Origin of the sequence: Gottfriedia acidiceleris, assembly GCF_050457485.1 — a bacterium.
Lineage (GTDB): Bacteria > Bacillota > Bacilli > Bacillales > Bacillaceae_G > Gottfriedia > Gottfriedia acidiceleris_D.
The window spans coordinates 57672-115342 of the sequence record NZ_JBCMJM010000018.1 but is presented as its reverse complement, the minus strand read 5'-3'; the positions used below and the strand labels follow the sequence as shown (position 1 = coordinate 115342).

General features: G+C 31.7%; 65 protein-coding genes, 2 riboswitches and 1 other annotated feature (2 of these 68 cut by a window edge). Of the genes, 56 read left to right on the top strand and 9 right to left on the bottom strand.

What is annotated here, in order from left to right; all coding sequences use genetic code 11:
* On the bottom strand, positions 1-821 hold the 5' portion of the coding sequence (locus ABEY15_RS19910; RefSeq protein WP_429891843.1) for a DUF1002 domain-containing protein. 13 nt of this gene lie to the left of the window's left edge; 821 of the gene's 834 nt are visible here — the first part of the coding sequence; the start codon lies at positions 819-821; its stop codon lies beyond the left edge, outside the window.
* Positions 822-1044: 223 nt separating this feature from the next.
* Between ABEY15_RS19910 and ABEY15_RS19905 the strand changes: the two genes are divergently transcribed.
* The gene (locus tag ABEY15_RS19905; protein WP_056466860.1) at positions 1045-1482 is read left to right on the top strand and encodes a peptidylprolyl isomerase; all 438 of its coding nucleotides are present in this window, start codon (positions 1045-1047) and stop codon (positions 1480-1482) included.
* A gap of 406 nt (positions 1483-1888) precedes the next feature.
* Here the strand turns inward: ABEY15_RS19905 and ABEY15_RS19900 are convergent, their stop codons facing one another.
* Positions 1889-2515 carry a cupin domain-containing protein gene (locus tag ABEY15_RS19900; protein ID WP_429891810.1) on the bottom strand — a complete coding sequence of 209 codons (627 nt, stop codon included), beginning with the start codon at positions 2513-2515 and terminating at the stop codon, positions 1889-1891.
* 330 nt (positions 2516-2845) lie between these two features.
* On the opposite strand from ABEY15_RS19900, the gene ABEY15_RS19895 reads away from it, so the two are divergent.
* Positions 2846-3205: a GNAT family N-acetyltransferase gene (locus ABEY15_RS19895; RefSeq protein WP_025672354.1), complete on the top strand. Its 360-nt coding sequence runs from the start codon at positions 2846-2848 to the stop codon at positions 3203-3205.
* Positions 3206-3727: 522 nt separating this feature from the next.
* Here ABEY15_RS19895 and ABEY15_RS19890 read toward each other — a convergent pair.
* Positions 3728-4231 (bottom strand): DUF309 domain-containing protein, encoded by a 504-nt coding sequence (locus ABEY15_RS19890; RefSeq protein WP_429891809.1) that lies wholly within the window; start codon positions 4229-4231, stop codon positions 3728-3730.
* Between the two features lie 110 nt (positions 4232-4341).
* A complete protein-coding gene (locus ABEY15_RS19885) occupies positions 4342-4458 on the bottom strand; it encodes a YjcZ family sporulation protein (protein ID WP_084006686.1) in 117 nt (38 codons plus the stop codon).
* A 208-nt stretch (positions 4459-4666) separates the two neighbouring features.
* Here ABEY15_RS19885 and ABEY15_RS19880 point away from each other — a divergent pair, with 208 nt between their 5' ends.
* From ABEY15_RS19880 to ABEY15_RS19820, 13 genes are all read left to right on the top strand, one after another.
* Positions 4667-5437, top strand: a complete 771-nt coding sequence (locus ABEY15_RS19880; RefSeq protein ID WP_097978007.1) for a segregation/condensation protein A — start codon at positions 4667-4669, stop codon at positions 5435-5437.
* The gene (gene scpB, locus ABEY15_RS19875; RefSeq protein ID WP_429891808.1) at positions 5437-6012 is read left to right on the top strand and encodes an SMC-Scp complex subunit ScpB; all 576 of its coding nucleotides are present in this window, start codon (positions 5437-5439) and stop codon (positions 6010-6012) included. The genes ABEY15_RS19880 and scpB overlap by 1 nt, the downstream gene beginning before the upstream one ends.
* A gap of 77 nt (positions 6013-6089) precedes the next feature.
* Complete coding sequence (locus ABEY15_RS19870; RefSeq protein ID WP_429891807.1) at positions 6090-6485, top strand: hypothetical protein; 396 nt, start codon at positions 6090-6092, stop codon at positions 6483-6485.
* An 18-nt stretch (positions 6486-6503) separates the two neighbouring features.
* A complete protein-coding gene (locus ABEY15_RS19865; protein ID WP_429891806.1) occupies positions 6504-6998 on the top strand; it encodes a DUF3907 family protein in 495 nt (164 codons plus the stop codon).
* 166 nt (positions 6999-7164) lie between these two features.
* On the top strand, positions 7165-8151 hold the full coding sequence (locus tag ABEY15_RS19860; protein WP_429891805.1) for an aromatic acid exporter family protein: 987 nt from the start codon (positions 7165-7167) through the stop codon (positions 8149-8151).
* 151 nt (positions 8152-8302) lie between these two features.
* Positions 8303-9226, top strand: coding sequence for a superoxide dismutase (locus ABEY15_RS19855; RefSeq protein WP_429891804.1), 924 nt, complete (start codon positions 8303-8305; stop codon positions 9224-9226).
* A 145-nt stretch (positions 9227-9371) separates the two neighbouring features.
* On the top strand, positions 9372-10517 hold the full coding sequence (locus ABEY15_RS19850; protein ID WP_429891803.1) for a serine hydrolase: 1146 nt from the start codon (positions 9372-9374) through the stop codon (positions 10515-10517).
* The gene (locus ABEY15_RS19845; protein WP_429891802.1) at positions 10510-11103 is read left to right on the top strand and encodes a nucleoside recognition domain-containing protein; all 594 of its coding nucleotides are present in this window, start codon (positions 10510-10512) and stop codon (positions 11101-11103) included. The genes ABEY15_RS19850 and ABEY15_RS19845 overlap by 8 nt, the downstream gene beginning before the upstream one ends.
* A complete protein-coding gene (locus ABEY15_RS19840; protein WP_056466828.1) occupies positions 11104-11634 on the top strand; it encodes a spore maturation protein in 531 nt (176 codons plus the stop codon).
* A gap of 228 nt (positions 11635-11862) precedes the next feature.
* A complete protein-coding gene (locus ABEY15_RS19835) occupies positions 11863-12783 on the top strand; it encodes a PLP-dependent cysteine synthase family protein (RefSeq protein ID WP_429891801.1) in 921 nt (306 codons plus the stop codon).
* A 3-nt stretch (positions 12784-12786) separates the two neighbouring features.
* Positions 12787-13941: a bifunctional cystathionine gamma-lyase/homocysteine desulfhydrase gene (locus ABEY15_RS19830; protein WP_429891800.1), complete on the top strand. Its 1155-nt coding sequence runs from the start codon at positions 12787-12789 to the stop codon at positions 13939-13941.
* Complete coding sequence (locus ABEY15_RS19825) at positions 13942-14583, top strand: class I SAM-dependent DNA methyltransferase (RefSeq protein ID WP_429891799.1); 642 nt, start codon at positions 13942-13944, stop codon at positions 14581-14583.
* Positions 14584-14612: 29 nt separating this feature from the next.
* Entirely contained in the window at positions 14613-15086 is a 474-nt protein-coding gene (locus tag ABEY15_RS19820; RefSeq protein WP_429891798.1) for an S-ribosylhomocysteine lyase, read from the top strand.
* 107 nt (positions 15087-15193) lie between these two features.
* Here the strand turns inward: ABEY15_RS19820 and ABEY15_RS19815 are convergent, their stop codons facing one another.
* Both ABEY15_RS19815 and ABEY15_RS19810 read right to left on the bottom strand, forming a co-directional pair.
* On the bottom strand, positions 15194-15466 hold the full coding sequence (locus ABEY15_RS19815) for a hypothetical protein (RefSeq protein ID WP_429891797.1): 273 nt from the start codon (positions 15464-15466) through the stop codon (positions 15194-15196).
* Between the two features lie 67 nt (positions 15467-15533).
* Positions 15534-15812: a hypothetical protein gene (locus ABEY15_RS19810; protein ID WP_098231587.1), complete on the bottom strand. Its 279-nt coding sequence runs from the start codon at positions 15810-15812 to the stop codon at positions 15534-15536.
* Between the two features lie 243 nt (positions 15813-16055).
* On the opposite strand from ABEY15_RS19810, the gene rluB reads away from it, so the two are divergent.
* The 13 genes from rluB (at position 16056) to ABEY15_RS19745 (ending at position 29448) form a co-directional block, all read left to right on the top strand.
* Entirely contained in the window at positions 16056-16784 is a 729-nt protein-coding gene (gene rluB, locus ABEY15_RS19805) for a 23S rRNA pseudouridine(2605) synthase RluB (RefSeq protein ID WP_248268871.1), read from the top strand.
* Positions 16785-17065: 281 nt separating this feature from the next.
* Positions 17066-17593 carry a thiol-disulfide oxidoreductase ResA gene (gene resA / locus ABEY15_RS19800; protein WP_331223468.1) on the top strand — a complete coding sequence of 176 codons (528 nt, stop codon included), beginning with the start codon at positions 17066-17068 and terminating at the stop codon, positions 17591-17593.
* 28 nt (positions 17594-17621) lie between these two features.
* Positions 17622-19238, top strand: coding sequence for a cytochrome c biogenesis protein ResB (gene resB / locus ABEY15_RS19795; RefSeq protein WP_429891796.1), 1617 nt, complete (start codon positions 17622-17624; stop codon positions 19236-19238).
* 20 nt (positions 19239-19258) lie between these two features.
* Complete coding sequence (ccsB, locus tag ABEY15_RS19790) at positions 19259-20425, top strand: c-type cytochrome biogenesis protein CcsB (RefSeq protein ID WP_429891795.1); 1167 nt, start codon at positions 19259-19261, stop codon at positions 20423-20425.
* Between the two features lie 235 nt (positions 20426-20660).
* On the top strand, positions 20661-21380 hold the full coding sequence (locus ABEY15_RS19785) for a response regulator transcription factor (protein ID WP_025672290.1): 720 nt from the start codon (positions 20661-20663) through the stop codon (positions 21378-21380).
* A complete protein-coding gene (locus ABEY15_RS19780; RefSeq protein WP_429891794.1) occupies positions 21380-23164 on the top strand; it encodes an ATP-binding protein in 1785 nt (594 codons plus the stop codon). Before ABEY15_RS19785 ends, ABEY15_RS19780 begins: the two co-directional genes overlap by 1 nt.
* A gap of 147 nt (positions 23165-23311) precedes the next feature.
* Positions 23312-23484, top strand: a riboswitch (cobalamin riboswitch).
* 127 nt (positions 23485-23611) lie between these two features.
* Complete coding sequence (locus ABEY15_RS19775; RefSeq protein WP_429891793.1) at positions 23612-24571, top strand: ABC transporter substrate-binding protein; 960 nt, start codon at positions 23612-23614, stop codon at positions 24569-24571.
* Complete coding sequence (locus ABEY15_RS19770) at positions 24537-25589, top strand: FecCD family ABC transporter permease (protein WP_429891792.1); 1053 nt, start codon at positions 24537-24539, stop codon at positions 25587-25589. Before ABEY15_RS19775 ends, ABEY15_RS19770 begins: the two co-directional genes overlap by 35 nt.
* Positions 25586-26371 carry an ABC transporter ATP-binding protein gene (locus tag ABEY15_RS19765; RefSeq protein WP_429891791.1) on the top strand — a complete coding sequence of 262 codons (786 nt, stop codon included), beginning with the start codon at positions 25586-25588 and terminating at the stop codon, positions 26369-26371. Before ABEY15_RS19770 ends, ABEY15_RS19765 begins: the two co-directional genes overlap by 4 nt.
* A gap of 29 nt (positions 26372-26400) precedes the next feature.
* Entirely contained in the window at positions 26401-26970 is a 570-nt protein-coding gene (locus ABEY15_RS19760) for a cob(I)yrinic acid a,c-diamide adenosyltransferase (protein ID WP_097977985.1), read from the top strand.
* A 288-nt stretch (positions 26971-27258) separates the two neighbouring features.
* Positions 27259-27405 (top strand): hypothetical protein, encoded by a 147-nt coding sequence (locus ABEY15_RS19755; protein WP_175403423.1) that lies wholly within the window; start codon positions 27259-27261, stop codon positions 27403-27405.
* A 147-nt stretch (positions 27406-27552) separates the two neighbouring features.
* A complete protein-coding gene (locus tag ABEY15_RS19750) occupies positions 27553-28461 on the top strand; it encodes a phosphotransferase (RefSeq protein WP_429891790.1) in 909 nt (302 codons plus the stop codon).
* A 63-nt stretch (positions 28462-28524) separates the two neighbouring features.
* Positions 28525-28661, top strand: a riboswitch (FMN riboswitch).
* Between the two features lie 217 nt (positions 28662-28878).
* Positions 28879-29448, top strand: coding sequence for an ECF transporter S component (locus tag ABEY15_RS19745; RefSeq protein ID WP_091021081.1), 570 nt, complete (start codon positions 28879-28881; stop codon positions 29446-29448).
* A gap of 148 nt (positions 29449-29596) precedes the next feature.
* On the opposite strand, the gene ABEY15_RS19740 is transcribed toward ABEY15_RS19745, so the two are convergent.
* Positions 29597-30130 carry a YpiB family protein gene (locus tag ABEY15_RS19740; RefSeq protein ID WP_429891789.1) on the bottom strand — a complete coding sequence of 178 codons (534 nt, stop codon included), beginning with the start codon at positions 30128-30130 and terminating at the stop codon, positions 29597-29599.
* A gap of 300 nt (positions 30131-30430) precedes the next feature.
* Complete coding sequence (locus tag ABEY15_RS19735) at positions 30431-30679, bottom strand: ferredoxin (RefSeq protein WP_025672247.1); 249 nt, start codon at positions 30677-30679, stop codon at positions 30431-30433.
* 320 nt (positions 30680-30999) lie between these two features.
* On the opposite strand from ABEY15_RS19735, the gene ABEY15_RS19730 reads away from it, so the two are divergent.
* From ABEY15_RS19730 to rpsA, 14 genes are all read left to right on the top strand, one after another.
* Positions 31000-32073 (top strand): helix-turn-helix domain-containing protein, encoded by a 1074-nt coding sequence (locus tag ABEY15_RS19730; protein ID WP_429891788.1) that lies wholly within the window; start codon positions 31000-31002, stop codon positions 32071-32073.
* Positions 32060-33577 carry a RecQ family ATP-dependent DNA helicase gene (locus tag ABEY15_RS19725; protein ID WP_429891787.1) on the top strand — a complete coding sequence of 506 codons (1518 nt, stop codon included), beginning with the start codon at positions 32060-32062 and terminating at the stop codon, positions 33575-33577. Before ABEY15_RS19730 ends, ABEY15_RS19725 begins: the two co-directional genes overlap by 14 nt.
* A 9-nt stretch (positions 33578-33586) precedes the next feature.
* Positions 33587-34171, top strand: coding sequence for a CPBP family intramembrane glutamic endopeptidase (locus tag ABEY15_RS19720; RefSeq protein WP_429891786.1), 585 nt, complete (start codon positions 33587-33589; stop codon positions 34169-34171).
* Entirely contained in the window at positions 34168-34785 is a 618-nt protein-coding gene (locus tag ABEY15_RS19715) for a LysM peptidoglycan-binding domain-containing protein (RefSeq protein WP_429891785.1), read from the top strand. The genes ABEY15_RS19720 and ABEY15_RS19715 overlap by 4 nt, the downstream gene beginning before the upstream one ends.
* A 98-nt stretch (positions 34786-34883) precedes the next feature.
* Positions 34884-35540, top strand: coding sequence for a CBS domain-containing protein (locus ABEY15_RS19710; RefSeq protein ID WP_429891784.1), 657 nt, complete (start codon positions 34884-34886; stop codon positions 35538-35540).
* Positions 35541-35857: 317 nt separating this feature from the next.
* Positions 35858-36544 carry a hypothetical protein gene (locus ABEY15_RS19705; protein ID WP_429891783.1) on the top strand — a complete coding sequence of 229 codons (687 nt, stop codon included), beginning with the start codon at positions 35858-35860 and terminating at the stop codon, positions 36542-36544.
* A gap of 33 nt (positions 36545-36577) precedes the next feature.
* A complete protein-coding gene (locus ABEY15_RS19700; protein WP_429891782.1) occupies positions 36578-37486 on the top strand; it encodes a MerR family transcriptional regulator in 909 nt (302 codons plus the stop codon).
* Positions 37487-37562: 76 nt separating this feature from the next.
* Positions 37563-38171 (top strand): genetic competence negative regulator, encoded by a 609-nt coding sequence (locus ABEY15_RS19695; protein ID WP_429891781.1) that lies wholly within the window; start codon positions 37563-37565, stop codon positions 38169-38171.
* 237 nt (positions 38172-38408) lie between these two features.
* The gene (locus ABEY15_RS19690; RefSeq protein WP_429891780.1) at positions 38409-39689 is read left to right on the top strand and encodes a Glu/Leu/Phe/Val family dehydrogenase; all 1281 of its coding nucleotides are present in this window, start codon (positions 38409-38411) and stop codon (positions 39687-39689) included.
* Between the two features lie 140 nt (positions 39690-39829).
* Complete coding sequence (locus ABEY15_RS19685) at positions 39830-40801, top strand: YpdA family putative bacillithiol disulfide reductase (protein WP_429891779.1); 972 nt, start codon at positions 39830-39832, stop codon at positions 40799-40801.
* A gap of 122 nt (positions 40802-40923) precedes the next feature.
* Positions 40924-41892 carry an asparaginase gene (locus tag ABEY15_RS19680; RefSeq protein WP_069031854.1) on the top strand — a complete coding sequence of 323 codons (969 nt, stop codon included), beginning with the start codon at positions 40924-40926 and terminating at the stop codon, positions 41890-41892.
* Positions 41893-42212: 320 nt separating this feature from the next.
* The gene (locus tag ABEY15_RS19675) at positions 42213-42398 is read left to right on the top strand and encodes a DUF5359 family protein (RefSeq protein ID WP_069031855.1); all 186 of its coding nucleotides are present in this window, start codon (positions 42213-42215) and stop codon (positions 42396-42398) included.
* Between the two features lie 137 nt (positions 42399-42535).
* Entirely contained in the window at positions 42536-43216 is a 681-nt protein-coding gene (cmk, locus tag ABEY15_RS19670) for a (d)CMP kinase (protein ID WP_098233013.1), read from the top strand.
* A gap of 108 nt (positions 43217-43324) precedes the next feature.
* A complete protein-coding gene (gene rpsA, locus ABEY15_RS19665) occupies positions 43325-44443 on the top strand; it encodes a 30S ribosomal protein S1 (protein WP_429891778.1) in 1119 nt (372 codons plus the stop codon).
* Between the two features lie 47 nt (positions 44444-44490).
* Here rpsA and ABEY15_RS19660 read toward each other — a convergent pair whose 3' ends face one another.
* A complete protein-coding gene (locus tag ABEY15_RS19660; protein ID WP_082459340.1) occupies positions 44491-44628 on the bottom strand; it encodes a YpzI family protein in 138 nt (45 codons plus the stop codon).
* Between the two features lie 128 nt (positions 44629-44756).
* Here ABEY15_RS19660 and ABEY15_RS19655 point away from each other — a divergent pair, with 128 nt between their 5' ends.
* The 14 genes from ABEY15_RS19655 to aroC form a co-directional block, all read left to right on the top strand.
* Positions 44757-45347 carry a YphA family membrane protein gene (locus ABEY15_RS19655; RefSeq protein ID WP_429891777.1) on the top strand — a complete coding sequence of 197 codons (591 nt, stop codon included), beginning with the start codon at positions 44757-44759 and terminating at the stop codon, positions 45345-45347.
* A 132-nt stretch (positions 45348-45479) separates the two neighbouring features.
* Complete coding sequence (gene der, locus ABEY15_RS19650; protein WP_429891776.1) at positions 45480-46790, top strand: ribosome biogenesis GTPase Der; 1311 nt, start codon at positions 45480-45482, stop codon at positions 46788-46790.
* Between the two features lie 42 nt (positions 46791-46832).
* Positions 46833-47870 (top strand): NAD(P)H-dependent glycerol-3-phosphate dehydrogenase, encoded by a 1038-nt coding sequence (locus ABEY15_RS19645; protein WP_429891775.1) that lies wholly within the window; start codon positions 46833-46835, stop codon positions 47868-47870.
* A gap of 186 nt (positions 47871-48056) precedes the next feature.
* A complete protein-coding gene (locus ABEY15_RS19640) occupies positions 48057-48326 on the top strand; it encodes a stage VI sporulation protein F (RefSeq protein ID WP_056466710.1) in 270 nt (89 codons plus the stop codon).
* A gap of 442 nt (positions 48327-48768) precedes the next feature.
* Positions 48769-48966: a DUF2768 domain-containing protein gene (locus ABEY15_RS19635; protein WP_056466707.1), complete on the top strand. Its 198-nt coding sequence runs from the start codon at positions 48769-48771 to the stop codon at positions 48964-48966.
* A 20-nt stretch (positions 48967-48986) separates the two neighbouring features.
* Entirely contained in the window at positions 48987-49703 is a 717-nt protein-coding gene (locus tag ABEY15_RS19630) for a hypothetical protein (RefSeq protein WP_429891773.1), read from the top strand.
* 196 nt (positions 49704-49899) lie between these two features.
* Positions 49900-51378 carry a stage IV sporulation protein A gene (gene spoIVA / locus ABEY15_RS19625; protein ID WP_056466697.1) on the top strand — a complete coding sequence of 493 codons (1479 nt, stop codon included), beginning with the start codon at positions 49900-49902 and terminating at the stop codon, positions 51376-51378.
* Between the two features lie 468 nt (positions 51379-51846).
* Positions 51847-52119, top strand: coding sequence for an HU family DNA-binding protein (locus ABEY15_RS19620; RefSeq protein ID WP_056466694.1), 273 nt, complete (start codon positions 51847-51849; stop codon positions 52117-52119).
* A gap of 251 nt (positions 52120-52370) precedes the next feature.
* Positions 52371-52943, top strand: coding sequence for a GTP cyclohydrolase I FolE (folE, locus tag ABEY15_RS19615; protein ID WP_056466689.1), 573 nt, complete (start codon positions 52371-52373; stop codon positions 52941-52943).
* A 176-nt stretch (positions 52944-53119) separates the two neighbouring features.
* Positions 53120-53791 (top strand): heptaprenyl diphosphate synthase component 1, encoded by a 672-nt coding sequence (locus ABEY15_RS19610; RefSeq protein ID WP_429891772.1) that lies wholly within the window; start codon positions 53120-53122, stop codon positions 53789-53791.
* Between the two features lie 41 nt (positions 53792-53832).
* Positions 53833-54543, top strand: coding sequence for a demethylmenaquinone methyltransferase (locus ABEY15_RS19605; RefSeq protein ID WP_025671393.1), 711 nt, complete (start codon positions 53833-53835; stop codon positions 54541-54543).
* 44 nt (positions 54544-54587) lie between these two features.
* A complete protein-coding gene (gene hepT, locus ABEY15_RS19600) occupies positions 54588-55550 on the top strand; it encodes a heptaprenyl diphosphate synthase component II (protein WP_429891842.1) in 963 nt (320 codons plus the stop codon).
* Between the two features lie 226 nt (positions 55551-55776).
* Positions 55777-56223 (top strand): nucleoside-diphosphate kinase, encoded by a 447-nt coding sequence (ndk, locus tag ABEY15_RS19595; RefSeq protein WP_025671395.1) that lies wholly within the window; start codon positions 55777-55779, stop codon positions 56221-56223.
* 233 nt (positions 56224-56456) lie between these two features.
* Positions 56457-56685: a binding site (T-box leader), on the top strand.
* A 386-nt stretch (positions 56686-57071) separates the two neighbouring features.
* Positions 57072-57671, top strand: the 5' portion of a protein-coding gene (gene aroC, locus ABEY15_RS19590) for a chorismate synthase (protein WP_025671396.1). 570 nt of this gene lie beyond the right edge of the window; the window shows 600 of its 1170 coding nt (coding positions 1-600); its start codon is at positions 57072-57074; its stop codon lies off the right edge, out of view.

Here is a 57671-nt window from a genome sequence, read left to right as displayed (position 1 = left end):
GAAAGAATCGCATCAAATAATGCGGAGAAGAAATCTTTAAGTTTTTGAATAAAAGATTGACCTTCTTCAGAATTTAGGTACTCTGAAATTTTATTTTTAGCTTTTGTTAATTGGTTTCCTACTTGATCCCAATTAATATTTAAATCTTTCATTTTTTCAAAAAGAGACATCAAACTAGCCTTTTGATCAGCAGTTAATGTAATACCAAGATCCTTTGCTAATCGATCAATTAATGATTTTAATTCATCGGTTGACATGTTTGGATTTTTAGCTAGCTCTTCTTTTACTTTAGTAACAAGTTGTACAGCTTTTTCATTACCTACTGAATCACCAAGTTCGGCAGTTTTAACCATTTCTTCATTTGCTACTTTTTTAACATCATCAGGTATAACTTCACCTGAACTTAGCTCATAAGCCTTCATAATCCCAGTTAAAGCAGCTGTACCAGAGACTTCAAATGGTGCAGTAATTACAATATTTGCATCTTTTAATCCAGCCGTGATTAAAGCATTTGTATACATTGAGTTAGTAACCCATGAAATGTTATTTGATTGAACGACGATGCCTGTATTTTTTTCACCGATTGTAATCATAGCAGATGAAAGAGCTCGAGTACCGATTTGAGCACTAGGTACAGTACCATCTAAATATTTATGCTCCTCTTGATTCGAAACAGTCACAATTTTAGCATCAGATGGTGCACCCATTTCAGCTAATAATGCTTTCTTTTGCGTTTCAGACAAATTTTGTCCAAGAGTAACAATCGTATCACCAGGAACAGAATCAGCAAATACCGATAAAGGCATAGCTATTAATCCCATTGAGATGGTGAACGCTAATAACTTTCGTTTTAACAAAGAGACACTCCCTTTACAATAATCCAAATTTTACATCTTACAACACTATTATAGTACTTTTAGAAAACTTGTCATTACTTTTTGTTTTTTGTATGATTATATCAGCGTTACTAGTTTATTCAGTAATGAAAAATATAGGACAATTAAGTCTTATGAAATTTGTACATACATAAGGAGGATTTTTATTATGAAAAAAGCAAGTATTACATTTGAAAATGGTGAACAAATCTTAATCGAATTATTCCCAGAACATGCACCAGGTACAGTTGAAAACTTTGAAAAATTAATCCGTGAAGGTTTCTACAATGGATTAACTTTCCACCGTGTAATTCCTGGATTTGTATCTCAAGGTGGAGATCCAAACGGTAATGGAACAGGTGGCCCAGGATACAAAATTAAATGTGAAACTGTTGGTAACCCATTAAAACATAAAGCTGGATCTTTATCAATGGCACATGCTGGAAAAGATACTGGTGGTAGCCAATTCTTTATCGTTCACGAGCCACAACCACATTTAGATGGCGTACATACAGTTTTCGGTCAAGTAATCGAAGGCATGGATACAGTTTTAAGAATGCGTAATGGCGATGTTATGCAAGAAGTTAAGGTTTGGGACGAAGAATAGTCAAAACAAAAAGAGGTCATTTTAAAAAGACTTCAAATGAAGAAAACCACAAGGGAAAAAATTTTTCCTTGTGGTTTTTTAACATGTTCATGATTGGTTAAAAGGTAAAAATTATTTGATAACAGTTTGGACTATTTATTGAACATTAAATTAAAAGATTTAATTTTGTTTTTTTGAAAAATGTTAAGTTTTTATTGTTTAACATTCTAATTCATGTAATTTTTTATATAATTCTTGATTCTAATAATCTATTTCCACATGATTCATTTTCTTATTTGCAGTTTTCTTATTTTTAATTGCAGATTTCCCAAATATAATTGCAGTTTTGGCTTTTTTTATTGCACATACTCCGATTTAATTGCTCTTCACTTTAATTTAATTGCACTAACTGCTCTCATCTTGATCTTCAACGCTGTTGATAATAATGCTGGTTGTAATAAGAATTTTGATAATAATTTTGGTTCTGCTGATTTGCATATTCATGCTCATTTTGAACTTGTCGATTACAGTTTTTTGGTGGTCCTATAAATATAGAAGGTTGTAAATTTGCTGTTGCATTTTTCCATTGGTTTTCATCAAGACAGTAAGTATGTGAGACAATATTTGAAGGTGTAAATTTCATTAAATCAGAGAATAAAATTACATCAGGGGAAGGTGCATTAAATATTGCTAATAAATGAGTATTGTCAACAGTTGCAATTTCATAATGCCACCAGCCTTGTGGTACATTTGCAACTTGACCAGGAGTAATTGGGAAATTTAATAGTTGCTTTGTATAAGGATTCAAAATCGATACAACTGCGGCTCCAGAAATACAATAGACTAATTCTGAAGAATTTTGATGATAATGTGGCTCTACAACATTATTCACACTTAAATATATATCCAATAAAGACAAATTATCCAAAGTATTCAAATTATTAACACTTAATTGATTGATAAAGTTTTGACTATCCTTCACAAAGGCATGGTTTTTATTTATATCAAAAGTAAATTGAATACTTGGCGATGTATAATCTAAATCCAACCTCATAATGATCACCCTTTTATATAACTCTAACTAAAATTTACTGTATTCAAATTTGCCTAATTGGTGACAAAAGCCTATGAGGTGGGAAAGGCAGGAAGAATACTTAACTAATACTATAAATTAATTAAAATTCTCTCCTGTACCATATATCCCGTTTTTCCTTCTATCTGATTTTCTGACTTGACAGAAAAATGTGAGAATTATATATTTGAAATATTGATATATTTGGAACGAATTTTTATATTTACCGTACTATAGAGGGATAATCAATCATATATTATGTATTGGTTTAGAAGCTAATTAGAGTTTTAATAATTTTTAAGAGGGGTTAACATGTTAATTAGGTATAAGAAAACATATGAGAAAATTGCAATGGGCCTGCTTTCGTTTATGCCGAATGAAAAGAATGTGAAGAGCTTAGTAAATACAATTAAAGATTATGAAACTAAAGATGATAATCATTTGTTCCTTTGGAAATTAGACGATATTGTTGGGATTATTGGAATACAACTACTACCAGATAAGGTTATTATGATTAAACATTTAAGTGTAAACCCTTCATTCCGAAATCAAGGTATTGCAACTTCACTTTACGATGCTATTAGATCTCAATATACAGACTATACAATCGTAACAACGCAAGAAGTAGCTTCATTTATTGAACATTGCCATGTTAGTTTGAAAGTATTATAGAAAAAGGTGCTCAATTTTTTTGAGCATTTTTTTTTAGAAATAAGTGCCTACTTATGAAGCAGTCATGATTAAGTATTTTCAACTTACTGCTATTTTTTCATACTCATAAACCGGATATTAGTAAGTACAATGCAACAAAAAGCTATTTTGCTAAAAGCTATTTTGCTTCCTCACGAACCAGTCATGAGGAAGTACGAGCCAATAAAAAGCTATTTTGCTTCCTCATGAACCAGTTATGAGGAAGTACGAAATAACAAAAAGCTATTTTGCTTCCTCATGAGCCAGTTATGAGGAAGTACGAGGCAACAAAAAGCTATTTTGCTTCCTCATGAACCAGTTATGAGGAAGTACGAAGCAACAAAAAGCTATTTTGCTTCCTCATGAACCAGTTATGATAAGTATGAAGCAATAAAAAGTTATTTTGCTTCCTCATGAAGCAGTCATGAGGAAGTACGAGCCAACTTCCATTTCGACCACACTGAAAAAGGTGCCCAATAATTTTGAGCACCTTTTCCTTTGACTCTAAATTTTTCTTCGTAATTCTAATTGCTTTAATCTTTCCGAAATGACATCAGTTCGATCTCTTGTAGAATGTTTATTAATTAAATCTTCCGTAAAAGCCGAGTATTTTTCTTTTTGATTTTGGAATCTTTCAATCAATTCTTGGTCATTTATTGGGAGATCGAAAGGGTGAAATTCTGTTTCGTTTTGAAGTTTTAGCTGTAAATCTGATATGATTTGTTGAAAGCGAAATTGATCAATACCAGCCATTTCCAATAAATTAGAATCATTTGAAAAGATAATGACGTGTCGAAATAATTTTTTAGCACCAGTAAAGTTTCTTCTTCTATAATGATATAACACTACTGATAATCTTATTAAACCTAACCATACCTTTTTATATTGATGATTTAATTCAAGTTTCCATTGTTCCTCAAGAATTTCATGACATTCAAAAAAATCTTGATCAAAATGGAAATGACATAGATATTTTATGTATCGCTCGTTTTTATTGTAATGAACCAAGTTTTTCACCTCTTTATTACTAAAATTTTATCAGAAATGGAATTATTTAAAAAGAAGAAAGCCTAGAGCAATGTCTAGACTTTCACGTTTTGTTTATTCACGGGGTTAAATTAACAGACGAAAGCACATCCAACGATGATTAATAAAATAAATAATACTACGATTAAAGCAAAGCCTCTGCCATGGCCGAAACCGCCGAACTCTGGAGAAACAGCACCTTTACTCATGAAATAACCTCCTTACCAAAAAAATAATTCTTCTTGCACTGATATCTTATGAAAAATTTTAGAAAATGGTATAGGCGTAAAACTAAAAATTTAGGAACAAAGTTACTTCATCGATGAAAAAACCTTTTCTGTTATATAGTTTTATGAAATAATACTTTATACTGTTATAGAGTATATTTTTATTTTAAAGTAAGTTGGTGAGTAGTTTGTGAAGCAATATGAAGTTAAAATTGATGCATTTGAAGGGCCATTAGATTTATTACTTCATTTAATTCAACGATTTGAAATTGATATTTATGATATACCTGTATCTGAAATAACAGATCAATATGTTTCATATATTCATACAATGAAAGAATTAGAATTGGATATTGCAAGTGAATATTTAGTGATGGCAGCTGAATTACTTGCGATGAAAAGTAAAAGTATTTTACCTAATCATGAAGAACAAGCTGATTGGGATGCTGTACTTGAAGAAGACCCTAGAGAAGAATTAATGAATCGATTAATTATATATAAGCAATTTAAAGAAGCGGCGATAGTATTTCAGGAAAAAGAATCCGAACGTGCGATGATTTTTACCCGAAATCCAGTTGATTTGTCCGAATATGGACCTAGACCAGAAGATATTGTCATGCCGACTGATGTTACAATTTACGATATGTTTGGTGCACTTCAAAAGCTTTTTAAACGGAAAAAGCTGCAAGAACCGCTTCAAACTAAAATTGTTCGTGAAGAAATATCGATCGAAAAAAGAATGGATGAAATTATTACCTACTTAAAAAGTATAAAAAAGCGAACTAATTTCATCAGTTTATTTCCATATAATGATAAAGAAAGTATAGTAGTTACTTTTTTAGCGATTTTGGAGTTAATGAAAACAAAAGATATTGTAGTTGAACAGGAACAAAACTTTTCAGAAATTTTTCTAACATCACGGGAGGTTTTTGAAGATAAGCAAGCTGAGGTGTACTTGTAATGGAACAGGAAAAAAATTTAGTAGGAGTTCTTGAAGGACTTTTATTTGTAGCTGGCGATGAAGGAATATCGATTGTCGAGCTATCCGAGACTTTAGAATTAAGTCAGACCGATGTTCTAGAGTTAATTGAGAGTCTAAAAAAAGAATATGAAAATCCTAACAGAGGATTACAAATTAGAATTTTAGCGAACAGATATAAACTTACTTCAAAGAGGGAACATGGTGAGTTTTTCAAAAAATTAGTTGAAAGTCCATCGAACTCTTCATTGTCACAAGCAGCATTAGAAACTTTAGCAATTGTTGCATATCAACAACCAATTACGAGGACAGAAATTGAAGATATTCGTGGAGTTAAGACTGAAAAACCAATTCAAACTCTTGTCTCGAAATATTTAATTAAAGAAGTTGGACGGGCTGAAGGTACTGGACGTGCAATATTATATGGTACTACTTCTGAGTTTTTAGATTATTTTGGTCTAAAAAACATTAAAGAATTACCTCCACTACCACAAGAGTTAAAAATGGAAGAGGTTGAAGAAGAAGCAGATTTATTTTTTAGCAAATTTGAAAAATAAGATTAGTTAAAAAATTCTGCAAATCTGTATGTATCCTATGTTAAACTAATACTATGGAATCTTGGAGGGTGAAAGAATTGTTAATTTATAATTGTCATGGGTATGAATTAGTAAAGGCTCAACCAAATACTTCGGAAGATTTTTTTAATCGTTCTGAAGTTGAATATGAATTTAATGGTCAAAAAATTGTAACTTCTGTCTTATATGTTCGCTTCTTTGAAGAACAACTTTCTGAAGTAAGTGATTTAAAAACAACTAGATTATATGAAAATGGCGATTTATCAGTAGATTTCCGTGATATAGTGGCACTTGCGCTAATTATTAAAAATCCTGATTATCGTGGAAGAAAGCGAATATATATTAATGAATTAGATCAATTTGTAAAAGAGCTACAAGGTACTGATTTTGATAAATTGGTAGGATATGTGAGAAGTATTAAACAAAATTCAAATAAAATTGAAATTTCGATCTAATTTAACGGAGGGAAAAAAATGTCGAATAAGATGGTAGAGCATCAATTAAAAATTGTTGGTAATCAATTAGGGATTGTTGGTCTAGAGTGTAATTTGTTTTTAAATAGGAATTCTTTACCGTCATTTCAACATGAAAACCAAGCAGTGGATCTTAACTACTTAGAAAAAATACTTTCTTCATTACGTAGAATTACAGTATATTGTGAGGATGCTAAAGAAGTTTGTGAGAAAATTTTAAGTGGACAGTTCCATAAAGCAACAGCTGAAGATACTTTACATAAAATTTATCACAGATGTATCGCAGAATTCTTCTCTCCTAAAAACGATGCATGGTATGAAAATAGTCGTGCAGCATACACTGGAAATCAAGCAATTACATTCTATAAAGCTGTACCAGGTACAGTCCAAGACCTATTCTCATCATTAGAAAAAGTTTTTCAACAAATGCGTGAAGAACTTGAGTATTATGAAACAGATTATTCAACAAAACTTATGCAACAATACAAACAGTAATTAGAAAATAGTTAAATGTAAATAGTAATGTTAAGAGAAAAAGACTAGAAATTTTCTAGTCTTTTCATTTTGTACAAAACTCAAAAAAATGGATATATCTAGTAATTTTTATGTAAGATGCGTTACAATACTATAGAAATTTCTTTGTAAGAGAAGAGGATTGAAAATGAAACAAATGTATTCGATTGGACAAAGGACAATCAAAACAGCAATCGGAAGTGGTATATCCCTATTAATTGCAGAAGCTTTACATTTACAAAATTACAGTACTGCAGCTGTCGTTACACTATTAAGTATTCAAAATACAAAACGTAGATCATTTATTGTTGCAATTCAAAGATTTGTTGCATCAGTTATTGCGATGTTAATTGGATGGATGATGTTTGAATTTTTAAGCTATACGCCATTAACAGTTGTCATTTATTTTCTTTTAACTATACCCTTGTTAGTCACTTTAAGGTTACAAGAGGGAATCATTCCGAGCTCAGTGATCGTTTTGCAAATCTATGTGAGTAATAATAAATCAATATCTTTCTTATTTAATCAAGTTGAAATTTTAGCAGTTGGGATCTTAATTGCTTTAATAATGAATACATATATGCCGAGTATTGAGAAGAAGATGATTGAATCTCAAAAGAAAATCGAGCAAAATTTTAAAATGTTACTGCTAGGTATTGCTTTAAAAATGAAGGGTAAGGATGAAGATTCACAAAATGATTTAATTGATGAAACTAAAATGCTTTTACAAACTGCGAAAACTTTAGCTTATAGGCAAGTTGAAAATAGTTTTATAAAATCGAACTTATATTATATTAATTATTTTGAAATGAGAGAACGTCAATTTGAAATCATATCGAGCCAAATCATACCTTTATTAAAAAAGGTTGCGTTAAATTATCCGCATTCAAAAATTGTTGCTGAATTTTTTGAGGATACAGGTGTTTACTTAAAAGAAAAATCTACTGGGATTGAATTATTAGGGGAATTCAGTCATATGATGAATGACTTTAGGAAGATGCCATTACCTGAATCAAGAGATGAGTTTGAAACTAGAGCTAGTTTAATGATGATAGTTTATGAATTGGAAAAAGTGATTTCATTAAAAATGGAGTTTTACTCAGAAAATCAGACTGTTTTAGAGAAGCTAAACTAATCATTTTTAATAAGAATATGTGGAATTAATATCTTTATACAGCGAATTCCATTTATCGCGTGAAACACGTGAATACCGGTAATAGCTATAAATTTAGTATCATACAATGGAAAGTAGAAGAGAAATTTATTTTCTCTGATGGAGGTGTATGATGTTAAATCAATCTGAACTCGTCACTTACTTTCAGGAGGTAGAAATCTGGTGTGCGAATGTATTACAGTTGCTATCTGAAAGATTTGACCATATTCAAGAAAAAGAACTATTAGAATATAAAGTAAAACTCTTGTTAAACAGAATAGGGACAAAAGGTCATTATGTAGATCAAAATTCCTTTTTGGATGAAATTAGTATGGATGTGGACGATATACAAGAACGATTAATTTCAATTTTAAATGAAGAGGAATATGATGATAGCTATGCGTATCGGGTAATAGAAGTCGAAGAGAGAGTAGGGATTGGTAAACATGAGCTTCCACCTTTACCATATCCATATAATGCACTCGAGCCATATATATCAAAAGAAATCATGATGCTGCATCATGATAAGCACCATAAAAGTTATGTAGATGGTTTAAATAAAGCTGAGATTGAATTAGAAAAGGCAAGAAAAAATAAGGAATACGATTTATTAAAGCATTGGGAAAGAGAGCTTGCATTTCATGGGTCAGGTCATTATTTGCATACTATATTTTGGAATAATTTAAGTAAGTCAGGTGGAGGGCAGCCTCATGGAGCTCTCTTCAAACAAATTGAAGATGACTTCGGAAGTTATGAAGACTTTAAAGAGCATTTTACACAAGCTGCTAAAAAAGTGGAAGGTGTCGGTTGGGCGATTTTAGTTTGGGTTCCAAGAGCGAATCGATTGGAAATCCTTCAAACAGAAAAACATCAATTCTTTACTCAATGGGATACAATTCCACTACTAGTTTTGGATGTTTGGGAGCATGCTTATTATTTACAGTATAAATTTGATAAAGACGCATACATTACAAATTTTTGGAACATAGTTAATTGGCCGGATGTAAATTATCGATATGATTATGCTAGTCAATTAAAATGGCAACCCTTTTATTAATTGGAGAAAAATAGTAGGTGCTGGAATTGCTCAGGTTGTATATCTGAACAAGTTCAGCACTTTTTTTCTTAAAAAAAGTCATTTTTTTATAATGTAATTCGTAAACTTGTACTAATTAGGACTAACTGTGGAGTTGATGCGAAAGATGAAAAAATGGCTAGTAGTAGGAATCATTGGCTTATTTTTAATCGGGATTATGATTCCGACGAATAATGTTAAAGCATTTGGAGGAGTTAGTGCTAGAAATGCTGTTTTGATGGATCAAAAAACTGGACGAATCTTATATGGTAAAGCTATGCATGACTCTGAAAGAATCGCCAGCATTACAAAAATAATGACTGCAATACTTGCTGTAGAATCCGGTAAAATGCAAAACACGATAACAATTAGTTCAAGAGCAGTTCAAACAGAAGGATCATCCATTTATTTAAAACCTGGACAAAAAATTAAGTTGGAAGATTTAGTGTATGGTTTAATGCTTAGGTCAGGGAATGACGCGGCTAATGCAATTGCCGAGGCTGTAGGAGGTAGCATCGATGGATTTGTTTATATGATGAACGAGAAAGCAAAAGAAATAGGAATGAGTAATACATATTTTAGCAATCCATCAGGACTTGATCAGCAAGGAAAAGAACATTACTCATCTGCTTATGATATGGCGTTATTAACGAGATACGCTATGGAAAATCCTAAATATGCAAAAATTGCAGGTACAAAAGTACACCGTGCGCCAAATACGGCAGAATCTTGGGATTATGTTTGGAAGAATAAAAACAAATTGCTTACTTTTATGTACAAGTATAGTACTGGAGGAAAAACTGGATTTACTAAAAAAGCAAGAAGAACACTTGTTTCAACTGCTTCAAAAAATGGAATGGATTTAATTGTTGTAACACTAAATGATGGGCAAGATTGGCAAGATCATATGGCACTATTCGAATATGGTTTCAGTAACTATCCTTTAACGAAAGTATTAAGTAAAGGTGGAATTAAGGAAGTCACAAATAAAAAATATAAAGGACATGTTTATATGAAAAATGACTTCTCTTATCCATTAGATAAAAAAGAGCGAGATCAAGTACGAATCACAATTGAAATGCAAAAGCCGACTAAGAAAAAAATCGCTAATGATGCCATTGTTGGTAAAGCGATTATCGAATTAGAAGGTGAACAAATTGGAATTAGAAATATTTTTTATAGTGATAGTAAAGTCAAAGTATTTACGAAGGAAATAATCCAAAATGGAAAACAAGTTTTATTAAACTTAATGGGAGAGCACTCTGATGGTTAATATTATTTGGGTTGCTCTTACAATAATTGGTTTTATTTTTGCGATGATTAATGGCACTATGGACGAAGTAAATAAAGCAGTCTTTGACGGAGGAAAGCAAGCAATTACCATTATTATTGGACTAGTTAGTGTTCTTGTTTTTTGGTTAGGTTTAATGCGAATAGCGGAAGAATCAGGATTATTAAAAATTCTTTCGAAATTATTTCAACCATTTCTAGCATTCCTATTTCCGAGAATCCCTAAAGACCATCCAGCACTTGGTTATATTATGTCAAATATGGTGGCCAATTTATTTGGTTTAGGAAATGCTGCAACTCCACTAGGTATAAAGGCGATGGAGCAACTAAAAGTATTAAATAGAAATAGTAATGAAGCAAGTGATGACATGATTACATTTTTAACGTTAAATACGAGTGCAATCACTTTAATTCCTACAACTGTCATAGGAGTTAGAATGTCTTATCATTCCTCAAATCCGACTGAAATAGTAGGTGTTACAATACTTGCACAGGTCGTTTCATTTATTGGGGGACTCGCAGTAAATAGTTTTTTTGCAAATAGGCGAAATCGAAAGGGGAGAAAATAAATGGGATATATGAATACGATCTCACTTTATATCATTCCATTTATTATCGCTGTCATTTTAATACATGGAACTTGGAAAAAGGTGCCGACGTATGAATCTTTTGTAGAAGGTGGAAAAGAGGGTGTAACAATTGCAGTGCAATTAATTCCATTTTTAGTAGGTATGCTAGTATCCATCTCCATCTTTAGAGCTTCAGGTGCACTAGAGTTTTGTGTAGAACTTATGCGTCCGTTATTAAGTTCACTAGGTATTCCTGCAGAAGTTTTTCCGCTTGCAATTATTCGACCTATTTCTGGTTCAGCTGCTTTAGGTATTACGTCAGATTTAATTAAAACATATGGACCGGATTCATTTATTGGAAGACTAGCTTCAACTATGCAAGGTAGTACAGATACAACGCTATATGTTCTAACGGTGTATTTTGGAGCGGTAGGTATTCGTAAAATGGGTGATGCATTAAAAGTAGGTTTAATTGCAGATGCAATCAGTATTATTTTTTCAATCATTTTTGTGACAATGTTCTTTTCTTAACTAAAAATCATGCGATTTCAATTAGTTTGAGAATATTTTAATCATTTTATTTTTAAAAAAAGTACTTTTATTTTAGGATAAAAGTACTTTTTTATTGCGTATATAAAATTAATATCTTATAATACCAATAAGAATAGTTGGTATTAAGACAACATTCAATTTTACCCATGTTGCATATAATGGATTGGAAGAAACTAACCTTTTTGTGACATAAAGGAGCTTGAAGTTATGAAAGTTGTAAAGTCAGTACACGAGCTGATCGGATCAACACCATTGCTTGAAATTACAACATTCCCTTTACCAAAAGGAACAAGACTATTTGCAAAGCTAGAATTCTGTAACCCAGGTGGAAGTGTAAAAGATCGACTTGGAATGGAATTATTAGAAAGTGCAATTAATGAAGGTAAATTAGAAAAAGGTGGTACAGTAATTGAACCAACCGCCGGAAATACAGGAATTGGTTTAGCTCTAGCAGCTATAAAATATGGCGTAAATGTGATATTTGTTGTTCCTGAAAAATTCAGTATTGAAAAACAAACATTGATGAAAGCACTAGGATCAAAAATTGTGAACACACCTACAGAAGATGGAATGACAGGTGCAATTAAAAAAGCAAATGAGCTGTCAAAAGAAATTCCGAATTCATTTGTACCTTCACAATTTAGTAATGAAGCAAATCCAAGAACTTATTACAAAACATTAGGTCCAGAGTTAGTTGACCAACTCGATGGAAAAATAGATGTATTTGTTGCTGGAGCTGGTAGTGGAGGAACATTTACTGGAACAGCTAAGTATTTAAAAGATAATTTACAAAATGTAAAAACAGTTATTGTCGAACCAGAAGGATCAATCTTAAATGGTGGAGAGCCAGGTTCACATGATACAGAAGGAATTGGAATGGAATTCATTCCTGCTTTTGTAGATACAAACTTATTTGATGATATTCATACAGTGCTTGATTCAGACGCATTTCGTTTAGTAAAAGAACTAGCAACGAATGAAGGACTTTTAGTTGGCAGTTCCTCAGGAGCTGCGTTATATGCAAGTTTATTAGAAGCAAAAAAAGCAAAACCAGGGAGTACAATCGTAACGATTTTCCCAGATAGTAGTGAAAGATACTTAAGTAAAAACATATATAGTGAGGGATAAAAGATGAAGAAAAAGACGGCGTTAATACACGGGGGAATTAGTAGAGATGAAACAACTGGTGCGGTTAGTGTTCCAATTTATCAAACTAGTACGTATAAACAAGATGCTGTTGGCAAACATAGAGGATTTGAATATTCCAGAACAGGCAATCCGACACGACATGCTCTTGAAGAGTTAATGAAAGATATTGAACACGGGGTTGCAGGATTTGCATTTGCATCTGGGATGGCAGCGATTCATACTGTGTTTAGTTTATTCAAGACTGGTGACCATATCGTAGTGGGCGATGATGTTTATGGTGGTACTTACCGATTACTTACAAGAGTATTATCAAATTTAGGTATTACAGCTACATTTGTTGATACAAGTAATATTACTTTAGTTGAAAATGTTATTTCACCAAATACAAAAGCAATTTTTATTGAGTCACCTAGTAATCCATTATTAAAAATTACTGATATTAAAGCAATTGCAAAACTTGCAAATGAATATGACTTATTAACAATTGTTGATAATACTTTTGCTACTCCATACTGGCAACAACCTCTTACACTAGGTGCTGATATTGTTGTTCATAGTGGAACTAAGTACCTTGGAGGTCATAGTGACGTAGTAGCAGGTATTGTTGTAACAAATAAAGAAGAGTTAGCTGAAGAATTAGCATTTTATCAAAATTCGATTGGTGGAGTTTTAGGACCAAACGATAGCTGGTTATTACAACGAGGTATTAAAACGCTTGGAATTAGAATGGAAGAGCATGAAAGAAATACGCATGAAATTGTGACGTTCTTATCGAATCACCCAAATGTAAATAAAGTTTTCTATCCTGGATTATCGACACATCCAAATCATGGATTAGCAAAACAACAAAGCAGTGGATTTGGTGGCATGTTATCTTTTGAATTAAAAGAAGGTTTAGATCCAGAAGAATTTGTGGGTAAATTAAAATGGTTCACACTAGCTGAAAGTTTAGGAGCAGTTGAAAGTCTTGTAGGTATCCCTTCAAAAATGACGCATGCTTCAATACCTAGGGAAAAACGAATTGCATCAGGAATTTCTGATGAATTAATTCGATTATCAGTTGGTCTAGAAGATCTAGAAGATTTAATTGAAGACCTAGAACAAGCATTAATATTTCAAACATCAAAGGTGAGATAAATGGGTAGAGAGTTTTTAGATGTTTTTACCGGTTGGGCAGAAAGTTACGATTCTTTTGTTCAAGGCCATGACCCAGAATATAAAGAAGCATTTCGACGTTATGATGAAATACTGAATGAAATTGTTAATAGAAGTGGAAACAGCGTCCTTGAATTTGGTATTGGTACAGGGAATTTAACAAAGTTACTTCTTGATAAAGGAAAAACTGTATTTCCAATCGAACCATCTCCTGAGATGAGAATTATTGCCTCAAAGAAATTAGGAGAAAATATTACGATTCACGACGGAGATTTAATTGATTTTCCAAAACCACAGGCCGGGATTGATACAATTGTAAGTTCATACGTTTTTCATCATTTAACTGATCAAGAAAAATATGAAGCTATTAAAATATATAGCTCATTATTGAACTCGAATGGGAAAATCGTATTTGCGGATACAATGTTTTTAACGGAAAACGATTATAAGAATGAAATTGCAAAAGCAGAAAATGCAAATTATATCAATCTAAGAGATGATTTAATTAGAGAATATTATCCATTAATTCCAGTTGTTCGTTCACATTTTGAAAAAAATGGATTTGATGTGAAATTCGAACAATATAATGATTTTGTATGGATCGTTGAAGCTACAAAAAAATAGAGAGATGTAATTTTAGGAGGAAATAAAATATGCCATCAGTTGAAAGTTTTGAATTAGATCATACAAAAGTTGTTGCTCCTTACGTTAGACACTGTGGTACTCATGCAGTTGGTACAGACGGAGTAGTTACAAAATATGATATTCGTTTTTGCCAACCAAATAAGCAAGCAATGAAGCCAGATACAATTCACACATTAGAACATTTATTAGCTTTGAACGTTCGTGAAGCAGTACCTGCGGGTGACCCTTTTAAAATTATTGATTTATCACCAATGGGATGCCAAACAGGATTTTATTTAATCATCGCTGGTACACCTTCAATTTCAGAAGTAATTACATTATTACGTAAAACAGCTGAACTTGGACTACAAGTTGAAGAAGTACCGGCTGCAAATGAGCTTCAATGCGGCCAAGCAAAACTTCATGACCTTGAAGGCGCAAAAAAATGGTTAAAATATTGGAACGAACAAACAGTCGAAACGTTGGAAAGCGTATTTGCTTAATAGTGAAAAACGTCATCTTAATGGATGGCGTTTTTTAAAATTGTTGGAATTAAGAAAATTGTAGAGTGCAAATAAAAAAGGCGAAACTGCAATTTTACTTTTTTTTATTAATTGATCACAAGAAGTAATTTCTCTTTTGGAACGGTGAATTTAATTTCTCCAATATTCTCTTCAATATCTTCAATTGTTGGAATATCATCAAAGCTTTGAATTGAAATGTCATCATCTAAGCATAATAAAATATAAGGGAAGTTAGTTTCTGTAGAGTCATAGATTAATTTGTATGCTTTTGAAGGTTTATCGGAAGTGAAAAATACATCGCCTAATTTAAACGAACCAACTGAATTATATTTTACTGCTGGGTTAAAAGAATAATTCATATAGTAAGCTCCTTTTTCATTTTACTAATTATATTATTGACTGGTTTCTAATAGATTAAACAGCAAACTAGTAATTTGCTTGAATTGTAATAGATAGTTTGTTTTTTTGAGTTACCATTGTAACTTCACCAATCCAATCTTCAATATCTCCTAGGGTTGGCATAATATCATAATTTTGGACTAGTCTTGCATCGGTTAATGAGACAAGTACATATGGAAAATCGTCTTCATTTTCTTCGTAAACAAGCATATAGATTGTTTCATTCTTTTTAGTAATAAGCACACTACCTGGCGTAATAATTTTAGAACGGTCAAAGGCTGAGGAGTGTTTTAAAGTTAAATTCATATCTATTACCTCATTTCTGCAAATCTAGTAAATTATATGATAGATTTCCAGAAAATATGATATTGAGAGAAGGAATAAGGAACATGGGGTTAAGGAGAATATTGACGATGGCGAATGTCTTAAAAAATGGAATATAGGTTTAGATTTGATGTATAACGCACTTTATTCACAAAAAACCTTCTAGCTGCCACTTGTTTTCAATTGTATAAATCTGTATGATGGTTGAAGAGGTGAAATGATCGAATGGAAAGATTACAGAAAGTTATTGCTAGAGCGGGAATTGCTTCTCGTCGTAAAGCAGAAGAGTTAATTAAAGAAGGAAAAGTGAAAGTAAATGGTCAGGTTGTTACTGAGTTAGGTGTAAAAGTAAGTGGTAACGATCGTGTTGAAGTGGAAGAGATTCCAATTGATAAAGAAGAACCAGTTTACTTCCTTTTATATAAACCATCAGGTGTAATATCAAGTGTTTCAGATGATAAAGGTAGAAAAGTTGTAACAGACTTTTTTCCAATGATTAAACAACGTATTTATCCAATTGGTAGATTAGATTTTGATACATCAGGTATCATTCTATTAACAAATGATGGAGAATTTTCAAATCTACTTCAACATCCAAAATATGAAATAGATAAAGAATATATCGCAAAAGTAAAAGGGATCCCAACTAAAGAGCAGTTACGTAAATTAGAAAGAGGAATTGTACTTGAGGATGGGAAAACTGCTCCAGCTCAAGTTAAAATGATTTCACTTGATAAAAGCAAAAATACTGCAATTGTAAGACTGATCATTCATGAAGGAAGAAACCGTCAAGTTAAGAGAATGCTTGAGGCGATTGGTACACCTGTTATGAAGTTAAAACGTGAACGATATGCGTTTTTAGATTTGACTGGATTAACACCTGGTGATGCAAGAGAACTATCACCTCATGAAGTGAAAAAACTAAGAGCAATGGCTACAGCAAAGCCACGCTAATGATAAGTCAGACTATTATTCACTGCTTTCTTATTTAGTTACCTTACCTATTTATCGTACTTATTTATAATCCGGTTAACACTTTTAGAAACTGTGTTTTAATTCAGTCTGATACCCTATTTTTTCCACTACGACTCGGTAAATACCGAGTTTTTTCTATGCTTGAAACATTTAATATTTTAGGATAAAAGATTGAAAATTTAGTCTTTTTTGAAACGTATCAAATTTCTATTCAAGAATAGGAAATAATGATATTCTATCATATGGGAGGAACTGTATATATGAAGAAAAATAGAACGTTAATTCGAACAATTATCTTATTAGTTTTGGTTTGTGCAATTGGTTATACTTTTTACATAAATTTCTTTAAGAAAGATGAAGTTATTACTAAAGGAAGTAAAGCACCAAACTTTGCTATGACGGAGCTGAATACTGGTAAGAGATATACTCTTTCAGGTGAAAAAGGAAAAGGCGTAATTGTTAATTTTTGGGGTACTTGGTGTGAGCCATGTAAGCGAGAAATGCCTTTTATGAATGAAATCTATTCGAAATATAAGGGAAAAGGGATCGAGTTACTTGCAATGAATGCGGATGAATCGAAATTTTCAGTACAAAGATTTGTAAGCGATTATAAACTTAATTTTCCAGTCGGAATAGATAAAGATCAAGAGGTTTTAAATATATATGGTGTTAACCCTTTACCAACTACGTTTTTTGTAAGTCCGGATGGGACAATAAAGAGAATCGTAACTGGTCAAATGACACCAAATTCTTTTGAAAGTTATATTAAAGAAATATTACCAAAATGATGAGTGTACATTAGTAAGGGGAAATAAAATGGAGACTTTTAAATGTGAATGTGGTCATCTTAATCATGTAGGTACTGTAATATGTGAGTCATGTGGTAAACCTCAAGATGAAAAAGCAACCGAAATACTTGATATGCGCTATGAAGGGACTGCTAGAAGATCAATCGTTAACAATCAAACTTATATAGATAAAATATGGACGTTTTTTTCATCTGTAAAAGTAGCTGTTATAATCATTCTAATTACGCTAGTAGCAGCAGCATTAGGTACTATTTTTCCGCAAAGAGATTTACTACCGCCTACAGCGAATCCTGCAACGTATTATCAAGATGAATACGGAATCTTTGGTAAAATATACGATGCAATTGGTTTGGATAATACGTTTAACTCTTGGTGGTTCATGTTACTTGTTGCATCGATTGGGATCTCACTAGTAATTTGTAGTTTAGATCGAATTTTACCACTCTATAAAGCTCTAAACAAACAAACTGTTACTAGACATCCAAACTTTTTAAAAAGACAAAAAATGTTTGGAATTAGTAGAGTTGAACAGATTCCAGATGAAATAGAAAAAGCTAAAGTTAATTTACGAAAAAGAGGTTATAAAATTCGTGAAGAAAACGGCAATATCTTAGCAGAAAAAGGTCGGTTCTCTCGTTGGGGTCCATATGTAAACCATATAGGGTTAATTATCTTCCTTATTGGTGTAATGATGAGATATGTACCAGGAATGTATATGGATAAGGCCCTTTGGGTTCAAGAAGGCGAATTAAAACCTGTCGTTGGTACAAACCAAAACTATTATATTAAATTAAATGATTTCCATATGGAAACGTATGATAAAGATAAAGAGGGTAAAGTTTATAAAAAAGCGATTGAGCGCTTTGGAAATGATAAAATTCCAAAAAACTATCAAGCCGATGTGACGTTGTATAAACGCGAAGGAAATTTAATACCAGGAGAAGATCCAAAACTTAAAAAAGTAAAAGATTATAGTATTAAAGTAAATGAACCTCTAAAGTTTCAAAACTTCGCTTTATATCAAGTAGATTATCGAATTGGTGAATTTAGTGCATTTTTATTTACATTACAAAATAAACAAACAGGTGAAAAATTAGGGCCAATCACAGTAGATTTACAAAATCCTAAAGAAGTATATGACTTGAAAAATGGATATAAAGTAGAACTTAAAAATTATTTTCCAGATTTCTATTTTAACTCTGATGGTCAACCTGATACAAAAACAAGAAAACCGAACAATCCGGCGTTTGTATTTAAAATGACTACTCCAAAAACTCCAAAAGGTGAAGTAGCATTTGTTGCGATCAAACAAAATATTGAACCAAATGGTGAAAACAAATATAAAATGTCATTTGCAGGTATTGAAACAAAAGATTCAACAGGTTTAACAGTACGTAAAGATTTAACTCTTTGGTTACTAGGACTTGGAGGAGCAATCTTTATGATTGGTGTAATTCAAGGTATGTATTGGTATCACCGACGCGTTTGGATCCAAAATCAAGATGGGGAAGTTTGGGTTGCGGCATTTACAAATAAAAACTATTATGGTTTAAAGATGGAATTAAAGAAAGTGTTTAAAGACACAAAAATAGAATTGCCGATTGATCAACAAGCTAATGAATAGTGTTTAAATAGGGGGAAAATATGTACGAGCTAAGTAGTAATTTTTTATTTATCGCGTTTATTTGTTATATTGTAGCTACTTTCTTTTTTGGCGGCTCGATGAAAACAAATGATAATGGTCCTAATAGATGGGGTACAATTGGTATTACAATTACAATAATTGGATTCTTATCGCAAATTACTTATTTTATTTTAAGATGGATTGCTGCTGGACATGCACCCGTAAGTAATCTATTTGAATTTATCACATTCTTTGGAATGATGTTAGTTTTTGCGTTTATCATGATTTATTTTATGTATCGTTTAAATATAATTGGATTATTCGCATTACCGTTGTCAATTATCATCATTGCTTATGCATCAGTATTTCCACATGAAATCAAACCTTTAGTTCCATCTTTAAAAAGCTATTGGTTACATATCCACGTAACGACAGCAGCTTTAGGGGAAGCTATTTTAGCAATTAGCTTTATTACAGGACTAATTTATTTAATTAAAAATATCGATCAAAAAGTATCAACAAAGAAAACATTTTGGCTAGAAGCAGTTTTATATTTCTTAGTAACTGTTGTTGGTTTCGTCGTTATTTCAACAGCGTTTACTGCATCTGGATACGAAGCAAAATATAATTGGATTAATAAAGATAAAGTACAAGAAGAAATGGTCTATAATCTTCCGTCAATTGTTGGTCCACATAAAGGTGAATTAACTACAAAAGATCGATTTGAAGCCCTTGCAGAAATGCCGGCTATGGTTAATGCTAAGAAATTAAATACTGTAATTTGGTCAATTTTTGCTGGAGCGGCATTATATGCAATCATCCGTTTAATTTTAAGAAAACGAATTGGTGCATTTTTACAGCCTTTTGTACAAAAAGTCGATAGTGAATTATTAGACGAAATCGGATACCGTGCTGTAGCAATTGGTTTTCCGGTATTTACACTGGGTGGACTAATCTTTGCTATGATTTGGGCTCAAATTGCTTGGACAAAGTTCTGGAGCTGGGACCCAAAAGAAGATTGGGCATTAATAACATGGTTATTCTATGCAGTGTTTTTACATCTTCGTTTCAAACGAAATTGGCAAGGTGAAAAATCTGCTTGGTTAGCCGTACTAGGATTTGCAATTATTATGTTTAACTTAATTGCTGTTAACTTAATCATTGCAGGCTTACACTCTTATGCGTAATTATTAAAAAGCCCTATAAAGGAATAACCTTCCTTTACAGGGCTTTTTTTCTAATTTTTTTTTTCGATCCACATGTATTTAAATTTGGTTCACTAGAAATGGTACACTTACTCCCTAGTTTTTTTTCACTATTTTATGGAAATAATAAATTCAAAGAATTATGTAAAAATGTTCACAAATTATACTAGAATATACAATTTTTATTATGTAAAATTATGAAGAGGGGGTCGAAATTATGGATCAAAATATAAAAATATTAATAGCAGATGATGAAGATCGTATTAGACGATTATTAAAAATGTATTTGGAACGTGATGGTTATAGTATTGATGAAGCTGAAAATGGCGAGGATGCTTTAAATTTAGCATTGAAGAATGAATATTCCTTAATCGTACTAGATTTGATGATGCCTAAAATTGATGGAATTGAAGTTTGTAGGGAATTAAGAAAAACAAAAACAACTCCTGTCATCATGTTAACGGCAAAAGGTGAAGAAACAAACCGAGTTCAAGGTTTTGAAGTAGGTACAGACGATTATATCGTTAAACCATTTAGTCCGCGTGAAGTCGTTCTTCGAGTTAAAGCTCTATTAAGACGTTCTTCACCCGTACCAGTATTTACTTCAGACAATTCTTCAGCGAAGGATATCGTTGTGTTTCCGCATCTAACGATTGATAATGACGCTCATAAAGTAATTGTTGAAGGGGAAGAGATCAGTTTAACGCCAAAAGAATATGAACTACTGTTGTTTTTAGCTAAAGCACCTGACAAAGTATTTGATCGTGAAACATTATTAAAATCAGTTTGGCAATATGATTTTTTCGGAGATTTACGTACAGTAGACACACATGTAAAACGACTGCGAGAAAAATTAAGTAAAAGTTCTGAGGATGCTGCGAAAATGATCGTCACTGTTTGGGGTGTCGGTTATAAATTTGAAGTAGGTCAGGAGTAATGATCGTAAGAAGTTTAGTCGGAAAGCTTTGGCTGACAATTATCTTACTAGTCTCTCTTGTATTATCATTCTTGACCTTTGTCTTAATAGGATTTTTTGAAAAATTTTATATTGACCTTCAAGTACAAAATATGAAAGATGATGCTACAAAAATTGCTCAATTAATAGAAAATGGTCAACCACTCTCCGATATTGAGTATTTATCAAATAATATTGTTAGTAGATATTCAAGAGTAATCATTTCTATTGACGGACAAGAGCCATGGTATTCAAATAATACATATGGAATACAGGAGCTACCTTTTAAAGAAATAAAAAATGATGAAATCTTAAATAAACCGTTAACTGATAATAAAGAGGTCAGTAAAAGACTTGTTTATGGTGAAAATAGTGAGAGAGAAAAATTAGTAGTGGGTGTTCCATTACATACAAACTCAAAAAATGGAGCTGTATTTATATACCAAACATTACAACCTGTAAAAGTGATGATTCACCAAACGACTAATTTTGTCTTGCTCGCTGCATCGATTGGAATCGTGTTAACAACATTTTTCTCATTCTTTCTTTCTTCTAAAATTACAGCTCCTCTTAGAAAGATGAAAGAAGTTGTAAGTAGTATGACTTCAGGGAACTTTAATGTGAAAGTACCAATTCATTCTAGTGATGAAATTGGAGAGCTTGCGTATTCATTTAACAAGATGAGTAAACAATTAAATTTTAATATGAATGCATTAAAACAAGAGAAAGAGAAAGTTTCTAATATTATTACAAGTATGGTAGATGGTGTAATTTCGATTGATAAAGAAGGTCAAATCGTGACATCGAATCCACCAGCTGAACGCTTTTTGAAAATGCTTAATGATGATCAATTTGAAGAACCTTCTTCACTTGTTTTAACGAAAGAACTATTAGATTTATTTGTATTAGTAGTCGAAAGTGAGAAAAAGCAATTTATAGAATTAAATTTCGATCAAGGCAATTGGCAAGTTTTAATGTCGCCTCTTTATAATCAAACAAATATAAGAGGCGTTGTAGCGGTGATTCGTGATGTTACAGAGCAAAGACGTCTAGAAAAAATGAGAAAAGATTTTATAGCGCATGTTTCTCATGAACTACGTACGCCTATTTCTTTATTACAAGGTTATAGCGAAGCGATTGTTGATGGTGTAGCAGAATCCAAGGAAGAAATGCAAGAATTGTCTCAAATTATTTACGATGAGTCACTTAGAATGGGTCGATTAGTAAATGATTTGTTAGATTTAGCAAGAATGGAAAACGGTTTTACTGAATTAAATAGAGAATTCGTTCCTCTAGTACAATTTGTAGATCGAATTTTACGCAAGTTTAAAGGTTTAGCAAAGGAAAAAAATATTAAGCTATTTGGAGAAATCGACAACATTCCGCATTTAAATATCTTCATAGATGAGGATCGAATGGAACAGGTTTTTACAAATTTAATTGATAATGCAATAAGACATACAAATGAAAATGGAAGAATAATTGTTTCAGTAAATCAAAATGAACGATCAACTACATTTAATTTTATTGATTCAGGTGCAGGGATTTCAAATGAAGATTTACCATTTGTATTTGAACGTTTTTATAAAGCGGATAAAGCTCGTACAAGAGGTAGAAGTGGAACGGGTTTAGGTTTATCAATCGTTAAAAATATTGTAACAGCACATGGTGGATCGATCCAGGTCTATAGTGAAGTAGGACAGGGAACGACATTTAAAGTTAAAATACCGCATAATTTACGAATGAACGAAAAAGATGTAGAGTAATCTTGTTTCATATAAAACATATTTCCATGATGTTTAGAGACGAAATTTCTGCAAAACACACAAAAAACATATAAAAGGTTAGTAAAATAATAAACATATAAATAAAATAATTGAATTCTTACCAAATTTATCTTACGATTGAATTAATGAAATATTGATGAGTTTAGTGCAAGTTTTGCTTAAAAGGGAATCTGGTATAATCCAGAACTGTCCCCGCAACTGTAATGTGGACGAAACGAATAGCCACTGTTCTTTTAGAATGGGAAGGTCGGAGTAGGTTGAAACAAAGTCAGTAGACCTGCTAAATTCATCCATGTTCAATTCTTCGGGGAGTAAGAATTTGAAGCAGCAGTTGCAAGACTTCTTGTATATATATGTTGTTTCAGCCCCGTTCAAAATGAATGGGGTTTTTTTTATGCTTTCCAATTATATTTAGGAGGATTTAAAATGAAAAAGTTTTTATCAAGTCTGATCATTATGTTATTGTGTTTAGGATTATTTGGTTGTAATAATGATACGACACAAAAAAAATCAAATGTAAGTAAAAATGAACAAGCAACTTTTCCAATGACTGTAAAAGATGCAACGAACAAAGAAATTAGCTTTAAAGAGGCACCTAAAAGAATAGTATCACTTATTCCAAGTAATACTGAAATCTTGTTTTCTATTGGTGATGGCAAGGATGTAGTAGGGGTAACGGATTTTGACAATTATCCAAAAGAAGTAAAATCAATTGATAAAGTTGGCGGAAATAATGCCGATATGACATATAATGTTGAAAAAATTATTTCATTAAAACCTGATTTAGTTTTAGCACATGAATCAAGTTTAGGAATCTCTGCTGACGGTTTAGAACAGATAAAACAAGCGGGGATTAATGTTTTTGTCGTAAAAAATGCTGCAACTATTAATGATGTATATGATACAATTCATCAAGTTGGAGAAATAACTGGAAAAACCGAGCAATCGAAAAAAGTTGTAACTGGTATGAAAACAAAATTAGATGAAATTAGCAAAAAGACAGCTAAAGCAACTACAAATCCAAAGGTTTGGCTTGAAATTTCAGGACCACCAGAAATATATACAGCAGGTAAAGGTACGTTCCTAGATGAAATGCTTTCGATTGTTCATGCTAAAAACGTAGCTGAAAGTGAAAAAGGTTGGGTAAAGTATAGTGAGGAATCAGCTATTAAAGCTAATCCTGATGTGATTTTAACAACTTATGGATATTATGTACCAAATTTAGAAAAAACTGTAATGACGAGAAAAAACTGGCAAACAGTAAACGCAATTAAAAATCACCGTGTATATGATGTTAATTCAGATACAACATCTAGACCTGGTCCAAGACTTGCAGAGGGAGTCGAAGCAATTGCAAAGGCGGTTTACCCAGAGCTTTATAAATAATACATATTCAATCTTTTTAATTCCAATTATCTTATTAATTTTTTTATTTATTTTAGGGGTTTCGATCGGGTCTACATCGATTCCCTTTTCTTCTATTATTTCTAGCTTTTCAGATGCTCTATTTAAAACAAATTATGTTCCAACTGATATTCAAACAATTGTCATGAATATACGAGTTCCAAGGGTTATGTTAGCTGGATTAGTCGGTGCGTGCCTTTCTTTGGCAGGTGTTGCATTTCAAGGAATACTTAAAAATCCATTAGCTGATCCTTTTACATTAGGTGTTTCTTCAGGCGCTTCTGTAGGAGCTGTTGTAGTTTTGTTTTTCCAAATAAGTTTACCTTTTGTAACTTATTTTACCTTGCCAGTTGTTAGTATATTATTTGGGTTTGGCACACTCATCTTATTATTACTATTTGTTAGAAAACTAGATCGATCCCTAAATGTAGAGACAATTATATTAGGTGGTATTATAATAAGTTCATTTTGTTCTGCATTGTTATCATTATTTATTACGTTTTCAAATAATGAATTACGAGCAGTAATTGGATGGTTAATGGGAAATATTAGTGGTAGAGGCATCCAATACTCTCTAAGTTTATTACCATTTTTAATAGTTTCTTTTTTAATTTTATTCAGTCAAAATAGGCAGTTAGATGCGATGACATTTGGTAGTACAAATGCAAAACATATCGGAATTGATGTGAAAAAATCCACTTATTTAATTTTGTTAACAGGAAGTATTTTATCTGGTGCAGCAGTAGCAGTATCGGGAACAATTGGATTTGTAGGATTAGTTGTTCCGCATTTTACTAGAACTATGGTAGGGCCATTACATAAAAAATTACTTCCATTATCGATGATCAATGGCGCAATATTTTTAATTGGATCTGACATTTTATCTAGGGTTGTTTTAGCTCCTAGAGAATTACCAATTGGAGTAATTACATCTTTAATTGGTGCTCCAATATTTGCTTTTATATTACTATCTTTGAAAAGAAATAGGGGAAAAGTATGATCAAATGTCAAGATATCTCATATTCATATGATGGTATTCATACTGATTTGGATGAACTGTCTTATTCTATTAATCAAGGAGAATGGCTAGGAATTATTGGTCCAAATGGTAGTGGAAAGTCAACGTTTTTAAATATTCTTTGTGGACTTTTTAAGCCATCTAAAGGAAATGTAATGTTGGATGGAGAATTTGTTACTAGTATGTCTAATAAACAAATAGCAAAAAAGATTGCTGTTTTATCACAACAAAATTCCTATACATATTCTTATGAAGTAAAAGAAACAGTTAAACTTGGACGTCTTGCTCATTCGTCTTCCTTTTTTCCTAGCTGGTCCGCAATCGATGAAACTGCAGTCAATAATGCAATGATGATGACTGGTACTAAGAAGATGGAAAAAAGCTTCATAAATGAAATTAGTGGTGGTGAGCGTCAAAGAGTATTTCTTGCCCAATGCTTCGCTCAAGAAACACCATATATTTTTTTAGACGAACCAAGTAATCATTTAGATTTAATGCATACAATTAAAATTTTAGACGTATTAAAGGAATTACAAAAACAGGAGAATAAAACGATTGTAACTGTTTTTCATGACTTAAATTTAGCAAGTCTTTACTGTGATCGATTAATAGGATTAAAGGACGGAAAAATTTATATCGAAGGAAAAACAGACTCAGTTTTAAGTGAAGATTTATTGAAAGGTTTATATGATACATCTTTTCAAATCTTAGATAATCCCGAAACAAATAAAAAGGTCATTATTTATAAAAGTAATGTTTTGTAAATTAAAATTGAAAAAAGGAGAGGTTTTTCATGAAAATTTATACAAAAACTGGGGATAAAGGTCAGACCAGCTTAGTAGGCAAACGAGTTGATAAAGATGATTTAAGGGTAGAGTCATACGGGACAATTGACGAAGTAAATACAATCGTTGGGTACGCGATGACATATTTAGATCATGAAGATACGAGAGATATTTACAATTCACTTCAAAAGATCCAACACGAACTATTTGACTGCGGTGGGGACTTGGCAGTAGTAAAGGATAGCATCCCTTTTAAAACGACAGAGAAAATGGTTGAAGAGCTTGAAACATTAATCGATGAATATATGGAAGCAACTCCCCCATTACAGCGTTTTATTTTACCAGGTGGGTCAAAACCTGCTGCAATCATTCATCAAGCAAGAGCGGTAACGAGACGTGCCGAAAGAACGGTCGTAACATTAATGAAGCAAGAAAATATTCATCTTCCAGTATTTTTATATTTGAATCGATTATCTGATTATTTCTTTGCACTTGCAAGGTTAATCAACACACGTTTAAATATTAAGGATGTTGAATACGAACGAGGAGCAATCGTATTTCGAACTGATAAAAAATAAATAAGTAAAATAGCGATTGAATAGTTAAATTTTTCTAATCAATTGCTATTTTTTTGTATAAATAAGAATTTTCCATCATAGAATGTTTGAGTGTATGTTTTAGTTAAAGTACTTCTTGGCGTTTACATTTTCGATTTGCTCAATACATCTTAAGTAATATACATAAAGAGTTAAAGGTTTGAAATGATTAAGGGGCATAGTCCAATTTTTTTCTGAATTATCAGTTGTTAGTCCACGAGTTATTGGGCAGATTAAACAATTTTTACATTTTCAGGTAGGAGGCAAATAATGTTTGATTTTCTTAGGAGATGTTTGTTGATTGTTGTGTTTGTTTTAACGATTGGTCTTTTATTTATCGGAGGAAATCGAGAGAAATTAAAGGATATAATATTAGATAAAAATTTTCATGAATTAAAAATAGTTTCAAATCCTTAGCCGTTTATTTTTAGTCTTAAAAGTTTAATAATTAGTGTTGAAAGCACCTATTGGTTTTAGAACTTCTAATATAAATGTAATTTACTAATAAATTTGGTAAAGTACATTTATATGTGGAGTTCTATTTTTGATTTTAAGGAGAAAAAAATGACTAATATATGGGATCCAGCAATTGTAATGGAAGACGAAATAGTGAAAGAAATAGTAAAGATACAATTTCCAAAAATAAAAATAAACGTAATCAAAAAAATTGGCGAAGGGTTTGATAATACTGTTTTTTGTTTAAACGATGAAATTTTACTAAGATTTCCACGAAGAGAAATAGCCGTAGCAATTTTAAATGTTGAAAGAAAGTTACTCCCAATTATATTTAATCATTTTGAATTAAAGACAACGGTACCAATACTCGATGGAAAACCATCTGAATTATTTCCTTGGCCATTTTTAGGATATAATTTTATTGCAGGAATGCCTCCAATTTATTTAAATAGAACAGAGAGAATATTAATGATTGAACCAATCGCGAATTTCTTGAAAAATTTGCATTCAATAAATTTCGATGAATTAAAGGATATTAATTTACCGTATGATGAATTGAAGAGGTTAGATATAAATTTCCGGAAACCTCAGGTTAAAAAATATATTCAACAGGCAATACAGAAGAAACTAATTAAAGATGATCAGAAAATTAAGCATTATATTGAAAGCTTAGTTGAAATTAAAAGTGAGACACCTTTAGTTCTTGTTCATGGTGATTTACATTTTAAGAATATGATTGTTAATGAACAAAACCAACTTAAAGGAATTATTGATTGGGGTGATGCTCATATCGGTAATCGTGAATTAGATTTATCAATTATTTATAGTCTAATTCCGAACGATATGAGAGGGAAGTTTTTTGAAATTTATGGTAATGTATCGGAAGCGTCAAAGAAACTAGCACAGTTTAGAGCTGTCTTTACAACGGTTGTTCTGTTGTTATATGCAAACGATCAAAAGGATGAGTCGTTAGTAAGTTTTTGTCAAGAAAACCTAAGTAATGCTTTAAATGATTAGTTGGAGATTTTTATTTACAAACTGTATTTAATTTAGTAACATTAAACTGTAATTTAATAAACGATCTATCTTCGGGGCGGGGCGAAATTCCCCACCGGCGGTAATTAAGCATTGCTTATAAGCCCGCGAGCCTGATTTTTTGGGCAGGATCTAGTGCGATTCTAGAGCCGACAGTATAGTCTGGATGGGAGAAGATGGAGGTTCGCAAGTTCAAAAATTTTTTCTTTTTGAACGCTTATTTGGCGTGCTGAAAATTCTCCCCTATTTCGAAAAAATAGGGGATTTTATTTTATTTGCATAATTTTATACTATTTTTCATTATTATTTCGGACTTATTATAATATGTGCAAATAATAACGCAACTTAAGCGAACCTTTCATTTTTCTTGATATGATCGGGAAAAAGGAGAGAGGTAATATGCAACAACGCAACAAAGTAAATAAAATGGTGATAGTGGCAATGCTTAGCAGTATTTCTTATGTACTCATGATGCTGTACTTTCCACTTCCTGCATTTCCAGTATGGCTTACAATTGATTTTAGTGACGTTCCAGCATTAATAGGAGCAATTGTTTTTGGTCCTGTAGCGGGAATAGGAATAGAGTTAATAAAAAACATCTTACATTATGTTATTAATGGTAGTATGACTGGAGTACCAATTGGAGAATTTGCTAATTTTAGTGCAGGAGTATTATACATTTTACCTGCGTCGTATTTCTTTAGAAAATATCGTTCAGTAAAAGGGCTAACTCTTGGATTAATCGTTGGTACAGTAGTGATGACTGGAATATTAAGTCTTTTAAATTATTTTGTGTTATTACCTGCATATGCACATTTCATGAATTTTAACCTACCGAATGAAGTAATTGTTGCGTCAATTATGCCATTTAATGCAATTAAAGGTTTATTAATCATGATTTTATTCTTAGTTATCTACCCTAAATTAAAGGTTTGGTTAACTCAACGAATGAATGTCCATAACGTATAAATAAATGGAAGTGTCTACTTAATTTTGGTAGACACTTTTTTGTTTTATGTACCTAATTCGAATGAATAGCAGCGAATTTTGTAACTCATATTTATTTTATTGATAGGAAAAAAGAGAACCATCTATCGAATGATAGATGGTTTATTTGTTAATTTTTTAGCTGAGAAGTTAACAAAAGAAACAGTTGTTCATTGCGTTCATCAAGTGCTTTGTCGATTTGACATAGGAGAAGTTTGTGCGAAGTTTGAGCTACAAGCGATGAAAGAAACGCATCGATTTCTCCTTGCACTTCTTCGTTTGGTTCAATGGTAGTTGTCGAAAACGGATTAGTATCTAAGATCAAAGCGTACTCGATCGGCATCACATCAAATAACAATTCAAGATAAAACGGTGTTTCCTTCCCATGTAATCGAAGTTTATGGTAAATCGATTCCGACGGCAGATCAATCTTCTTACTATTTTCGTAATACGAAACTTGAGGCTGTGTGTAGTTTTCTTTTCGAAAACTAATGACAATGCCATTTGGTGTACTCATTGCATCATCTACAAACGAGATATTTGTTAGTACTTCATCAACAGCAAGGAGAAATTGTAAAATCAATTCGATGTCTTTTTTTACTTGTTTTTTCTCTAAGAACTTGTTTAAAAACGTCTTTTTCTCGGTAATTGTCATCTGTTCCATGCTGTTCATCCTCTCTTGATGTTTTATTTATTATAGCAAGTTATTAGATAATTCTGAATATGTAAAATAAGGAAATAATTTTAGCTACATCATATAATCTTGGCACATTGTTCTTTGTATGGTTCTTTGTATGATTTGGTTTACGTGGATCAAATCAGAAGATCAAACGGGATGTTACTATGACTTTCTTAATGAACTAATTCAAAGGCGCATATTAAAGAACATGAGCGATACGCATAGCTCGTGCTTTGTATTTGAAAAAATAAAAAAAGCGACGAAATAACTTCGCCGCAGTTTTTACTATTCGAATTTTAAAGCGTCGCCATCGAATGCTTCGTCAGCAACTTTGATTGAGTCTGTTGGGCATCCTTCAAATGCATCCATCATGTCATCAACTAAAACGTCTGGAATTTCAACGATTCCTTGGTTATCATCTAGAGTAACGTATGCGATCCCTTCATCATCATAGTCATAGATATCAGGTGCAGCTGCGCCACAAGCGCCACATGCGATACAAGTGTCTTTATCAACGATTGTATATTTTGCCATTGTATTGACCTCCCAAATTATTCCCTGTTTTTGTTACAGATACTATTTTTGTAATGTACCTGTAAACATTTTAAAACGGTTTCCAAAACTTTTCAATATAATTGTACAAGGTTTTGAAAAAAACGAGAAATGATGAAATCTCAAATAAAATAAATAATGATTTTTATATGTTTAAAATGGTTTGGTTATTGATACATATGATAAGCTAAAAGAAATAAAAACTATTTAGAAAAAATGCACAAATATTTTTGTACTACTAATTATTATTCGAAAAAATATTTAAATATATTAATGGAATAATTTTATTTGAGAGGGTTATGATGTTTAAGCTATCAATATTGGAAGAAATCATCCTTTTTTTACTTCATCGATATAATGGTGAACGAACGATCCAAGGTATAATGTATTTATTAAAAGGTAAACAAAGTGCTCAAATTATTCAAGATTCTCATTTTTATCAAGTTACATCATTTTTCGGACTTTTTCATTTCCTTACTCATCAGAATATGCAAGAAATTATAAATGGTTTAGAGGTTAAGGGGTATATAGGTCAGTCTGAAAATAAGAATATCTATTTGTTAAATAAAAATGGCCAAGCTTATCTAGCAAATCAAAAGCTACAGTTTATGGAATTTACATATATAAACGGACTAAGGTTTTCTAGTATTCAAAAGATATTTTGGAAAAGATTTACATTGTTTTTTCAAACGATTTCCAATCTGAATATGAATTTAAAATATTTTAGGGCAGTAATTCAAGACCAAGATATACAAGATTGGGTAAAAAATGAGATTCTTAATTTTACTGGGAATAAAAACGAGTTAGTTAAACAATTTTACAAAGAATTGCATACAATTTTAGAAAATATAAGTGACGAAGACGCATTACTATTTGTGAAACGTTTGTCTGGAGCAAATGCTTATGGCATGACATTTGAACAAATTGCATCAGAACACAAAGTAAGTGTTGAAAAAATTTATCTCAATTCGATTAATACTTTGCATCATATGATCACTATTTTGGTTGAACCAAACAATCATTATCCTTTGTTAAGTAAATTTATTAATGGAGATAAGAGTACTAATATTACGAATACTTCTATTGAAACGAAGCGATTATTTACTGATGGTAAAACAATTCAAGAAATTGCTGTGATTCGTAATTTAAAGATTAGTACAATAGAGGATCATATAGTTGAGTGTGTATTAGGTGATAAATTATTTCCAATTAATCAATTTATTACAAAAAAGCAATTTACTTTAATAAAAAATAAAATTATTGAACTAAATACAAGGAAATTAAAAATTATTAAAGAAGCTTTATTAAATGAGGTAACATATTTTCAAATTCGTATTACTCTTGCAAGAATGGGTGATTTACATGGACCTAAATAAACTCCTATACGAAAAATTCGGTTATTCAAGTTTTCGAAATAACCAAAAAGAAATTATTAATGATTTGTTAAACTCGAAGGATGTCTTAGCAATGCTCCCTACAGGTGGGGGGAAATCATTATTATATCAATTAACGGGGTTACTATTGCCAGGCGTTGTAGTAATCGTTTCACCATTACTTTCCCTTATGGAAGATCAAGTAGAGCAGATTAAAGCATTTGGAGATAAACGAGTTATTGCACTAAATAGCTTTAGAAGTTTTGAGCAAAAAAAATTTTTATTTAATAATATTAGCAGCTATAAGTTTATTTTTGTCTCGCCTGAAATGTTACAAAATCAATTTTTAATTCAGAAGCTTTCTGCGTCTAGAATCTCGTTATTTGTTGTTGATGAAGCACATTGTATATCACAGTGGGGGCATGATTTTAGACCAGAGTATAAAACTTTAGGGGAAATAAAGCGTAAATTAAATAATCCGACGGTTTTAGCTTTAACCGCTACAGCTAGCAATAATGTGCGGGAAGAAATAATCGAAACTTTACAGTTAAAACATGTTCAAAAATATATCAATTCTGTCAATAGAGAGAACATAGCAATTCAAATTGAAAAAGTAGATTCGGAAATAGAAAAGCTCAAGTCTTTAACTGACCATCTTTCTAAATTAACAGGTCCAGGCATCGTCTATTGTGGTACAAGAGCTGCTTGCGAGAAAATTTCACATACCATAAGAGAAAAATTAAATTGCAAAGTCGCTTATTATCATGGTGGAATGGAACATGAACAAAGAATTTTAATTCAACAACAATTTATTCAAAATCAAATAGATATCATAGTTTGTACAAGTGCTTTTGGTATGGGGATAAATAAGCCAAATGTAAGGTTTGTGATTCATTATCAGTATCCGTCAAACATTGAAAATTATCTTCAAGAAATTGGACGTGCCGGCCGAGATGGTGAGCCTAGTGTAGCAATACTAATAGTTTGTGAAGAAGATCATGAGTTACCACTAAGGCTAATTGATGACGAAATCCTTTCTGTAAATCAAGTTGAGTCTTTTCTAGCGTATTTAAAAAGATTAGAAGAAAATCAGATCAAATTGACTGAAACGCTCTTGAATAATTGGAAAGCAGTTTTTCAATTTAGTGAAATACAGTGGACAACCCTTCATTCTGAAATGGCTAAATTTAATGTAATCGTAGATGAAAACTTGCATTTAGAAAAAATAAATAATGACTTATTAAAATCGATTAAAGAGTTAATTTCGGAGCGAAAAAAAGTAAAATATTTAAAACTAAAAGCGATGATCGATTTTCTATCATCATCCACTTGTTATCGCGAAAAATATCTTTTACTTTTTGATGAAATATTAGTACAGAGACCAATAAATTGCTGTAACATTTGTGGTATATCGTTTGAAGAGTATTGTTCAAATAACCATGAGAAATATGAAAATACTAACGTACTTTCATGGGAACAAGAATTAAGAAATAAATTGGGGCTGTGAGGAATCTATATGGAAAGCGAATTAAACCGTCAAGAAATTCCAGTTAACTATTTGAAGAAAAGCGTATATGGTACGCAGTTAATCATTTTAGTAATCGCTATTTTATGTATTGCTTTTTTTATTGGTACAGAAAAATTTATAGATGATTTACATTTATTTAAAAGTTATAAAACATATTTATATGGATTCGGTGCTGGATTTTCACTCGTCCTATTTAACATTTTATTAAATTATATTATTCCAGAGCGTTTGTTGGATGATGGTGGATTTAATAAAAGATTCTTTACGTCACTTTCAGTTCCTGAAATGACAATACTTTGTATCTTAATCGCATTATCAGAAGAATTATTTTTTAGAGGATTTATTCAAGCTAAATTTGGACTAATTATTGCATCAGTTGTATTCGCTTTAGTTCATTTTCGATATGTGAAAAAACCTATTTTACTTACAATCGTATTAATTGAAAGTTTTTTCTTAGGTTACTTATATTTGAAAACAAATAATATTGTGATAGTATTTATCGCACATTTTATCTTAGATTATGTTTTAGGTATGTATATGAAATTAAGTTTGGAAAGTGAAGACAAAGAATGAAAAATGAGCTTCAGACTAATAGTATAGCTGACTTAAGTCGAAAGAAAAAAAATAAGAAATTTAAAAATAAGAAAATAAATGATCAAAATAAAGCTGTTGATTTGTTAAATCTACCACCAAGAAGTGAAACAATGAAAATAAAAGAGGATCAACGAAGACCTTGGTGGAAAATAAAATATCCTTTAATCACTGCTTTAGTCATAATCTTTATCATGCTACCATTTGGAGTAGTGAAGTTTGTACATAGTAAATACGATAAAATTTTTACTGAAAAAGGAAGTTTAATCATTCCTTCAAATAAATTTGAAAAAGTTGAATTAGCTGCTACCAATCATTTAAAAAAACAACAAGAGAATGAAACCCAGAAAAAAGCTCCGATCAAAAATGAGATAAAAAATGTAGTAAAACCTCAAACAGATTTAAGTGAAACTGTAGGAGTAGAAGAGATTAATCACGAAGTTCAAAGAGGAGAAACATTATTTACTATTTCAATGAAATATTATGGAAATCGTGATGGCGAAGAAATTATACAAGATGCAAATCATTTAAATGGGATTGAAGTGACGCCCGGCCAGATATTAAAAATCCCATTAAATGTTGATGTGGATAAGTAATGTTAAATAGGGAACTGAAATTCGAAATCTAGACAAATTTGCTTTGATCGAATGCTTCCTATCTATGTTATAAATAGAGGGAAGGGGAGTGTTAAAGTATGTTAGCAAAACATCGAATGCTTCAAAACCATCAAGTAATTACGATCCAATCTAATGATACTGTAGAGTGTGCAATTAATCTTTTATTGGAAAAGCAAATTGATAGTGTTCCTGTATTATCAGGAAATAAATATGTTGGAATGATTTCACAAGCAGAGATTTTTAGAAGATGCTTTTTTAGTGAATTACGAAAAGAAGATTACGTTAAGAATCTAAAAGTTGGTGAAATCGCAACACATCAAACAATCTGTGTTAAAACGGATGAGCCATTTGAAGATACAATGAATTCGTTAAAAAAATATCCATCAATTGCGGTAGTTGATGATGAGAGAAATTTTGTTGGACTAGTTATTAGATATGACGTAATTGAGATTTTTCAAGAAGTACTTGGAAAGGACTGTCGAGGAATAAGAATTTCAATGACAAGTATGGAAAAGGAAGGGCAATTAGCAAGATTACTTGATTATCTTCATCATTTTAAGATTAATATAATTTCGCTTGTAACATTTGATTCAAAAGATCATTTATTAAGAAGAATTGTCTTAAAAATAGATGATAATAAAAATATCGATAAAATTTTACGTAAATTTGAAGAGCTTGGTCTAAGAATAGTATCTGTTACGAATGAAATAGAAAATTCTACGGTTAAACACTAATATTGTTAATGAGTTTTCGCTATTTCTTGGTACTAAATACAAATAAAGGATATTATTTTAAGTATACAAAAATAGAATTTTTGAAACGATGAAACCATATTTCACTTAAATTAAAAACTTATGCCCATTTTGTATCAATGGATATAAGTTTTTTTGTTGTTTAAAATTTTTCAATTTCTACTAGTTTTTGTATAATAAAAAAAAGAAATAGATAAATTGATTTTTAAGAATGAAGTAAAATCTGAGAAACAAGCTGACATTTACTTCGTTGATGGGTTAAGTAAAACAAGGGGGAAATTAAAATAAAATTAATATCATTGATCGGATTCGTAGTAATTTTAGCAATTATTTTATTGTTTAATCGAAAAAGTAAGCTAGAAATTATACATAAGAAAATTAATATAAAGCATTTAGATGATTCATTACAGTCAATTCAGTTCATATGGATTCCAAATATAGGCGATATTCCTTTTAAATTGAGTGAGATTGAAAAAATTTGCAATCATAATACATTAATTCTTTTAGGTGGTTACTCAAAAAAGAAGTTAAAAAAATATAAAGATGAAAACATCGACTATTTATCTTCTATTGCTCCTGTCTATTTTTTGTGGAATGATTTTGACTATAGTGGCAACTATAGGGATCTAAATGCATTATTACTAGATTGTAAAGTTACAATTTTAGAAAATAAATGTGCTTCATTTGAAACTGAAAATGGTACTAAGTTTTCGATTGTTGGTTTAGATGATGTGAAAACAAAGAGAGATCATTTAGACTTTGCACTTGAAGAGCGTTATGAAGATGATCTTAGTATTTTAACCAGCTATACTGAAGTCATGGATAGTAATAGTAGTAATTTTGAAAGTATTCAAGTTTATCTGTTTGAAAGAAGTCAATTAAATATAAATCGAAATCAGAAAACGGTATATTTGGAGCTACATAACAATAAAGGAATTCGCAAACAAAACACAATAACAGTTTTAAATTTTGAAGTTATGAAATAAGTGTTTGTTGTTTACATGCAGGAGGAAAGAAAATTGGCCCAAATAGGAAAGTACAATATTAAAGCAATTTCTAACATTGTTGGGATTTTACCAGGCACATTAAGAGCTTGGGAAAGAAGATATAATATCATAAGTCCTGTACGAAATGATGCTGGCCATCGACTATATACAGAGGAACATGTTTATATTTTAAAATGGCTCGTTCAAAAAGTTAATGAAGGGTTTACAATTGGACAAGCAATTAATTTATACGAAGCAAAAGAGCATAAATCGTCTAATGACAGCTCTCTTACTGAAAATCTTCAATCAGATGCGCTAGTAAATCGAATTGTTTCTTCATTATTATCTTTTGAAGAAAGTGAAGCCCACAATTATGTGAATGACGCTTTTAGTCTTTTTTCTGTAGATAAAGTTTTATTTAAAATTATTTCTAAGGTTTTCATATTAATAGGTGATAAATATCGTAATGGTGAAATTACAAGTGCCCATGAACATTTTGCAACATCTTTTTTGAGAACGAGGTTAGGGATGATTTATCAAAATTTACCTAACAATAAACATTTGCCAAAGTTAATCGCAGTTTGTGGACCAGAAGAAAAGCATGAATTAGGTTTATTAATTTTTACGATCTATTTAAGAAGAATCGGTTTTCAAGTTATTTATTTAGGAGCATCAATTGATTCAAATGATGTTGAACAAGTAATAAATGAAGTGAATCCAGCTGGATTTATCATGACTTGTACTTTAAGAGAAAATTTAAAGAAAACAATTGATCTAGCCATCTTAATCAAAAAAATTAAACCAGATATTATTATTGGAATTGGTGGACACGCAGTTTCAACTTGTGAGAGCCCAATTATGGATTCCATACAGGAATTTTATATAGGTAGTCAGCAATCGAACTGGGATGAATGGTTAAAGCAGAATTTTAATTATAAATGAATTTTGACTTTAGAATCACCAAAATTATATAAAAACATAAACTGTACTATGGTAAATGCAGCAAGGAGGCTAGTTCATGAGGTTGGAACGGTTGAACTACAATAAAATAAAAGTTTTTCTTACATCTGATGATTTATCTGAACGCGGTCTGACAAAAGAAGACTTATGGTACAATGCACCAAAAGTTCAACAGCTTTTTCAAGATATGATGCATGAAGCTAGCGTAGAACTAGGTTTCGAAGTAGATGGAAAAGTATCTGTTGAAGTTTTCTCTCTTCAAGCTCAAGGAATGGTTGTAATTGTAACAAAATCCGATGAAATTGAAGAAGAGGAAGATGAATTTCAAGACGATTTTATCTCGATGGAAGTAATCCTAGATGAAAGTGAACATATATTGTACGAGTTTTCTACTTTAGATGATCTAATCCTACTTTCTGAAAAATTGGTTTCATGTGATGCTTTAGGTGGAAGATTATTCTCTTTTGAAAATACGTTTTACTTAAAGTTCGAGGAGAATGAAGTAGGAAGACTAGATCGTGAAACATTTTATGCGATTTTAGCTGAATATGGTAATCCTTCCACAAGAACAATTTACCGTATTATTGAATATGGTAAAGAACTTATCTCAGAAAATGCTATTGAACAACTGCATTTTTATTTCGTTAAAAATAAAGCCTCTCAGTAATTTATTACGAGAGGTTTTACTTTTGTAAATTTTTTATTAATATATTGTATTTCTTCATATTCTTTTCTTTTCAAATTTTGGAAATAGGAGTACAATGACCTTAGAAAACGCTTACATTAAACGGATATTATATTTTGTTTTCTATGTGTTTATAACTTTCAAAAAGGGATGGAAAGTTGTATACTAATTTCAGAATGAATGAATCTTTTCATAGTTCAAATTTCTAGGGGGTTTACAATGGTTGCCGAGAAATCTACAGAGAAAAATAGCAACACTGAAGAACATTTAGACGTACTAGCGCCTACACAAGTAGTTATTAAAGAAGCGTTAGAAAAATTAGGATATTCAAATGAAATGTATGAACTTTTAAAAGAACCGGTTCGTATGATGACTGTAAAAATTCCAGTTCGCATGGATGATGGACAAGTGAAAATTTTCACTGGTTACAGAGCTCAACATAATGATGCGGTAGGACCAACAAAAGGTGGTATCCGTTTCCATCCAAATGTAACAGAAAATGAAGTTAAAGCCCTTTCAATCTGGATGAGCTTAAAATGTGGAATTGTAGATTTACCATATGGTGGAGGTAAAGGTGGAATCGTTTGTGATCCACGTGATATGTCATTCCGTGAGTTAGAAAGACTTAGTCGCGGTTATGTACGTGCAATTAGCCAAATCGTAGGACCAACTAAAGATATTCCAGCTCCAGACGTATTTACAAACTCACAAATTATGGCTTGGATGATGGATGAATATTCTAGAATAGATGAATTTAACTCACCTGGTTTTATTACTGGTAAACCATTAGTATTAGGTGGATCTCACGGCCGTGAAACAGCTACTGCTAAAGGTGTAACGATTGTAATTCGTGAAGCAGCAAAGCGTAGAGGTATTAACTTAGAAGGTGCACGAGTTGTTATCCAAGGATTTGGTAATGCAGGTAGCTTCCTAGCGAAATTTATGCATGATGCTGGCGCAAAAGTTATTGGTATTTCTGATGCTTATGGTGCACTTCATGATCCAAACGGCTTAGACATTGATTATTTATTAGATCGTAGAGATAGCTTTGGTACAATTACTAAACTATTTAATAATACAATTTCAAATAAAGAATTATTAGAATTAGATTGTGATATCTTAGTTCCAGCAGCGATTGAAAATCAAATTACAAAAGATAATGCTCATAATATTAAAGCAAATATTGTAGTTGAAGCTGCAAACGGACCAACAACACTTGAAGCTACTAAGATTTTAACAGAGCGCGGTATTTTATTAGTTCCAGACGTATTAGCTAGTGCTGGTGGCGTAACTGTTTCTTACTTTGAATGGGTACAGAATAACCAAGGTTACTACTGGACTGAAGAAGAAGTAGAAGATCGATTAGAAAAAGTTATGGTACGTTCATTTAATAATATTTATGAAACAAGTGTGAATAGAAAAGTAAATATGCGTTTAGCTGCTTATATGGTTGGCGCGCGTAAAATGGCTGAAGCTAGCCGATTCAGAGGCTGGGTATAAGATTATATTTGCTGATAAAAACAAGGTGGAGAATATCCATCTTGTTTTTTTGATTAGCTATTATTAGACAAATTGAATATTTTACGTAAAATAGTAATAGTAAATATAACTAAGACTCTAGTTTATTGGAGATGTTTCAAATGGAAAAAGTTGAAGTTCTAATCATTGGCGGAGGACCCTGTGGTATTGCAGCTTATCTTGCATTAAAAAATAAAGGGATTACTGCATTAATAATCGAAAAAGGAAATATAGTTCATACCCTCAGTCGTTTTCCAACGCATCAAACATTTTTTAGTACAAGTGAAAAATTAGAAGTGGGAAATATTCCATTTATTATTGAAGGTAGAAAACCAAAAAAACACCAAGCTCTAGCATATTACCGTGACGTTGTTAAACGAAATAAAATAAAAATTAATGCTTTTGAAGAGGTAAAAACGGTTAGTAAGAAAAGTGATTTTATCATCGAATCAGTTACAATAAACGGTGAAGAAAAACGTTACGAAGCGAAAGCTGTTATTGTAGCAACTGGATATTATGATCAACCAAACTACTTATCAACACCTGGTGAACAGCTAAATAAAGTTTCCCATTACTTTTTTGAAGGTCATAAACATTTTAATCAGAAGGTTGTCGTTATTGGCGGTAAAAACTCAAGTGTTGACGCAGCACTAGAACTAGAAAAGTGTGGAGCGGATGTAACTGTACTTTATAGAGGCAGTTCTTATTCACCAAGTATTAAACCATGGGTTCTACCAGAATTCGAGGCACTTGTCCGTTCTGAAACAATTAAAATGGAATTTAACGCAAATCTACTTGAAATAAAAGAATCATCAGTAGTATATGAAAAAGAAGGACAAATAGTTGAGATTGAGAATGACTTTGTCTATGCCATGACAGGATACCATCCAGATCATACATTAATTAAAAGTATGGGCGTAAAAGTAGATGATATAACAGGGAGACCATTATTCAATCCAGAAACTATGGAAACAAATATTGAAGGCATTTATATTGCAGGGGTAATTGCTGCTGGAAACAATGCAAACGAAATATTTATAGAAAATGGTCGTTTTCACGGTGACCTAATCGTTTTTCACTTAGCTAGTAAATAATAAATTCAACGCTCTCAAAACGTAGCAATGCTACGTTTTTTTCATTAAAGATTTTCTAGCCGTTTTCTGTTTACTTAAAGAATTTTAAAATGTTATAATTTCTTGTGAAATGAGGTGCTAAAATGAAAAAAGTAGTATTAATAACAACAGGTGGAACAATTGCTAGTAAACCAAATGCAGAATCAGGTAAATTAGATTCTGGGGCATTGTCAGGTCAAGAAATTGCAGAAATGCTCAATTTACCAAAAGATATAAATGTAATTGTTGATTCTTTTTTCCAAGTTCCAAGTATGCACATAGGTTTCGAGCATTGGATGTTGTTAAAGAATAAAATTGAAGAATATTATCAAGACGAAACAATCGATGGGGTTGTCGTAACCCATGGAACTGATACGTTAGAAGAAACGGCTTACTTTTTAGATTTAACAATTGACGACGATCGTCCAGTTGTTATTACTGGCTCTCAAAGATCACCAGGTGAATTAGGTACCGATGCTTTTATCAATTTAAGACACGCAATTTATACTGCATCTGACGAATCTACCCGAAACGTTGGTACAGTTGTTGTCTTTAATGAACGTATTTTTACTGCAAAATATGTTAAAAAAGAACATGCATCTAATATACAAGGGTTTAACGTATTTGGTTTCGGATACCTAGGTATTATTGATAACGATAAAGTACATATCTATCAAAAACCGGTATTAAAGGATAAATACAAAATTACAAGTGAGTTACCTCAAGTTGATATAATTAAATGTTATATTGAAGCAAAAGGATATTTAATTAAAGCAGCTGTTGAAAATGGCGCTAAAGGAATTGTCCTTGAAGGTGTTGGAAGAGGACAAGTTTCACCACATATGACTGAAGAAATTGAAAAAGCAGTTAAAGATGGCATTAAAGTAGTCATTACAACAAGTTCTGAAGAAGGCGAAGTTTATCCTACTTATGATTATTACGGAAGTGCCTATGATTTAGTTAATAAAGGTGTTATTTTAGGTAAAGATTATGATAGTAAAAAGGCAAGAATTAAATTAACTGTCATGTTAGCATCCGAAGTGAATGATATTCTTGAAGGATTTTCTAAATAATTTTTACTTATTCATACATTTCTCAAAAACGTGCAAAGCACGTTTTTTTTTTTGAGTGTTGATATACAAATGGTCAAATGTATATTAAGTGAAACTCATTGATAATATATTTTCATTATTTGATGGTCTATTAATTGATTTTAAATGTTAATTTGTTTGAGCAGTTTTATAATAGTCAACAAACTTTAGAAATTGTTTGATCTTAAAAAGTTAAAATCTTTAAGAGCTAGTTTTTAAGATGAATTAAAAATTAAATTCAAAATTGTGTATAAAATTAATTGAATCTAATCATACTGGTAATAAAAAAGGTATGATTATAAATGAAAAGAATCGAACGAATACTATTTAAATTAATTATTATTCAATTATTTTGTTTAGTCATAAGTCAATACGTCTTATCATTCCCTAGTCTTTCTGTCTATTTAACGAAAATTGAATTATATGAAGGCGTTACGCAAAAAGCTAAGGACGTAACTAGAGAAGTATATAATCATATTGGTAAATAGATGAATTCGTCGGAATCATATGGTAATATAAAATAAAGCAGGCTAGCCTGCTTTATTTTTATTTGTTTTTATTTTTTAGGACATGATAAGATTAAAGGTTGCTATTGAAGTAGCACTTTTTTTATGTAGGAGGACTTATGAGTAAAAAAATTAGTATAGCGATAGATGGACCTGCAGCTGCTGGTAAAAGTACAGTTGCAAAGATTGTTGCAAAAAAACTAGGATATGTATATATAGACACTGGTGCAATGTACCGTGCTCTAACCTTTAAGGCAATCCAAAACAATATTGATGTAAATAATGAGATGGATTTAAGTAACTTACTTTCAAATATAACGATTAAGTTAATCCCGGAAGAAGGTACTCAAAAAGTCTTCATTGATGATGTTGATGTTTCAGAGCCAATAAGAACACCAGAAGTAACTAGAAACGTATCATTTGTTGCAAAACATAGTTTAGTTCGTGAAAAAATGGTCGATTTACAACGTGAATATGCCGTAAATGGTGGGGTTGTAATGGATGGAAGAGATATTGGGACTCATGTATTAGTTGGTGCAGAAGTTAAGATCTTTATGATTGCTTCTGTGGATGAACGAGCTCAAAGAAGACATATCGAAAATGTCAAAAACGGTTTTGAAAGTGATTTAGAGCAATTGAAAATAGAAATAGCAACAAGAGACCGAATTGACTCGGAAAGAGAAGTTTCACCATTGAAAAAAGCTGATGATGCAATCTCATTAGATACAACTTCAAAAAACATTGATGATGTCGTAAATGAAATATTAACGATTGTTGAAGGTAAAATAAAAAATATTTAGAAGAATTAGTCATCAGATTTCTTGACTTTTCTGCTTATTTATTAGAAGGTAAAAGAGGATAATACATAATTGGTCTATCCATTTTTAAAACTTAAGGAGGAATATGACATGGTTGAAAAAGTAATGCCAGAAGTTGGGGAAATTATCTCATGTGTAGTAGAACAAATTGAAGATAAGCAAGCAATCGTAGGTTTCGGTGGAAAAACAGATGGTATTCTTCCAATAAAAGAAATTTCAAACGTACATATTGAAAATGTAAGTGACGCGCTAACTGTTGGACAAGAAATTGAATTAAAGGTTATTAAAGTTGAGGAAGACACTGTTGTGTTTTCTAAACGTGCCGTAGATTCTGTTAAAGCTTGGGAACAATTAGAAGGAAAATTAGCTAGTAAAGAAGTTTTTGAAGTGATCGTTACAGAGCAAGTAAATGGTGGACTAATTGCAGACGTAGGCGTTCGTGGCTTTATTCCGGCTTCACTTGTTTCAAAAAAATTCGTTGAAGACTTAGGAAGCTATGTTGGTCAATCGCTTGAAGTAGTGATTGAAGAACTAGATCGCGAAAAAAATCGAGTAATCCTATCTCATAAAGCTGTTGAGCAATTAAATGAAGTTGAAAATCGCCGTCAAGCATACTCTTCTATTAAAGTTGGGCAAATTGTTGAAGGTAAAGTAGAAAGATTAACAAATTTCGGTGCTTTTGTAAATATTGGTGGAATTGATGGATTAGTCCATGTATCTCAAATGTCTCATAAACGTGTTACAAAGCCTGAAGAGATTGTAGCTGTAGGAGATACTGTAAAAGTTCAAGTTCTGTCAATTGACACAGATACAAACCGTATTGCTTTATCAATGAAAGCAATTCAGCCAGGACCATGGGATCAATTAAATCCAAGTATTAAAGCAGAAGCAGTAGTTGAAGGGACTGTAAAACGTCTTACAAACTTTGGTGCATTTGTAGAAGTACAAAATGGAATTGAAGGATTAGTTCATGTTTCTCAAATTGCTGATAAACATATTAAAAATCCAAACGAAGTCCTAACAGTTGGTCAAGAAGTAAAAGTTAAAGTTTTAGATATTAACCCTACTGAAAAGCGCTTATCATTAAGCATTAAAGAAGCTGGTGAAGCTGAACTTCAAGAGGATATTGCTAAATACGTACAACCAAGTGAAAGTGGTTTCCAATTAAGCGAACTACTTGGTGATAAATTAAATAAATTTAAAAAATAATAAAAAATCCTTCAGCCATTTGCTGAAGGATTTTTATTTAGAACACTTTAGTTATGTTGATTTTCTGCTCTTGCTTCCTCAGGTGTGTCTAAACGCGTAGCACCTTTGTAATGAATGCTTTGATCTCGGTCAGATTCAACTCTTCTAGATTGTTTAAGTTTCTTTTCTTGACGATCTTTTCCCACTCGCTTCACCTCCAAAAAAATCTCATTTATAGATTCGTTTTAAATGCAACTTCTTATACACTTTCTTTTCTATTTGATTATTTTTGAAATATGAATTGTTCATACTAGTACTATTAGGAGGTTTTCGTGTGCAAGGTAGTCTATTTATCATTACTTCTTGGATTATTGTTTTATTTCTTTTGCTTTATCGAGATCGAACTAAAAAGAATTTCTTGTATTTAGCGGGATTGCTTATATTAATCAGTTGTTCAGCTTACACAATTGATCTATTTTCAATTGATATAAATTTTTCATATATCATTATAATTTTTATCATAAGCTACTTTATTAGTTTATTAAATTTTATTGAACAAATAGTTCATTTCTTTAAAGGCTTGATTATAGGCATGACATATAGTGTAGTTACACTGCTGTCGATTTATGATCCTGCAAGTTTTTTTATTGATGAGAGGATAATTAGTTCATTTTTAGTAATATTACTTTCTTTCTTTTTAAGTAAATCCTATTATGACAAAATGCGTTATATAACAATTGGTCTAGTTCAGGGAGACATTTTTAATTATATTACGTTTAAGTCGATTAATTTTAAATATATAATTGGAGATTTAAATTGGTTTGATACTTTAATTATGTCCATTTTATTATTGTCAGCAATTCAATTCATAGTAATTTACGTATCAAAAATAAGTCTCAAAAACAGAAAATTACTAAAAAGTTGAAGTGTATTGGTTTTTTCTCATATTTTTTGTTAAAATAGATAAGTTATTTAAATAAATCAATTTTTAAAACTAAACTAAAACTCATTTAGAAGATTTAAATGGTACATAGTTATGCTAGGAAGGATGAATTAAATGTCTAAACCGACAGTTGCAATAGTTGGACGACCAAATGTAGGGAAATCAACTATTTTTAATAGGATAGTGGGAGAAAGAATTTCAATTGTAGAAGATATTCCAGGGGTTACTCGTGATCGTATTTACAGTTCAGGAGAGTGGTTAAATCAAGAATTTAGTTTAATCGATACAGGAGGAATTGACATCGGCGATGAGCCATTTTTAGAGCAAATTCGTCAACAAGCTGAAATCGCAATTGATGAAGCGGATGTTATTATTTTTCTAACAAATGGCCGTGAGGGTGTTACTGCGGCAGATGAGGAAGTTGCCAAGATCCTTTATAAAACAAAAAAACCGGTAGTATTAGCAGTTAATAAAGTCGATAATCCTGAAATGAGAAGCGATATTTACGACTTTTATGCATTAGGATTTGGAGAAGTATTTCCAATCTCAGGTTCACATGGTTTAGGACTAGGTGATTTACTTGATGAAGTTGTAAAACATTTCCCAGACCAAGAAGATGATAATTACGATGAGGAGACAATTAAATTTAGTTTAATTGGTCGACCTAACGTTGGGAAGTCATCATTAGTAAATGCATTATTAGGTCAAGAGCGTGTTATTGTAAGTAATGTTGCTGGAACTACACGTGATGCTGTCGATACACCTTATTCAAAAGATGGCCAAGACTATGTCATTATCGATACAGCTGGTATGAGAAAAAAAGGTAAAGTTTATGAAAGTACGGAAAAATACAGCGTATTACGTGCTTTACGTGCAATCGAGAGATCAGATGTCGTCTTAGTTGTATTAGATGGTGAAGAAGGTATTATTGAACAAGATAAGAAAATAGCTGGATATGCACATCAAGCAGGTAGATCAGTTGTTATTGTTGTAAATAAATGGGATGCAGTAGAAAAAGATGAAAAAACGATGAATGAATTCATTGAAAACATTCGAGCACATTTCCAATTCTTAGATTATGCTCCAATTGTATTCCTATCAGCTAAAACGAAGAAAAGAACTCAAACTTTATTACCAATGATTAATAAAGCATGTGAAAGCCATAGTTTACGCGTTCCAACAAATGTATTAAATGATGTTATTATGGATGCAATTGCGGTGAATCCAACACCAACACATAATGGACAAAGATTAAGAGTGTATTATGCAACGCAAGTAGCAATTAAACCACCAACATTTGTTGTTTTTGTAAATGATCCTGAATTACTTCACTTTAGTTATGAGCGTTTCTTAGAAAATCGTATTAGAGATGCTTTTGATTTTGAGGGATCTCCAATTAGGATTATCGGTCGTGCACGAGCTTAAATTCGAGTAAAATATGGATTCTTTAAGAAGGGGAGTGTTAATTTGGAAAAAATCGCTGTTTTAGGTGCAGGTAGTTGGGGAACTGCTTTAGCCATGGTTTTATCAGATAATGGGCATACGGTTACTTTATGGGGAAATAAATCCGAACAAATCAATGAAATAAATGAACAGCATACTAATAAAAGATACTTGCCAGAAATTAATTTACCTCAAAACTTAAAGGCATCGGTCAATTTAAAGGAAGCTATAAATGGAGCTAATTATATTTTGCTTGTTGTTCCAACTAAAGCAATAAGAGAAGTTTGCCAACAATTAAATAATGAATTAACGAACGAGGTTACAATAATCCATGCAAGTAAAGGGATTGAGCCAGACACTTCTAAGCGTGTTTCAGAAATGATCTCTGAAGAAATTGATTCGAAATTCTTAAAATCAGTAGTTGTATTATCAGGTCCAAGTCATGCTGAAGAAGTTGCTTTAAGACATCCAACGACTGTAACATCGGCATCTTACAATATGGAAGATGCGGAAATTGTTCAAGAATTATTCTCAAATGGTTATTTCCGTGTATACACTAACGAAGATGTAATTGGTGTAGAAATAGGTGGAGCATTAAAGAATATTATCGCACTTGCTGCTGGTATTACTGACGGACTTGGATATGGCGACAACGCGAAGGCTGCTTTAATGACACGAGGACTTGCAGAAATAATTCGTTTAGGTAAGGCTATGGGAGCTAATACTCAAACTTTTGCTGGTTTAACAGGAATGGGCGACTTAATTGTAACTTGTACGAGTGTCCATAGTCGTAACTGGAGAGCTGGTAATTTATTAGGGAAAGGCAAATCTTTAGACGAAGTATTAGATAATATGGGTATGGTCGTTGAAGGTGTTCGCACGACTAAGGCTGCATATCAATTAGCAAAACAAGTAAATGTAGAAATGCCAATTGTTAATGAATTACACGCAGTATTATTTGAAAATAAAAATCCAAAATTAGCAGTTGATGCACTAATGTCTCGTGTAAAAAAACATGAGGGCGAAAGTACTTCAAATTATATAAGCGATCTTGCTGAGTAATTAATTTTATTTAAGTATATTGATTAAAAGCATTAAAACTTTGTTTTAATGCTTTTTCTTATGTAGACAAAGTTCTATAAACTAAAACTTAGCTTTAGTGCTTTTTCTTTTGTGGACTAAAATAGGCGTTTCACCATTTCTCTTTTTTTGCATAGCATATGTTGTATAGAAAAGAAGGAGGTTTGAATGGTGACTAATAATAATCCAAATGGTTTCTTTGATAAGATTGAAAAGAAAGCAAATGTAAGCAAATCAGATATTTTTAAAGTCGCTGATTCAGTAAAAGATGCAAACTTTAAAGATGAAGCAACGGTTAGAAAACTAGTTCGTCAAATTGCATTGATGACAGGTCGTCAAGTTTCTAAGGAAAAAGAAGACAAAATCGTTCAAGCAATTGTTACAAATAATATGCCATTAGATTTTCAATCATTAACAAATATGTTTAAACAAAAATAATTGGGCTTATTCTTCAGCGATGTATTAAGTGCATAATCATACATTTTCGCATACTATAGAATGACTTATACCGGATGTATTCTGGTGGGTGTTAGTCGAGGATGATTACGAAGCAATTGCCCCAGTTTGCTTCGAAGAAAGAAGGAGTATATTTTTACTTTTTCTTTCTTTTTATTTTGATCTTTTATATATGTGAATGGTCCCGAATCCTCCTTGGTTGGTTTTTATCGAGGAGGTATTTTGATAGTGTTTTTTAAGGGTGTAACTAGTGAATAGGTTCTAATGGATTTTTTATGAAGCGAGCAAATAATTTATATCAGACAAGTATACGTAAGCATTAAATAAGTCGATAATGTCTTAATAGGATTAAAAAGATTTTAATTCAAATCATGTGATTATTTTGATACTATAATAATGGTAGAAAATACATAGGGGGAACATAATGAACGCGGCACATATTAATGAAATTATTTCTTTTGTAGGAATCGGATTAATGCTTTTATCATTATTTTTAATTTTCTTGAGTAGAAACAAAATAAAAATAAAATTTTTAAAAATGATTACAGCCTTCATTGCATATATGTCTTTAATTATTTCAGGGATTTTAATTACATATATCGTATTAAGCTGGCCTAGTTAATGAGAATAAAGGGGACTAACATGAAAAAGCTATTTCTTTCCATTCTAATGTGCTTTGTTATAAGTCTATTAAGTGGATGTTTATATCCACAAGATAAACTTGCACAAAATCAAGTACCATATGATGATCAATTGCAATCTGTTCAAACTGCAGTTAATAAATTTAAGAAAGACAACTCAGGAATGTTACCGATAAAAAACAAGGATATGAATACACCTATTTATATTAAATATCCAATTGATTTTACAAAACTAACACCTGGCTATTTAAGTGATGCACCTGGTAATTCTTATGAAAATGGTGGTATCTTTCAGTATGTATTAGTAGATGCAGAGAAGAATCCGACTGTTAAATTAGTCGATCTTAGAATTGCAGAAAAACTAAGAGATGTTTCATTAAGAGTACAAGTTTATAAAGATAAACATACTTACCCACCAATCAAGAAAACATTGGCTAATGGTGTTTTTCTATTAAACTATAAAAAGATGGGTTTCAAGGAAGAACCATTTGTAGTCAGTCCTTATAGCAATAAGAACTTACCAATCATCATGGGGAATGATGGGGAGTTTTATGTTGACTATTCAACTGATTTATATGCAAAAATTAAAGAAGCAAAAAATTATAAGTTCGGTGAAGATATTCGTTCTATCTTAGTAAAAGACTCACCAATCGTGCCTGCATACTCACTTCCATATACGATTAAAGATGGACAACCGATGTTTTTAGAACAAAAATAAATAATATAAATCATAATCCTTTGATAAAAGAATACATTTTATCGAAGGATTTTTTTATTTGATCCCAAGTGAATAAAAAGAAAAAATAAAAAATCTTGTCATAACTCACTAGGACAACATCATAGAATGATATTGTCATAGGTATACTACTTCAAGTCAATTATTCCCATGTATTGATAAATCGGGAGGGGAACACATGGAAAAGATAGATATTTTTAAAGACATTGCCGAGCGCACAGGAGGAGATATCTACTTAGGTGTTGTAGGTGCTGTGCGTACTGGTAAATCAACATTTATTAAACGCTTTATGGAAGCTGTTGTAATCCCTAATATTCAAAATGAAGCTGATCGTGCTAGAGCACATGATGAATTACCTCAAAGCGCTGCAGGTAAAACAATAATGACTACTGAACCAAAATTCGTTCCGAATCAAGGAGTAAAAATTCATGTAGCGGATGGGTTAGATGTAAATATTCGATTAGTAGATTGCGTTGGTTATAGTGTGCCAGGGGCTAAAGGATATGAGGATGAAAATGGTCCTAGAATGATTAGCACTCCTTGGTATGAAGAACCGATTCCATTTAATGAAGCGGCAGAAATCGGTACAAGAAAAGTTATTCAAGAACATTCAACAATTGGGGTTGTTGTAACAACTGATGGCACAATTGGAGAAATAGCTAGATATGATTATATCGAGGCAGAGGAACGAGTAGTTGCTGAATTAAAAGAAGTTGGAAAGCCTTTCATTATGGTAATCAACTCTTCTCAGCCATATCATCCTAATACAGAGGCACTTAGACAAGAACTATCAGAAAAATACGATATTCCTGTCATCGCTTTAAGTGTTGAAGCAATGCGCGAAGGAGATGTAATGAACGTTCTTCGCGAAGCTTTATACGAATTCCCAGTCCTAGAAGTGAACGTAAACTTACCTAGCTGGGTATTAGTTTTAAAAGAAAATCACTGGCTACGCCAAAGCTACCAAGAAGCAATTCAAGAAACAGTTAAAGATATTAAGCGATTAAGAGATGTAGATTATGTAGTTGGCCAATTTAGTGATTATGAATTTATTGAACATGCACAACTTGCTGGAATAGATATGGGGCAAGGGGTCGCAGAAATTGATTTATCTGCACCAGATGAGTTATATGATCAAGTCTTAAAAGAAGTAGTGGGAGTAGAAATTCGCGGTAAAGATCATCTATTAGAATTAATGCAAGATTTCGCTCACGCAAAACAAGAATATGATCAAGTAGCAGATGCTTTAAGAATGGTAAAACAAACCGGCTATGGAATTGCTGCACCATCGTTATTAGATATGAGCCTAGATGAGCCAGAAATTATACGCCATGGTTCAAGGTTTGGGGTCAAATTAAAAGCAGTAGCACCTTCTATTCATATGATTAAAGTTGATGTTGAGTCAACGTTTGAACCAATCATCGGAACTGAAAAACAAAGTGAAGAACTTGTTAAATACTTAATGCAAGATTTTGAAGATAATCCATTATCAATTTGGAACTCAGATATATTTGGACGTTCATTAAGTTCAATCGTACGTGAAGGCATCCAAGCGAAACTCTCACTAATGCCTGAAAATGCAAGATATAAATTGAAGGAAACTTTAGAAAGAATTATTAATGAAGGAAGTGGCGGTTTAATTGCAATTATCCTTTAATCATTAATTGATCAGGTGGTAAAAACCATCTGATTTTTTTTGCGTTAGCCAAATATAAGATTAATTTTTTAAAAATCTAAAGTCATATTTTACATGGCGAAATGAAATTTTAAAAAAAATCACAGAAAATTAGCAAGGGAAGATAAATATCATTCGACAAAATTCAACAAAAATAAATTTATTAAAAATCATCAAAAAAATTAAAAAAATGCCGATTAATTCAGTAACCATCGTACTTTCAGAAGTACATATAAGAAAATTGAAGTCGAAAAATGAACTTTTCAGAAAAATCACCACCTGTTTTCGAGTAATTCCAACATTTTCTTATAAAACATATTGAAAAAAGCCGTAGAATCGTATAATATAAGGCATGACAAAGAAATTAATTGGAATTTGTTGTATAAAATTTAAAATTTTGGTCACAAATGAAATTAAGAAACATCTAAATTTTGGGAGGAGGTGAAAGACATGAACAAAACAGATTTAATCAATGCAGTTGCTGAAGCTGGTGAATTAACTAAAAAACAAGCTACTTTAGCAGTAGACGCTGTATTCGAATCAATTCTTGGTGCGTTACAAAACGGGGATAAAGTACAATTAATCGGATTTGGTAACTTTGAAGTTCGTGAGCGTGCAGCTCGTAAAGGACGTAATCCACAAACTGGCGAGGAAATCGAAATCGCAGCTAGTAAAGTTCCAGCTTTCAAACCTGGTAAAGCGCTTAAGGATGCAGTAAAATAATTACATAATTTAAGCGGAAAAGAAGGATGCTAAAAAAAGCATCCTTCTTTTTTTGCTAAAAAAGTCCAAAAAGTCTTATGTTTTTGAGACCAATAATTAATTTTGGACAAGAAAGCGTTGAGTTTTGGTGTCTAAAAGAAAGGAAATAGAAAGTATCCTTCTTTTTTTTGCCTATAAAAAAAGAATTATGTTAAAATAAAACGAATCTGATAGTGAATATTAGAATTTTTTTTAGCATGGGGGATCAATTAATGAATGAAGTTAATTTAGAAAAAATTGAACAAGCGGTTCGTCTAATTCTTGAAGCTATCGGTGATGATCCAAATAGAGAAGGAATTTACGAAACGCCAAAACGAGTTGCGAAAATGTATGCTGAAGTATTCTCTGGTATGCGCCAAGATGAAAAAGCTCATTTACATAAAGTATTTGGTGAAGATCATGAAGAATTAGTTCTTGTTAAAGATATTCCATTCCATTCAATGTGCGAGCATCATCTATTACCTTTTTACGGAGTTGCCCATGTAGCATACATACCTAGAAATGGTAGAGTAACTGGTTTAAGTAAATTAGCACGTACTGTAGAAACAGTAGCCAAAAGACCTCAGTTACAAGAGCGTATTACTGCCTCAGTAGTTGATGCAATTATGGAAGTACTACAACCACACGGAGCAATGGTAGTTGTAGAAGCAGAACATATGTGTATGTCTATGCGTGGAGTAAGAAAACCGGGCTCAAAAACTGTTACGACTGCTGTACGTGGCTCACTTAAAGAGGATGTACAAGGAAGAAATGAAATTCTTGCAATGATTCATTCAACTAAATAGAATCAAATAATTAAAAAAGCAGGGCGTTTGATAGGCAGTCTAAAAAGCCTGAAGTCCTGCTTTTTTTAAAATATTCATTTATAAATAATGCAAGTTGATTGAGCAATCAACTTATACCATCTAAAATACTTATGGTATAATGAAAAAATCAGTTATAAATGGAATGGATGGAAATAATGAATAGTATTCACGAGTTAAAAAATGAAGTAATCACTCAAATCTTACATACGATTAGACACCCATATTTAAATCAACATCTTCAACCACCGACCATTGATGATATAAAGGTTACTTTATTAATAAATTTATTAAAAGAACACAATTTTACGAGTGATAAAATTGTACATTACTGTAAAGCCTTGATGATTCATCAAATTGCATTAGATACACATGAAAAGGTATCCACATTTGAAGGTACACCAATGGATCGTGAAAAGAAACAACTAACCGTTTTAGAAGGGGACTTATATAGTGGACTATATTATGATGCTCTATCTAAAACTGGGGAAATCGGATTAATACGAGAACTTTCATATGCTGTTAAAGAAATGAATGAAGAGAAGATCAATCTAGTTCACGAACAATTTAGTTCTTTAGAAGATCTTTTAAACTGTATAACTGTAATCGAATCAACTATACTTGTACATTTTGCAAAATTTATATCAGCTGAAGAATCAATAAAGCATATTGAGCAAGAATGTTTAATGTCAAGACTGAAAAAAGAATTCGAACGATCATCAGTTGAAAACTGCTCTGATTTTATTTCGCAATTTCAAAGAATATTGGGGATTGTTGATTTAGCTAAAACAAAAGAAGAATTATCAAAAATAATACAATTACAAAATTAATCTACATAGAAGTAATCGTAATTAGTTTAGTGGGGGTTTATATGACTCAATCAAAAGAAGAACGCGTACATGACGTGTTTGAAAAGATTTACAATAAATATGATACAATGAATGGTATTATTAGTTTTAGACGACATATTGCTTGGCGCAAACAAACTATGAAAATTATGAATGTTCAAAAAGGTATGAAAGCGCTTGATGTATGCTGTGGTACTGGTGAATGGACAATTGCACTTGCAAATACAGTTGGAAAAGATGGAGAAGTAGTAGGATTAGACTTTAGTAAAAATATGCTATCTATCGGTGAAGAAAAAGTTAAAAATATGCATTTAGACCAAGTAAAATTAATTCATGGAAATGCTATGGAGTTACCATTTGAGGACAACTATTTTGATGTTGTTACAATTGGATTTGGTTTAAGAAATGTTCCAGATTATTATCAAGTGTTGAAGGAAATGACAAGAGTCGTTAAACCTGGAGGTATTGTTGTCTGTCTAGAAACATCGCAACCGACTGCATTTGGAATTAGACATGTGTATAAAGCGTATTTTAAATACATCATGCCGATTTTTGGGAAATTATTTGCTAAAAGCTTTAAAGAATATTCTTGGTTACAAGAAAGTGCAAGCACATTTCCGGGAATGAATGAACTTGCAAATCTTTTCAAAAAAGCAGGGTTAGAAAAAATAAAAATTAAACCTTATACTTTTGGTGTAGCAGCAATGCATTTAGGTGTTAAACCAAAAAGCTAGTTACAAAAAAGCGAGAAAATGGGATGAATAGTAAGGTGAACGGAATGAAGGTTAAATGGAAATATTCTTATTTAAAAAAGGACATTAATGAGATTGAAAGCACGCTTCATAAAGTAGTCAATTCTTCACAACCAATTTTGAAAAATGCATCTGTACAATTGCTTGAATCTGGTGGAAAAAGAATTAGACCAGTTTTTGTATTGCTTAGTGCTAAATTTGGACAATATAACCTTCAATCGATTAAAAATGTAGCAGCTACTTTGGAAATCATACATATGGCATCTTTAGTTCATGATGATGTAATTGATGAAGCTAGTTTACGAAGAGGTAAACCGACAATAAATTCAACTTACAATGATCGTGTTGCTATGTATGCAGGGGATTTTTTATTTGCAAAAGCATTGGAATGTATGTCAGAAATCGAAATCCCATTGGCCCATCAAAAATTATCTGAGACTATTTTAGAGATTTGTTTAGGTGAGATTGAACAAATAAAAGATAAATATAATTTTGACCAAAATTTAAAATGTTATTTAAGAAGAATTAAACGAAAAACTGCACTTTTAATTTCAGCGAGTTGTGAAATTGGTGCAATTGCATCAGGAGCCTCTCCTGCTTTTCAAAAGTGTTTAAAAGATTACGGATACTATTTAGGTATGTCCTTTCAAATTATGGACGATATCCTTGATTTTACGGCTTCTGAGAAGGAATTAGGGAAACCATCAGGTAGCGACTTAATTCAAGGGAATATTACACTTCCTGTCTTATTTGCGATGAATGATTTAACTCTTAAAGAGAAAATTGAATCAGTTTATGAAGGAATCGATCCGGAAACTGTTAAACCTCTTATAAATCAAATTCGTAAAAGTACATATATTAAAGCAGCAAGAAAAGTTAGTGAAGCATATTTACAAAAATCTTTAAACAGTATCAATAGCCTTCCTAATAGTGAAGCAAAGGAAATGTTAATATTAATTGCTAAAAATATTGGAAATCGAAAAAACTAGAGGCGGGGAAAATGCTAGTGCATTTACAACTGCCTCTTTTGGCTTTTTAGATACGTATAGAATTCCTGTTATTCAGTTATATTTATAAAAGTTAATCAATAATCTGGAAGCGATTTCAATTTTTATAATATAACAAGATTTTAAACTATTGATAATTTTATAAATTGATGTTACTATTCTAACTGTGTTGTTTATACATAATTGAAATCAAGTGAGGTAGAGCATAATGGAAAGAACTTATTTAATGGTAAAACCTGATGGTGTACAACGTAACTTAATTGGTGAAATCGTTTCACGTTTCGAAAAGAAGGGTTTCCAATTAGTTGGAGCTAAATTAATGCAAGTGAGTAAAGAACAAGCTGAAACTCACTATGCTGAGCACAAAGAGCGTCCTTTCTTTGGTGAATTAGTAGACTTCATCACTTCAAGCCCAGTATTCGCTATGGTTTGGGAAGGCGAAAATGTAATCGCTACCGCTCGTCAAATGATGGGAGCAACAAACCCAAAAGATTCAGCACCAGGAACAATCCGTGGTGAGTATGCTGCAACTGTAGGCAAAAACATTATTCATGGTTCAGATTCACCTGCTAGTGCAGAACGTGAAATCGGAATTTTCTTCAATCAAAATGAATTAGTTGAATACTCTAAGCTTATTAAAGAGTGGGTATACTAATAAAATAGTTTTAAATAAAGAAGTCAGCGTAATTGCTGGCTTTTTTTATTTAGGAAATTATTAAAATCTAGACCTGTGGATAAATTTTCTTAATTAACTTAAGAAGAATCGCTATGAGTAAGCAAAATAGAGGAAAAGTTACAAATTGTAAAAAAATATTGCATTGACAGCTTCTTTAAATCTGCTTATAATCATCATTAATAAGTTTTTAAATGAATCTTTTGACAATTAAATATATTGCGTTGATAAGGACATAGTAAGCATAACTTCCCTGTTTCAGAGAGCTGACGAAAGCTGCGAGTCAGTACATAAAATATGCCGAAATTTCATTCTTGGAGCAATTTCTATTTTCATTTTATGAAAATAGAAACGGTCGTTTTGATCGTTAACAAAATGAAGGTGGTGAACAGAACTTTAGTTCACAACTAGGGTGGTACCGCGATTAATTAATTCGTCCCTACTGTTATTCAGTAGGGACTTTTTGTTTTTATTTTTTTACATGTCTACTTCTTGATGAAAAAAAGAGAGCGGTGTTGGACAATTGAATTTTTTAGGAGGAAAAGGAAATGAGCACAAATAATGAGTTAATAAATTTACGTTGTCTCGGTACAGCTTAAAGACTGTGCCCAAGAAGGCTCATCTAATCATTTTTTCTTGATTGGAAATATTGATAAAAAGATTGCACAATCAAATACTGAAAATTAGTTTTTTCTACTAAATAATTCATTTTTTTGCAAAAAAATCAAAAAAGTGCCCGAATATGGCTCTTTTTTTATATTAAATTCAGAATAGGTTGTGCTATAGTAGTAACTAATAATTTTAAACTTACATAAAGAGAAGGTGTTGAAATGCGTTATTTAACAGCTGGTGAATCACATGGTCCACAATTAACTACAATTATTGAAGGCGTTCCAGCAGGCTTACCAATTTTAGCAGAAGAAATAAATGTTGAACTTCGTAGACGTCAAGGTGGATATGGAAGAGGGCGAAGAATGCAAATAGAAAAGGATACTGCTCAAATTACTAGCGGTGTTCGACATGGTTATACATTAGGCTCTCCTATCGCATTGGTTGTTGAAAATAACGACTTTAAACATTGGACTAATATTATGGGTCCTGAACCTTTGGACAATTTAGAATACGAAGGAAAAAGAAGCATTACAAAGCCACGACCAGGTCATGCCGATTTAAATGGAGCTATAAAATATGGTTTTAGAGATGTACGAAATGTTTTAGAGCGATCTTCAGCTCGTGAAACGACAGTACGTGTTGCAGCTGGAGCGGTGGCAAAAAAATTGTTGAGCGAGCTAGGAATCACAATTGCAAGCCACGTTATTGAAATTGGTGGAGTAAAAGCAAAAAATCTAGACTATAAAAATGTAGAAGACTTACATAATAGGGCTGAAAACTCAGAAGTAAGATGTATAGACGCTGAAGCTACAGAAAAT

Bases quoted from the DNA above. Each gene is read 5' to 3' on its own strand.
- ABEY15_RS19905 (WP_056466860.1), top strand. From the start codon at position 1,045: ATGAAAAAAGCAAGTATTACATTTGAAAATGGTGAACAAATCTTAATC.
- ABEY15_RS19900 (WP_429891810.1), bottom strand. From the start codon at position 2,515: ATGAGGTTGGATTTAGATTATACATCGCCAAGTATTCAATTTACTTTT.
- ABEY15_RS19895 (WP_025672354.1), top strand. From the start codon at position 2,846: ATGTTAATTAGGTATAAGAAAACATATGAGAAAATTGCAATGGGCCTG.
- ABEY15_RS19885 (WP_084006686.1), bottom strand. From the start codon at position 4,458: ATGAGTAAAGGTGCTGTTTCTCCAGAGTTCGGCGGTTTCGGCCATGGC.
- scpB (WP_429891808.1), top strand. From the start codon at position 5,437: ATGGAACAGGAAAAAAATTTAGTAGGAGTTCTTGAAGGACTTTTATTT.
- ABEY15_RS19865 (WP_429891806.1), top strand. From the start codon at position 6,504: ATGTCGAATAAGATGGTAGAGCATCAATTAAAAATTGTTGGTAATCAA.
- ABEY15_RS19860 (WP_429891805.1), top strand. From the start codon at position 7,165: ATGAAACAAATGTATTCGATTGGACAAAGGACAATCAAAACAGCAATC.
- ABEY15_RS19855 (WP_429891804.1), top strand. From the start codon at position 8,303: ATGTTAAATCAATCTGAACTCGTCACTTACTTTCAGGAGGTAGAAATC.
- ABEY15_RS19850 (WP_429891803.1), top strand. From the start codon at position 9,372: ATGAAAAAATGGCTAGTAGTAGGAATCATTGGCTTATTTTTAATCGGG.
- ABEY15_RS19845 (WP_429891802.1), top strand. From the start codon at position 10,510: ATGGTTAATATTATTTGGGTTGCTCTTACAATAATTGGTTTTATTTTT.
- ABEY15_RS19840 (WP_056466828.1), top strand. From the start codon at position 11,104: ATGGGATATATGAATACGATCTCACTTTATATCATTCCATTTATTATC.
- ABEY15_RS19835 (WP_429891801.1), top strand. From the start codon at position 11,863: ATGAAAGTTGTAAAGTCAGTACACGAGCTGATCGGATCAACACCATTG.
- ABEY15_RS19830 (WP_429891800.1), top strand. From the start codon at position 12,787: ATGAAGAAAAAGACGGCGTTAATACACGGGGGAATTAGTAGAGATGAA.
- ABEY15_RS19825 (WP_429891799.1), top strand. From the start codon at position 13,942: ATGGGTAGAGAGTTTTTAGATGTTTTTACCGGTTGGGCAGAAAGTTAC.
- ABEY15_RS19820 (WP_429891798.1), top strand. From the start codon at position 14,613: ATGCCATCAGTTGAAAGTTTTGAATTAGATCATACAAAAGTTGTTGCT.
- ABEY15_RS19815 (WP_429891797.1), bottom strand. From the start codon at position 15,466: ATGAATTATTCTTTTAACCCAGCAGTAAAATATAATTCAGTTGGTTCG.
- ABEY15_RS19810 (WP_098231587.1), bottom strand. From the start codon at position 15,812: ATGAATTTAACTTTAAAACACTCCTCAGCCTTTGACCGTTCTAAAATT.
- rluB (WP_248268871.1), top strand. From the start codon at position 16,056: ATGGAAAGATTACAGAAAGTTATTGCTAGAGCGGGAATTGCTTCTCGT.
- resA (WP_331223468.1), top strand. From the start codon at position 17,066: ATGAAGAAAAATAGAACGTTAATTCGAACAATTATCTTATTAGTTTTG.
- resB (WP_429891796.1), top strand. From the start codon at position 17,622: ATGGAGACTTTTAAATGTGAATGTGGTCATCTTAATCATGTAGGTACT.
- ccsB (WP_429891795.1), top strand. From the start codon at position 19,259: ATGTACGAGCTAAGTAGTAATTTTTTATTTATCGCGTTTATTTGTTAT.
- ABEY15_RS19785 (WP_025672290.1), top strand. From the start codon at position 20,661: ATGGATCAAAATATAAAAATATTAATAGCAGATGATGAAGATCGTATT.
- ABEY15_RS19780 (WP_429891794.1), top strand. From the start codon at position 21,380: ATGATCGTAAGAAGTTTAGTCGGAAAGCTTTGGCTGACAATTATCTTA.
- ABEY15_RS19775 (WP_429891793.1), top strand. From the start codon at position 23,612: ATGAAAAAGTTTTTATCAAGTCTGATCATTATGTTATTGTGTTTAGGA.
- ABEY15_RS19765 (WP_429891791.1), top strand. From the start codon at position 25,586: ATGATCAAATGTCAAGATATCTCATATTCATATGATGGTATTCATACT.
- ABEY15_RS19760 (WP_097977985.1), top strand. From the start codon at position 26,401: ATGAAAATTTATACAAAAACTGGGGATAAAGGTCAGACCAGCTTAGTA.
- ABEY15_RS19755 (WP_175403423.1), top strand. From the start codon at position 27,259: ATGTTTGATTTTCTTAGGAGATGTTTGTTGATTGTTGTGTTTGTTTTA.
- ABEY15_RS19750 (WP_429891790.1), top strand. From the start codon at position 27,553: ATGACTAATATATGGGATCCAGCAATTGTAATGGAAGACGAAATAGTG.
- ABEY15_RS19745 (WP_091021081.1), top strand. From the start codon at position 28,879: ATGCAACAACGCAACAAAGTAAATAAAATGGTGATAGTGGCAATGCTT.
- ABEY15_RS19740 (WP_429891789.1), bottom strand. From the start codon at position 30,130: ATGGAACAGATGACAATTACCGAGAAAAAGACGTTTTTAAACAAGTTC.
- ABEY15_RS19735 (WP_025672247.1), bottom strand. From the start codon at position 30,679: ATGGCAAAATATACAATCGTTGATAAAGACACTTGTATCGCATGTGGC.
- ABEY15_RS19730 (WP_429891788.1), top strand. From the start codon at position 31,000: ATGTTTAAGCTATCAATATTGGAAGAAATCATCCTTTTTTTACTTCAT.
- ABEY15_RS19725 (WP_429891787.1), top strand. From the start codon at position 32,060: ATGGACCTAAATAAACTCCTATACGAAAAATTCGGTTATTCAAGTTTT.
- ABEY15_RS19720 (WP_429891786.1), top strand. From the start codon at position 33,587: ATGGAAAGCGAATTAAACCGTCAAGAAATTCCAGTTAACTATTTGAAG.
- ABEY15_RS19715 (WP_429891785.1), top strand. From the start codon at position 34,168: ATGAAAAATGAGCTTCAGACTAATAGTATAGCTGACTTAAGTCGAAAG.
- ABEY15_RS19710 (WP_429891784.1), top strand. From the start codon at position 34,884: ATGTTAGCAAAACATCGAATGCTTCAAAACCATCAAGTAATTACGATC.
- ABEY15_RS19695 (WP_429891781.1), top strand. From the start codon at position 37,563: ATGAGGTTGGAACGGTTGAACTACAATAAAATAAAAGTTTTTCTTACA.
- ABEY15_RS19690 (WP_429891780.1), top strand. From the start codon at position 38,409: ATGGTTGCCGAGAAATCTACAGAGAAAAATAGCAACACTGAAGAACAT.
- ABEY15_RS19685 (WP_429891779.1), top strand. From the start codon at position 39,830: ATGGAAAAAGTTGAAGTTCTAATCATTGGCGGAGGACCCTGTGGTATT.
- ABEY15_RS19680 (WP_069031854.1), top strand. From the start codon at position 40,924: ATGAAAAAAGTAGTATTAATAACAACAGGTGGAACAATTGCTAGTAAA.
- ABEY15_RS19675 (WP_069031855.1), top strand. From the start codon at position 42,213: ATGAAAAGAATCGAACGAATACTATTTAAATTAATTATTATTCAATTA.
- cmk (WP_098233013.1), top strand. From the start codon at position 42,536: ATGAGTAAAAAAATTAGTATAGCGATAGATGGACCTGCAGCTGCTGGT.
- rpsA (WP_429891778.1), top strand. From the start codon at position 43,325: ATGGTTGAAAAAGTAATGCCAGAAGTTGGGGAAATTATCTCATGTGTA.
- der (WP_429891776.1), top strand. From the start codon at position 45,480: ATGTCTAAACCGACAGTTGCAATAGTTGGACGACCAAATGTAGGGAAA.
- ABEY15_RS19640 (WP_056466710.1), top strand. From the start codon at position 48,057: ATGGTGACTAATAATAATCCAAATGGTTTCTTTGATAAGATTGAAAAG.
- ABEY15_RS19635 (WP_056466707.1), top strand. From the start codon at position 48,769: ATGAACGCGGCACATATTAATGAAATTATTTCTTTTGTAGGAATCGGA.
- ABEY15_RS19630 (WP_429891773.1), top strand. From the start codon at position 48,987: ATGAAAAAGCTATTTCTTTCCATTCTAATGTGCTTTGTTATAAGTCTA.
- spoIVA (WP_056466697.1), top strand. From the start codon at position 49,900: ATGGAAAAGATAGATATTTTTAAAGACATTGCCGAGCGCACAGGAGGA.
- ABEY15_RS19620 (WP_056466694.1), top strand. From the start codon at position 51,847: ATGAACAAAACAGATTTAATCAATGCAGTTGCTGAAGCTGGTGAATTA.
- folE (WP_056466689.1), top strand. From the start codon at position 52,371: ATGAATGAAGTTAATTTAGAAAAAATTGAACAAGCGGTTCGTCTAATT.
- ABEY15_RS19610 (WP_429891772.1), top strand. From the start codon at position 53,120: ATGAATAGTATTCACGAGTTAAAAAATGAAGTAATCACTCAAATCTTA.
- ABEY15_RS19605 (WP_025671393.1), top strand. From the start codon at position 53,833: ATGACTCAATCAAAAGAAGAACGCGTACATGACGTGTTTGAAAAGATT.
- hepT (WP_429891842.1), top strand. From the start codon at position 54,588: ATGAAGGTTAAATGGAAATATTCTTATTTAAAAAAGGACATTAATGAG.
- ndk (WP_025671395.1), top strand. From the start codon at position 55,777: ATGGAAAGAACTTATTTAATGGTAAAACCTGATGGTGTACAACGTAAC.